The sequence below is a fragment of the Sphingomonas sp. Leaf242 genome (assembly GCF_001422045.1).
Lineage (GTDB): Bacteria > Pseudomonadota > Alphaproteobacteria > Sphingomonadales > Sphingomonadaceae > Sphingomonas.
Window position 1 is genome coordinate 283,351 of record NZ_LMLW01000011.1, and the last position, 57,671, is coordinate 341,021.

Below are 57,671 nucleotides of genomic sequence, written 5' to 3' on the forward strand. Positions count from 1 at the left end.
TCGCCGAGCTGGGAGATCCGGCAATCGCCGCGCTCGCGCCACCTGCTGCGGCCGGGCTGTACGGGTTGGAGTTGCTCGCGACCGACATCGCCGACGCGGACCACAACACGACTCGGTTCGTGGTGCTTGCGCGCGGCAGCAAGCCGCCCGCGGCGCAAGAGCCGGCCGGTGGCGAATGGATGACGACGCTGATCTTCGAGGTGCGGAACGTCCCTGCCGCGCTCTACAAGGCGGTCGGCGGGTTCGCGACCAACGGCGTGAACATCACCAAGCTGGAGAGCTATCAGCGCAACGGCAGTTTCTCCGCGACGGAGTTCTATGCGGACGTAGTGGGCAAGCCGGGCGACGCGAACCTCGACCACGCGCTGGAGGAACTGGGGTTCCATTCGAAATGGCTGCGGGTGCTGGGGACGTATCGGCAGGCGCGGTCGCGGGGGTAGCCACCATCACCGTCGCCGTCGCCGTCGCCGTCGCCGTCATCCTGACGAAAGTCAGGATCCAGAGCCATAGAGCGCCGCCTTTGTTACCCTGGATCCTGACTTTCGTCAGGATGACGGACGGTTAGCGTCGGTTTTAGTACCACTTAGTTCGCCGCGGGTAGTCTCAACCGCACTAGCAAGCCACCAAGGTCCTCGCTCTCCTCAAGCGCAACCGTCCCCTCGTAGATCTCCGCCACGTCCCGCACGATCGCCAACCCAAGCCCCGTCCCCGGCTTCCCCGTATCCAGCCGCACGCCGCGATCGAAGATTCGCACCCGCTCCTCCTCAGGAATACCGACGCCGTCGTCCTCGACCAGGAACTCGACGAATCCCGCCTGCGCGCCAACCGTCACGAACACGCTGCCGCCGCCGTACTTCGCGGCGTTCTCGATCAGGTTGCCGAGCATCTCGTCGAGATCCTGCCGCTCGACATGCACCTGCAACCCGCGCGGTCCGGTCACGTCGATCCGCACATGGCGGTACAGCCGCCCGACCGCACGCTCGACCGACTCCAGGCTCGGCCATACCTCGGCACGGCTGTGCGCGGACCCGCGACGCCCGACAGCCCGCGCCCGCGCGAGGTGATGGTCGACCTGCCGCCGCATCGTCCGAGCCTCGCGGATGACCGTGTCGGCCAGGTCGTCCGACTGCGCCGTCGCCGCGTTCATGATCACCGTCAGCGGCGTCTTGAGCGCGTGCGCCAAGTTGCCGGCATGCCGCCGCGCCTCCTCCGCCTGGCGTTCGTTATGCTCGATCAGCGCGTTCAGTTCCTCGACCATCGGCGCGACCTCGACCGGCATCGCCCTCGACACGCGGTTCGCTTGCCCCGCACGCATCCGCGCGATCTCCTCGCGCACCCGCCGCAATGGCCAGAGACCGTAGAACGTCTGCAGCGCCGCCAGTACGATCAACCCGAGCCCGAGCAAGGCGAAGCTGCGGACGAGCGTGCGCCGCAAGGTGGTGATCTGCGCATTGAGCCCGTCGCGGCTCTGCGCGACCTGGAACCGCCAATGCACCTTCGAACCCGGGATGACCGCGTCGCGCTCGACGATCCGCAGCTGCTCGTCGGGGAATTGCGAGCTGTCGTAGAAATGCGCGTTGCGGTCGTCATGCGTCCCGCCGAACGCCAGATGCCGGTCCCAGAGCGACCGCGACGGAAAATCTTCGTGTCCCTTGCCCGACACCTGCCAGTACAGACCCGAATAGGGTTCGACGAAACGCTGATCGGCGGCGGCGTCGCGGGTGAAGATCACCTCGCCGTCGGGCCCGATCTCGGACGAGTTCAGCAGCGAGCGCAGGACATATTCGAGCTGGTCGTCGAAGTTGCGCGTCACCGCCGCCGACAGCACCCTATCAAGCGCGAACCCGCCGCCGCTGAGCAGCACGCCGATCCATACCGCCGCAATCAGGATCATGCGCCGCGACAGCGACCCCTTCACCGCCGCCGGCACGCGGATCGGCGTGTCGGTCTTGAGTGGGTCTGTCGGCGGCGCGGTATCCATCGTCAGCCGATCAGGCGGCCGGATCTTCGAGGCTGTAGCCGAGGCCGCGGATCGTCGTGATCACGTCCTGGCCGAGCTTCTTGCGGATGCGCGTCACGAACACCTCGATCGTGTTCGAATCGCGATCGAAATCCTGGTCGTAGATGTGCTCGATCAGCTCGGTCCGGCTGACGACCTTGCCCTTGTGATGGAGCAGGTAGCTGAGCAGCTTGTATTCCTGCGCGGTTAGCTTCACCGGCTCGCCGGCGCGCGTGACCTTGCCGCTGCGCGTGTCGAGGCGGATGTCGCCCGCGGTCAGCTCGGACGACGCATTGCCCGACGCACGGCGGATCAGCGCCCGCAGACGCGCGATCAGCTCTTCGCTCTGGAACGGTTTCGCCACATAGTCGTCGGCGCCCGCATCGAGCCCAGCGACCTTGTCGGACCAGCTGTCGCGCGCGGTCAGCACCAGCACGGGCATCGTCTTGCCTTCCTTGCGCCAGCGATCGAGCACCGTCAGCCCGTCGATCTCCGGCAGGCCGAGATCGAGCACGACTGCGTCGTAATTCTCGGTCGAGCCGAGGAAATGCCCTTCTTCGCCATCGACTGCTAAGTCGATCGCATAGCCGGCTCCTTCCAGGGTGTTCTTCAGTTGCTGGCCGAGATTCGGCTCGTCCTCGACGATCAGAACGCGCATGATAGTCCTCTCGATTAAGGGGTCAGCGACCGGTGCGGCCGACGATCTGGCCACTCCGGCCATCGACGTCGACCCAGATGACGGTTCCATCGCGCAGGAATTTCAGCGTGTAAATGGCGCTGCCCGAATCATAGTCGGAACCGAGATACTGCGCGCCCTTCATCGTCGGGATCACGCGTCCCTCGATTTCCCGCAGCGACAGCCCGCCGGTCTTGCGCGCCTGGAACGCGGACATCTGGTCGCTACGGCGCTGGTCCGCGCCCGCCATCATCGGCGCGGCAGCCATCAGTAACGGCGCCGAGGCCAGGGTCGCAAGGAGGAGCAACATCTTCATGGCCGTGGCATAGCGGCCCGGCATTGAACAGCCAGTGAATGGCCCCGCGCAAGGTACTGACGCAGGTTAGCATGACGGTGTAACTTGCCTGCATCACCCGTCGCCCCTACGTGGCGCGAACATGGCAGCACCAATCTTAGCATTCGAAGGCCTCGGGCTCGTCCAGGGCTCGGGATGGCTCTTTCGCAATCTCGACATCCATATCGGACCGCGCGACCGGCTCGCGCTGATCGGCCGCAACGGCGCCGGCAAGACGACCTTGCTCAAACTGCTGGGCGGCAGCGTCCAGGCGGACGAGGGACGCAGGACGATCGTCCCCGGCACCCGCGTCGTGATCCTCGAGCAGGAGCCCGACCTGCGCGGCTTCGCGACTTTGCGCGATTACGTGATGGCAGGCGACGATGCGCCGGTGAACTACGAGGCAGATTCGATCGCGGATCAGCTCGGCATCGACCTGTCGCGCGAGGCGGCTTCGGCGTCGGGCGGCGAGCGGCGTCGCGCGGCGATCGTCCGCGCGCTGTCGCAGGACCCCGACGTGCTGCTGCTCGACGAGCCGACCAACCATCTCGACATCGGCGCGATCGAATGGATCGAGGATTGGCTCAAGCGTTTCCGCGGCGCGTTCGTCGTGATCAGCCATGACCGTACCTTCCTGACGCGACTGACCAAGCAGACGCTGTGGCTCGATCGCGGCGCGATCCGGCGTGCCGAGATCGGTTTCGGCGGATTCGAGGCCTGGACCGAGCAGGTCTATGCCGAGGAACAGCGCCAGGCCGAGAAGCTCGATGCGCGGCTCAAGCTGGAGGAGCATTGGCTGCTCCGCGGCGTCACCGGGCGTAGGAAGCGCAACCAGGGGCGTCTCACCAAGCTGCACGAGATGCGCGCCGAACGCGCCTCGATGATCGGGCCGCAGGGCTCGGCCAACCTGACGACCGCGAGCGACGACACCAAGTCGAAGGTCGTGATCGACGCGAAGAACGTCACCAAGGTCTACGGCGACCGCACGATCATCGGCGACTTGACGTTGAGGGTGACTCGCGGCGACCGCATCGGCATCGTCGGCCGCAACGGCGCGGGAAAGTCGACGCTGCTGAAGCTGCTGACCGGCGAGATCCAGCCCGATAGCGGTACGATCAAGCTGGCACAGACGCTCGATGCGGTCGTGATCGACCAGCAGCGCAGCCTGATGGCACCCGAGAAGACGGTCCGCGAAGTCGTCGTCGACGGCGGCGAGTGGATCGACGTGCTCGGCGTTCGGAAGCACATCCACGGCTATCTGAAGGACTTCCTGTTCGACCCGAACATGGTCGACGCGAAGATTGGCTCGCTGTCGGGTGGCGAACGGTCACGGCTGCTGCTGGCGCGCGAGTTCGCCAAGCCGTCGAACCTGCTCGTGCTCGACGAGCCGACCAACGATCTCGATCTCGAGACGCTCGATTTGTTGCAGGAGGTGATCGGCGATTACGACGGCACCGTGCTGATCGTCAGCCATGACCGCGACTTCCTCGACCGGACCGTGACGATCACGCTTGGGCTTGATGGCTCGGGCACCGTGGATGTCGTTGCAGGCGGCTACGAGGATTGGGAAAAGCGCCGCGTCTCGACGACCACCGGCAAGCGTGCGTCGAAGAAGGTCGCGGCGACCGCTCCGGCGGTGGCCGCCCCCCGCGCGAAACTGACGTACAAGGATCAGCGCGATTACGAGTTGTTGCCGAAGCGGATCGAGGAACTCGACAAGCAAATGGCGGCCGATGCGGTCAAGCTGGCCAAGCCTGATTTGTATATGCGCGACCATGCGACGTTCGCGAAGCTGACCAAGGCGATCGAAGTGGCGCGCGCCGAGAAGGAGGCCGCCGAACTGCGCTGGCTCGAATTGGCGGAACAGGTCGAGGGCGGCAGCTAGGTCAAAGGCTGCGGCCGGCCTGGCCCGCCAGGTCGACGACGAACTGCCACGCGACGCGGCCGGATCGACTGCCGCGGCGCGTGGCCCATCCGATCGCATCCGCGGGCTCGAACGCGAGATCGTGCGCCGCCGCATAGCCGGCCACGATCGCCAGATACCCGTCCTGATCGAGCGCGTGGAAGCCGAGGCTCAGCCCGAAGCGATCCGACAACGCCAGATGATCGTCCGCCGAATCGCGCGGGTTGATCGCGCTTTCCTGTTCGGCAATGTCGCGAGGGGCGAGATGCCGGCGGTTCGCCGTCACCAACAGGCGGACGTTGTGCGGCCGCGGCTCGCTGCCCCCTTCGAGCATCGAACGCAGCGCGCGCGCCTCGGCCGGCACGTCGAAGCCGAGATCGTCAACGAACACCGCGAACGCGCGTTGCACCCCGGCAAGCGTGGCGAACAGCATCGGCAGGCCAGTCAGGTCGGAGACTTCGACAAGCGCGAGATCGCCCGACCCAGCCTGGCCCGCCTCAGCCTGAATCGCGGCGACCGCGCTCTTGACCAGCGCCGACTTGCCGGTGCCGCGCGCGCCCCACAGCAGGACGTCCTGCGCAGCATGTCCGCTGGCGAGACGGCGAAGGTTGCCGAGCAAGGCGGCCTTCTGGCGGTCGATCCCGACCAGCCTGTCGAGCGGCAGCGGCGCAAAGCCCCGCACCGGGACCAGGGCGCCGCCCCGCCAGACATAAGCGGGGTGCGCGCGCGGATCGGCGACGGGCGGCGGCGGTGGCGAGAGGCGCTCCAACGCGGCGGCGATACGGTCCAGCGGGTCGATCATGTGCCGCTATTGGCCGCACGAAACGTTGGAGACAAGCCGTCACCCGGGCCGGCGCTCACCCGAGCTGGCGAAGATGTCCGGCAATCGCGGCATCGGCCGGCGCAAGCTGCGTCGCCTTGACCAGCAACTGGCGGGCGCCGACCAGATCGCCGTTCGCGGCGAGTGCTACGCCGTAGGCATCACCGGCCGCCGCACGCATCGGCGACAGCGCATAGGCGGCGCGGCCATAGCGGACCGCGATCGCGCCGTCGTCGCTGCCCGCATAGGCCAGCGCCAGATCGGCGAGGACGCCGCCGTCCTGGTTGCCGACGCGCGCGCGGACGCTTTCGAGCGTCTCGATCGCGCGGTCCCATTCGCCCGACGCCACCTGGCGATGACCGAGCATCCGCGCGCCCACAAGGCTTTGCGGGTTCTGCGACAGGTACAGGACGAGCGCCGTCGCGGAGTCCTGCACGCGGCCAGCACGAGCAAGCGCATCGACCAGACGCAGCATCGTCGGCTCGTCGAACGACAGATCGGCGGCCTGCGCGTAGGCGCGCGCCGCGTCTGCATAACGTCCTGCCGCCGCTAGCGAATCGCCGAGCGCAAGCTGCGTCGCGGGCGCGCCGGGCGTCGCGACAACGCGCGCGACGGGACGACCCGCCAGAGCGATCGGCGGGGACGATACCGGCGCCGCGGCCGCGAGATCGAGAAACACCGCCGCGCCTTTCCGGTCGCCAGCCGCCTCAAGCGCGCGTGCGATCAGGGTGAGCGAATAGCTGTCGGCGTCGGGACGGGCAGCGATCGGTTGCAGGACAGCGATCGCGCCACTGGCATTCCCCGCGCGAAGCAACGCGAGACCCAGCAACTGGCGCGCGACGACGTTGGACGGCTGCATCTGCACGAGTTTGCGCCAATGCCCCGCCGCTTGCGCGAACCGCCCTTGCGCATAGTCCAGATCCCCTCTGAGCAAGAGCGTGCCGGGCACATCGTCGACCGCGCCATCGGTCTTTTCCAGCAGCGCTTGGGCGAGCGGAGTCCGCCCGGCGCGCGCGGCGAGCACCGCCTGGAGATACAATGCGTTCGGGTCACCGGGACGTGCGAGCAGCGCGCGGCGGGTGGCGGCGAGCATGTCGACGTTGCGCCCCGCATCGCCGAGCGTCGCGGCATAGTCGATCAGCGCCGGCGGGTAATAGGCATCGCGCTGCAACGCCGCCTCGAACCAGGGCAGCGCCGCGACGAGGCCGTAGCGACTGCGGACGACCTCGCCCTGGAGCATCAACGCCGCCGGCCTGCGCCGGTCCAGCGATACCGCATTCGTCGCCGCGATCGTCGCACCGCCGACGTCGCCGCCGGACAGGGACAAACGGCCGAGATCGGTCCAGGCCGCCGCATCGGTCGGCGCGCGCGCGAGCAGTGCCCGGAGAACCGCCACCGCGTCACCGGGATGTCCCTGCGCGGCAAGCGCGCGTGCCCGAACGCGCGTGGCGTACCCCGCATAGCGCGGTTGCGCCTTCGCCGCTTCCGCGATCGCGCCGGCGGGATCGCCGCGCAACAGGCGGGCATGCGCCGAAAGCTGGTGCAGGCGATCCGCAGGAAATCCAGCGGCGATCGCCGCGGCAAGTTCGGTTTCCGCCGCGACCCCGTCGTCCAGCTCGAGAAATGCACGTGCCAGGACGGCATGTGCGATCGCAAGATTCGGGTCCGCGGCGATCGCCTTCTGCGCATTGGTCCGCGCCGCGCTGTAATTGCCGGCATCGAGCGTCTTCAGGCTGTCGGCGAGCAACTGACCGGCGGTCGGCGGCGATGGTCGCATCGCCGTCGCAAGGCCGATCAGCACGACCACGCAGCACAGCAAGCCGATCGCCAATACGCGTGCGCGGTTGCCTGCAAACGCCTTGAGCATCCGCAATCGGCGTTTGCGGCGACGCCGACGCAACAGCGGATAGATCGACTCAGCCATGCAGGTCGTAGCTTTTCAGCAGGTCGTACAGCGTCGGCCGACTGATCCCGAGCAACCGCGAGGCGCTCGAGATATTGCCATCGGCGCGGGCGAGCGCCTGGCGGATCGCCTTGCGGTCGGCCTGCTCGCGCGCGCTTCGCAGATTGAGCGCCGCGGCCTCATCGCCTTTGCCGTCGAGATCGAGGTCGGTGGCGGTGACGAGCTTGCCGTCGGCCATGATGACCGCGCGCTTGATCCGGTTCTCGAGTTCGCGAACGTTGCCGGGCCAGCCCCAGGCGTCGATCGCAGCGCGTGCGTCAGGAGCAAGGCCAGTGACGACGGGGTTCATCGCCTTGGCGTAGCGCGTGACGAAATGTCGTGCGAGCAATACCGCGTCGCCGGTCCGTTCGGCGAGAGGCGGTATCCGCACGACGATCTCGGCGAGCCGGTAATACAGGTCCTCGCGAAACCGTCCCGCGGCGACCATCGCGTCGACGTTCTGGTGCGTCGCGCAGACGATCCGGGTGTCCACCGGAATTGCTTTGCGCCCGCCGACGCGCTCGATGACGCGCTCCTGCAGGAACCGCAGCAGCTTCACCTGCAGCGTGAGCGGCACGTCGCCGATCTCGTCGAGGAACAGCGTGCCGCCGGCGGCCTGTTCGATCTTGCCTTCGGTGGTCTTGACGGCGCCGGTGAACGCACCCTTTTCGTGACCGAACAATTCGCTTTCGAGCAGCGTCTCGGGGATCGCCGCGCAGTTGATCGCGACGAAATTGCCGCGCGACCGGGGGGACGCGTCGTGCAGCCCGCGCGCAAGCAGTTCCTTGCCGGTCCCACTCGCCCCGAGCAGCATCACCGACACGTTGGCGGGGGCGACTCGCTCCAGCGTCCGCGTGACCACCGCCATCTCGGGCGACGCGGCGAGCAGGCCGCCAAAACCGCCGGGACCGATCCGCGCGGCCAGCCGACGGTTCTCGGCCTCCAGCGCATGAACATGGAACGCGCGGCTGACGATCAGGCCGAGCGCGTCGATATCGATCGGCTTCGCGTAGAAATCCCACGCGCCGTCGGCAATCGCCTGAAGCGCACTTTCGCGCGCGCCGTGACCCGACGCGACGATGACCTTGGTATCGGGCTTCATCGCGAGGATGTCGCGCAACGTCGCGAAGCCTTCGGTGACTCCATCGGGATCGGGCGGCAGGCCGAGGTCGAGCGTCACCACCGCGGGCTCATGCGCGCGGATCGCGTCGAGCGCCTGCGCCCGGTCGCTGGCGACGACGATCTCATACCCCTCATACGCCCAGCGTAGCTGACGTTGCAGGCCGGCATCGTCCTCGACGATCAGCAGCACGGGCAAGGGCGTAGCGCCGCGCGAAGTCCGGTCGTCGCTCATGCCGCTGCCTCAAGCCTGTCGGCGACGCGAAGCAGGACGCGGAACCGAGTCCCCTCGCCTTTGCGGCTGGTGACCTCGAGCGTGCCGCCCATCGCGTGGACGAGCTGACGGGCCTCGAACGCGCCGATCCCGAACCCGGCCGGCTTGGACGAGACGAACGGACGGAACAGGTGATCGCGAACGAACCCGGGCGTCATGCCGCAACCGCGATCGACGACATCGATCGCGACGTGATCGCCGATGGTTTCGACCGACAGCAGGACGGCGTCCGCCGCGCCACTCGCCTCGATCGCGTTCTGGACGAGGTGACCGAGCACCTGTTCGAGGCGTGCGACATGACCCAGTGCGCACGCAGCGACCGTACGCGCGGCGATCGGGTGTTGCGCGCGGCGACCGGCGACGACCCGATCGACGATCGCGCCGACGTCGATCGGCTGGAGCGGTTCGTTGCGGACCGGGCCATGCTGCGACAGGCGGGCGAGAAGCGCGTTCATACGATCGGACGAATCCTTGAGCGTGGCGACCATGTCGACGCGGAACGCGGGATTGTCGGCATGCCGCTCGGCATTGCGCGCGACCAGCGTCAATTGGCTGACGAGGTTCTTGATGTCGTGGAGAATGAACGCGAAGCGGCGGTTGAACTCGTCGAACCGCGCTGCGTCGGCCAATGCCGCATGCGCGCGGTCCTCCGCGAGATAGCTTGCCGCCTGCCGCCCGGCGACACGCAACAGGTCGAAATCCTCCCAGTCGAGCGCGCGATCGACCGGCGGCCGCGCGAGCACGATCGCGCCGACCAGCGCGCCGCCGTGGACCAATGGCACGATCGCCCACGCTTCCGGACATGCGCGGATCCAGTCGGGAACGCTCGCCGCCTCGTCCGCGGAACAGGTTCCGGCGCGGACGCCGTCCAACTCGACGATCCGTGCGTCCTCCGACAGATAGCGTGCCAGCGACGCGTCGGGCGGGCCGTCGGAACCTGCGGTCCAGTTCCACCCCGTGCCCATGACGAGTGCGGCGTTATCGGGCACCAGCAACAGGCCGCCGGGCGAATCGGTCAGGTCGGCGATCGATTTCACGACCCGGGTCTCGAGCGACTCCGCATCGGCGCCGGGCTTGCCGAGCGTGTCGGTGAATCGTTGCCACTCGGCACGATAATCATAGCGGTGTCGAAAGAGATGCTTGGCGACCTTCACCTTGGTCCAGGCGCGCAGCCACGGCGTCCAGATCAGCGCGAGCAGCGCGGCGGTCGCGCCGAATACGATCGCGGTCTGGACGATCCGCAGCGAGCCACCGGCATAGCTAGCCGCGATACTGGTCGCGAGCGCGGTGGCGCCAGCGTACAGGACGAGCGCGATCGCGGACAAGGCCCGGACGGCGATCGGTCGCGACAGCGCCAGCGTCCAGTCGCCACGCCGGTGGACCGCGATGGCGAGCAGTACCGCGACGCCAGCCATCGCCACGCCGCGGAGGATAATCAGGCCGGTCGACCAGTCTCCCTGAACATAGCGCGCGGCAAACAGCAGGAGGTCGACACCCCACATCGCCGCCACCGCCAGCATCACGAGCCGGACGCCGCCGCGCGATGCCGGGGCCGCCTGATACACATGGTGCACCAGTACCAGCGCGCTGACCGCCGCCATCATCCGGAACACGAGCCGCGCCGACTCCAGCGCGACCATCGCATCGGCGTCGACCGGCGCCAGCTGCACCACCGCGAGCACCGCGCTGCCGCCGGCGATGATCATCACCACGCCGTACACCGCGCCGAGCGAGACGCTGCCGACGCGATCGTGCCGGACCAGCGCCATCATGAACAGCAGCCACGCGATATTGCGGACGCTTTCGGCGATCCGCGTCGCGACGTCGCGCGCATCGATCCCCGCCACCGCCAACGCCCACAGGCTGGTCGCGAACAGCGCGGCGACGAACGCACGATGCGCCCAGCGTCCGAGCCCCCAGTTCGCACCCTGCCCGCCGCGCAATTGCGCAAGGCCCAGCGTACCGAACAGCAACGCGGTCAGCGCGTGCGCCCACAGGATCAGCGCGCCGCTCACGATCTGCTCATCAGGGCACTCATCGCGCGCCGGTCGGCCACAGCACCACGCGCAAGGTCTGCAACAGGATCAGCATGTCGAGGAACGGCGAATAATTCTTCGCGTAATACAGGTCGTATTCGAGCTTGTGCCGGGCATCCTCGATCGACGCACCGTACGGGTAATTGATCTGCGCCCAGCCGGTGATGCCGGGCTTCACCATATGGCGCTCGGCGTAGAACGGCAGCTGCTCCTCGAGCTGTTCGACGAACTGCGGCCGTTCGGGACGCGGGCCGACGAAGCTCATCTCGCCCTTGAGCACGGTCCAGGTCTGCGGCAGTTCGTCGATCCGCACCTTTCGGATGAACCGGCCGATTCGGGTGATCCTTGGATCGTCCTCCGCCGCCCAGACCGCGGTGCCCGCGACCTCGGCATCCTGGCGCATCGACCGCAGCTTCAGGATGTCGAATCCCTCGTTGTACAGCCCGACACGGCGCTGGCGATAGAACGCAGGTCCCTTGGATTCGAGCTTGATCGCGACCGCGGTCAGCAGGATCACGGGCAGTGTCAGCAGCAGCAGCAGCCCGCTCGCGAAAATGTCGAAGGCGCGCTTGAAGACGCTCGACAGCATCCGGCTCGAGGCGAAGCCGTCGGAGAATATCAGCCAGGACGGATTGACGCTCTTGAGGTCGATCCGTCCCGTCTCGCGTTCGAGAAAGGTCGAGATCTCGCTGACCTGGACGCCGGTGGTGCGGACCCGCAGCAAATCCTTCATCGGCAGCGCGTTGCGGCGTTCGTCGAGCGCGAGCACGACCTCGCTCGCGTTGCGATCGACGATATGCGCCGACAGATTGGGAATTTCCGCGCGTGGCCTGGCCTTGCCGATCACCTGATTGGGCTCGCCCATCGCGACGAAATCGGCGACGATAAAGTTGATGCCCGGCTGTTCGGACAGCTGAAGGATCCGCGCGGCGCGGGCACCGGCACCGAGCACGACGATCCGACGCTTGAAGGTATCGCCCCCCAGCGTCTTGCCGAGCAGCGCGCGGACCGTGACGAGCAGCACCGTCGCGATGATCGTCGAATAGAGCAGATTCGACCGCCAGAAGCTCAGCGCGGGCACGAGGAAGAAGATGAACGACAGCGCGATCACGCCGAGCGCCAGCGCCACCGCAAGCCGGGCGGCGGCGAACCGCAGCGACAGGAACGACGCCACCCCGTACGCGCCGACCGCGACCAGCGACACCTGAAGCGCGATCGCGAAGGTCAGCAACTGCGCGATCCGCGTATGGATCGGCGCGACCGCCATGCCGATCTGATGCGCGCGAACGACCCAGCCGATCTCCGCGGAGGCGATCAGCAGGGCAAGATCGACCAGTCCGAGCAGCAGCACGGCATGCGGCACATAGTGTTTGAAGAGCCGTATCATCGCACGCTATCCCGACACATCATCTGTAAATGCTACCGACACCTGGCCAGTGCTACGCGGTCAAATACCAAAAAACCCTGAAGACCGTGCAGCGAATTGACCGATTATACGATTGGCAGGCACGGACTCGTCGTTATAGCTCGGCGCAATCTGGAGGATTCATGACCGTACGTAAGATCGTTCCCGTTATCCTGTCGGGTGGTTCGGGGACCCGCCTCTGGCCGATGTCGCGCCCCGAAATGCCCAAGCAGATGCTGGCGCTGACTGCAGACGAGACGATGCTGCAACTGACCGCCGGGCGCGCGCTGGGCGAGCGCTATGCCGCGCCGATCGTGGTCGCCAATGCGCGGCATGCAGAGCTGGTCGAGCAGCAGCTCGCCGAGGCCGGCGCCGCGCCGCAGGCGCTGATCCTCGAACCCGCGGGCCGCAACACAGCGCCGGCGATCGCGCTGGCCGCACTCGCGGCGAAGGCCGCCTCGGCGGGCGGTGGTGGCGACGCGCTGCTGGTGATGCCGTCCGACCATGTGATCGGCGACGTCGCCGCGTTCCATGCCGCGATCGAGGCGGCAATGCCGCTGGTGGCGCAGGGCTGGCTGGTGACCTTCGGGATCGCACCCGATGCACCCGAGACCGGCTATGGCTGGATCCAGATCGGCGACGAACTCCAGCCCGGCATCAACCGCGTCGCGCGGTTCGTCGAGAAGCCCCCGCTTGACAAGGCGCAGTCGATGCTGGCGAGCGGCGATCACGCCTGGAACGGCGGGATATTCCTGTTTCTCGCCGACGCCTATCTCGAGGCGCTCGCGCAGTTCCATCCCGGCATCCTGGTCGCGACCAGCGAGGCGATGGACAAGGCGCGGATCGAGGGCACGCGGGTCTATCCCGATGCGGCCGCGTTCGCCGCGTCGCCCGACGATTCGATCGATTACGCGGTCATGGAAAAGGCCGACCGCGTCGCGGTGGTGCCGGTCGCGATGGGCTGGAACGACGTCGGCAGCTGGGACGCGCTGCATGCGATCAGCGATCGCGACGCGAGCGGCAACGCGCATCGTAGCGACAAGGACGGGCATGTGCTGGCGATCGACACGCAGCACTGCTTCGTCCGCAGCGACGGCATCCGCGTGTCGCTGGTCGGCGTCAAGGATTTGATCGTGGTCGCGAGCGGCAACGACGTGCTGATCATGCCGCGCGGCCGGAGCCAGGAGGTCAAGAAACTGATCGAAGCGATGAAGGCCAAGGGCTGATCGGAACGAGTGCGGGTGCGGCATACGCCCCGCACCCGCTTTCGTTACAGATCCGTCACGGGCGTTTGCGGCGGCTCGGCACCTTGGACAGCAGGGTCAGCAACGTCGGCAGGTCGTCGGTGATCATCGTATCCGTCGGCGTCTGCCACGAATTGCGCAAGGTTTCGCCAACCGCGTGCAAGCGCCCATCGTTGAACGGCTTGGATGATCTATCTCGCACGGCTGGTCTCGATACGCACACGGGCGACCGACGGGGTCGTTGGGGGTGGATCAACCACGCCGCCGGTCTCCCTGTTTGAACCGCCAGCATCAGATGTGGTTCCCGCGGTCGCGACGAGATTCGATCGACGTGCAACTGGCAAAGCCGTGGCATGTTCGCCTACGATGCGCGCCATATCACCGGAGAGTTCGTCATGGATCGTCGTCAGTTTCTCGCATCGGGCGGTGTCGCAGCATTCGCGACCACATTACTTCCCTCGGCTGCTTTCTCGAAACCCACCGGCGACACCGCGCTGAACGCCGATTTCGAACGGATCTTCCAGCAAAACGTCGCGCGATCGCCCGAGCTCGCGACCTCGCTCGGCCTCGACAAGGGCCCGCTGGCATCGCTGAAGAGCCAGCTCTCGCCGCGGACTCCCGAGAAGCGCGCGAGCGATATCGCCGAGACCAAGGCGGCGATCGCGAGCCTCGCGCGCTATGACGGCGCGGGGCTCTCGCCAGCCGCCAAGCTGAACCTCGAGGTCGTCCGCTATTCGCTCGAAACGCAGATCGCCGCGCCCGAAAAATTCGGCATGGACAGCCCGATCCGCCCCTACCGGATCTTCCAGCAGGGCGGCGCCTATTTCCAGGTCCCCGACTTCCTCAACACCGCGCACACCATCGCGGCGACACCCGACGCCGAGGCGTATCTGGCGCGGCTCGACCAGTTCGGCACCGTGCTCGATCAGGAAAGCGCGATGCAGCAGGCCGAGGCGGCACGTGGCCTGCTCGCACCCGGCTGGTCGCTCGACCTGACGCTCGGCCAGATGCGGAAACTGCGGAGCCAGCCGGCGGCGACGTCGAGCATCGTCCAATCGCTCGTCAAGCGCGCCGCGGCGAAGGGCCTCACCGGCGACTGGCAGGCGCGTGCCGCCAAGATCGTCGACGACAAGGTCTATCCCGCACTCGACCGTCAGATCGCGCTGATCGAGCGACTGAAGCCGATCACCAAGCCCGGCGACGGGATCTGGCGCGTGCCGAACGGCGACGCGATCTATGCGATGGCGCTGAACCAAGCGACCACCACGACGATGAGCCCCGACGAGGTCCACCGCATCGGCCTGACGCAGGTCGCGGAGATTACCGCGCAGCTCGACACGATCCTCAAGTCGCAGGGCTATGCCACCGGCACGGTCGGAGAGCGGCTCGCCAAGCTGAACGTCATGCCCGATCAGCTTTATGCCAACACGGCCGAGGGGCGCACCGAGCTGATCGCCGGGCTGAACGAGGGCATCAAGGCGATGTACACCAAGCTGCCCAAGGCGTTCTCGCGGGTGCCGACGCAGCCATTGGAAATCCGTGCGGTCCCGGTCGAGATCCAGGACGGCGCGGCGAACGGCTATTACAACCGCGCCTCGCTCGATGGCAACCGCCCGGCGATCTACTTCGTCAACCTGAAGGACGTCGGCGACTGGCCGAAATACACGCTGCCGTCGCTCACCTATCACGAGGGCGTGCCGGGGCATCACCTCCAGATCAGCCTCGCGCAGGAATCGAAGGACATTCCGACGCTGCGCAAGATCGGCTTCTTCTCGGCCTATTCCGAAGGCTGGGCGTTGTATGCCGAGCAGCTGGCGGACGAACTCGGCGCCTATGCGACGCCGCTGGAGCGGGCCGGTTATCTCCAGTCGTTCCTGTTCCGCGCGACGCGACTGGTGGTCGATACCGGCATCCACGCGAAGCAGTGGAGCCGCGAGAAGGCGACCGATTACATGGTGGCGACGACCGGCTTCGCGCGACCGCGGACGCTGCGCGAGGTCGAGCGCTATTGCACGCAGGCGGGTCAGGCATGCAGCTACAAGGTCGGCCACATGGCCTGGACGCGCGCACGGATGAAGGCGAAGGCTGCGCTCGGCAGCCGGTTCGACCTGAAGCAGTTCCACGACATCCTGCTCGAAGGCGCGATGCCGCTGACGATCCTCGAACGGCGCGTCGACGAGCGGATCGCCGCGATCCGCGGGCGGGCGTAAGTCCCCGTGAAGGCGGCGATCATCGGGCTGTCAGCGCTGCTGTCGGGGGCTGGCACTCCCGACACTGCCGCACGATCAGCCGCATCGGATCCGATCCTCAAGGCCGAACTGATCGATGCGCACGCCCCCTACCCGCAGGCGCACGCGTCGACGATCGTGCAACTCGCCGACGGCAGCCTGATGGCGTCCTGGTTCGCCGGATCGGGTGAAGGCAATGCCGATGTCCGCATCTGGACGTCGCGCAACGGCGGCGGCGTGGGCGATGGTTGGACTGCGCCCGAGCCGGTGGCGAACGGGATCGGTGCCGATGGTCGCCGCTTTCCCACCTGGAACCCGGTCTTGTTCCAGCCCGCCCCCGGTGACCTCCGCCTGTTCTACAAGGTCGGGCCGAACCCGCGTGACTGGTGGGGCATGATGCTCCGTTCGACCGACAATGGCCGCAGCTGGAGCAAGCCGGAGCGCCTGCCCGATGGGGTACTCGGTCCGATCAAGAACAAGCCCGTCGTGCTCCGCGACGGCAGCTGGCTTGCACCATCGAGCCGCGAGGAGGGGACCGCGGAGGCCAATCGCTGGTCGCTCCGCATGGAACGCAGCACCGATCGCGGCGCGCATTGGACGGTCGAGCCGCCAATCCCCTCACCGATGCATATCGAGGCGATCCAGCCCAGCGTGCTGTCCTACCCCGACGGGCGGCTCGAACTCGTCGCCCGCACGCGCCAGGGTGCGTTGGCGATGAGCTGGTCGAAGGATATCGGCCGGACCTGGTCGCCGCTCGCCGCGATCGACCTTCCCAACCCGAACGCGGGCACCGATGCGGTGACGCTGCGCGATGGGCGACAGCTGATCGTGTACAATCATAGCGGTCATTGGCCCGACCGTCCGGGCGACGGACCGCGCTGGCCGCTCAATGTCGCGCTGTCGGACGATGGCGTGCGCTGGCATCCGGTGCTGACGCTCGAAAGCAAGCCGCTTCCCGACGGCTATGCCTATCCCGCGGTGATCCAGACGCGCGATGGGCTGGTCCGGATCACCTACACCTATGATCGCAAGCACATCAAATACGTCGTGGTCAACCCGCGCCGGCTGCGCTGATCCGGACTAGAGCGATGCCCACGCCGTTTCGGGGTTCAGCTTTGGGCGCGTGTTACAATACAGGCTCCGTCACCCCGGACTGGTTCCGGGGTCCACCGTTCCGCGAACCAAAATGTCTCGATCGTGCGGGACCGTGGATGCCGGAACAAGCCCGGCATGACGGAGGAGAAGAGATGGTCTGGCGCCCTACCCCTAACTCGAACAGGATAACCGCCGAGCCCGCTCAACGTCCCCGGGCGTCGAGCGTCTGCGCGGCCACGCGGACTGTCGCCGTCTGGACGATATCAGCAGCCGACGTCGCCAACATCACCTTGTAGTCGCCGCCCGCGATCTTCCAGCCGCCGCTGGCGACGTCGAACGTCGCGAGCAGGCGCGGGTCGATCGTCACCGACACCGTCTGGCTCTTACCAGGGGCGAGATCGAGCTTGCGGAACGCGCCGAGCCGCTTGGGTGCTTCCCAGCCGGCGCCCGACACATAGACCTGCGCGACCGCCTTGCCCTGTACCGCGCCGGTGTTCTGGACGGTGAAGTCCGCCTTGATGCCCTTGCCGGCAGGCGCCGCGGTCAGGCCGGTCATCGCGAAGTTCGTGTAGGACAGGCCATAGCCGAACGGGAACAGCGGCTTGGCGCCGGTCTTGTCGAACCACTTATAACCGACCGCAGCGCCCTCGATGTCGTAATTGCCCATCGGATGCGAATCGCGGTCGAGCTTCGGGTCACCCTCGAGCTTCGGCCGCGGCAGCTGCGCGAGCGACGCGGGGAAGGTCGCGGGCAGACGCCCCGACGGGTTGATCTCGCCGGTCAGCACGCGCGCAATCGCTTCGCCGCCCGCCGTGCCGGGATACCACGCCTCCAGCACCGCGCCGACCTTGCCAAGCCACGGCATCACCACCGGACCGCCGGTCTCCAGCACCACCACCGTCTTCTTGTTGGCTAGCGCCACCGCATCGATCAGCGCGTTCTGGCCAGCCGGCAGGTTCAGGTCGGGGACGTCGAACGACTCGCCCGTCCACTGCTCGCCAAATACGATGACGACATCCGCTTTCCGCGCCGCCGCGGCAGCCGCCTTGACGTCCTTGCCGTCGAGATAGGTCACGGTGGCGCCGGTCCGCGTCTGCAACGCCTTCATCGGTGACGACGCGTGATAGGTCTTGGGACCGGGGAAGCCGCTCGGGAACTCGTCGGGTACGATCAGGCCGTTGGTCGGCGCATTGTGCGAATACACCTGCGACGATCCACCGCCCGACAGCACGCCGACATCGGCATGCGCGCCGATCAGCAGGATCGACTTGGCCGACTTGGCGATCGGCAGCAGACCCGCGGTGTTCTTGAGGAGAACGATGCCCTCTTCCGCGTCCGCGCGCGTCACTGCGGCATGCGCGGCGTAATCGATCTTGGTCGCCTGGTCGCCGTTCACCACCGTGTCGAACGCCCCGACGGAGACCATTCCCCACAGCACGCGCCGCGCCATGTCGGTCGCGCGCGCCTCAGTCACATGACCGTTGTTGACCGCTTCGCGCAGCGCGTCCGCGAAGTACGCCGAGCGATCGAACGCCCAGCCAGATTGCTGGTCGAGTCCGGCATTGGCCGCCTCGCTGGTCGAATGCGTCGCGCCCCAGTCGGACATGACATAGCCCTTGAAGCCCCAGTCGCGCTTCAGGACCTTGTTCAAGAGCCAGTCGTTCTCGCACGCGTAATGGCCGTTCACGCGGTTGTACGAGCACATCACCGAGCCGGGCTGGCCGACCTCGTTGGCGATCTCGAACGCGAGCAGATCGGACTGGCGTGCTGCCTGTTCGCCGATCTTGTGATCGATGTTGTTGCGGTTCGTCTCCTGGCCGTTGAACGCGTAATGCTTCATCGTCGAGACGACGTGCTGCGACTGGATGCCCTTGATCTCGTGCCCGGTGATGACGCCGGCCAGCAGCGGATCCTCGCCGCCATATTCGAAGTTGCGCCCGTTCCGCGGTTCACGCGTGAGGTTCATGCCGCCCGCGAGCTGCACGTTGAAGCCCGACAGGAACGCCTCTCGGCCGATCATCGCGCCGCCGGCCTGGGCGAGTTCGGGGTTCCAGGTCGCCGCGGTCGCGATCCCCGACGGCAGCGAGGTGCGCAAGCGCGGCGTCGGTCCGCGCTGGCTGGCGACGCCGACGCCGGCATCGGTCTCCCACTGGTTGGGGATGCCGAGCCGCGGGATACCGGGGACGATACCGGCGGACGCGGGCAGACCGTCCTTCGGATAGACCCAGTTCTTGACCGGCGTCTTCAGCCAGTCGGCGTTGGTCGCGAAATAGCCGAAGGTGAGTTGCAGCTTCTCGTCGAGCGTCATCTCCTTGAGGAGCAGGTCGACGCGTGCGTCTGCACTGAGCTTGGTGTTCATCCACGGCCGCGCCTTGGGGGCCGCGGTCTTCGCCGCCGCGGCGCCAGGCGCGTTGTTGGTCGTCTGCGCGGCAACCGGCGCCGCAATCGCGAGCACCGATCCCGCAAGCAATCGGACGAACAGGGCGCGGGAACGGAATGCGGTCATGGGCTCTCTTTCACGTGATCTTGTGCGGACCGTGTGTGACGCGTCCGTCCCGTTGCCGCAACCGGTCGTCGTATCGGGCAGCGGATCAAATGGGTCCGAAACCACCGCCACCGGGTGTTTCGATCGCGAACACGTCGCCCGGCCGCATGTCGACCTTGGCGGTGGAGCCGAGCTGCTCGATGCCGCCATCCGCGCGCTCGATGGTCGCCGAGCCCAGTCCGCCGGCCTCACCGCCCGCCATCCCGAACGGCGCCACGCGGCGGCGGTTGGCGAGGATGCAGGCGGTCATGTCCTCGAGGAAGCGCACGCGCCGCGTCGCCCCGTCGCCGCCACGATGTGCGCCTGCCCCACCCGAGCCGCGGCGGATCGAGAACTTTTCCAGCAGCACCGGGAAGCGCGTTTCGAAGATTTCCGGGTCGGTGAGACGGCTGTTGGTCATGTGCGTCTGGATCACCGACGCGCCATCGAAGCCGGGGCCTGCGCCCGCGCCGCCGGCGATCGTCTCGTAATATTGGTGCGTGTCGTTGCCGAAGGTGAAGTTGTTCATCGTCCCCTGGCTGGCGGCCATCGCGCCGAGCGCGCCGAACAGCGCGTCGGTGACCACCTGGCTGGTCTCGACGTTGCCCGCGACGACCGCGGCCGGGTAACGCGGGTTGAGCATCGAGCCTTCGGGCACGCGGATCGTCACGCCCCGCAGGCAGCCATCGTTGAGCGGGACCGCCTCGTCGATCAGCGCGCGGACGACGTAGAGCACGGCCGCGCGGACGATCGAGACGGGAGCGTTGAAGTTGGTCGGCCGCTGCCCGCTGGTGCCGGCGAAGTCGACCTCCATCGTCGCGGCCTCGCGATCCACCCGAACCGCCACGCGGATCACGGCGCCGTCGTCCATCTCGTAGGCGAACGCGCCGTCGTCGAGCGTCGCAATCAGGCGGCGGACGGCGGCGTCCGCATTGGCCTGGACGTGCCCCATGTAGGCCGCGACGACGTCCGTGCCGTACTCGTCGGCCAATCGCGCAAGCCCTGCCGCCCCGCGCGTGCAGGCTGCCAACTGTGCAGCGAGATCGGCAATGTTCTGATCGATGTTGCGTGCGGGATAGGGGCCGCTCGCGAACACCGCGCGCAGTTCGGCTTCGAGGAAGCGACCTTCATCGACAACCAGCACGTCGTCGAGCAACACGCCTTCTTCCTCGACCGAGCGGCTTTCGGGGGGCATCGATCCTGGGGTGATGCCGCCGACGTCCGCGTGATGGCCGCGGGCAGCGACGAAGAATGCGGGCGCATCGTCGTCACCTGCGAAGACCGGCATGATGACGGTGATGTCGGGTAGGTGCGTACCGCCGCGGTAGGGGGCGTTGAGCGCATAGGCGTCGCCTCGGCGGATACCGCGGCCGTCTGCGCCGCCGCCTCGTGCGTCGATGATCGTGCGGATGCTCTCGCCCATCGAGCCGAGGTGGACCGGGATGTGCGGGGCGTTGGCGACGAGGTTGCCGTGCGCGTCGAACAGCGCGCAACTGAAGTCGAGCCGTTCGCGGATGTTGACCGACGCGGCGGAACGCTGGAGCGCGGCGCCCATCTCCTCGGCGATGCTCATGAACAGGCCGGCAAAGATTGCGAGGCGCACCGGGTCTGACTCGGTACCGATGCTTGCGCCGACACGCGGCGCGATCCGGTCGAGGATCAGGTTGCCGATCGGATCGACGCGCGCGCGCCAGCCGGGCTCGACGATGGTGGTCGAGACGCTGTCGAGGATCAGTGCGGGGCCATCGATTGCGTGTCCGGCGGGGAGGCCTTCGCGCGCCAGGACGGGCGTGTCGTGCCATGCGCCGGCCATGTAGACCGGGGCGACGGACAGCGGCGCGGCTGGCTCTTCGGGGAAGGCGACCAGCGCGGCATCGAGCGGCGGACTCTCGGCGATCGCCTCGGCGACGATCCGGTCGGCGATCAGCGGTGCCTCGCTGGCGAAACCGAACTGCGCGATGTGCGCGGCATCGAACGCGGCGATCATCGCGGCCGGGTCGTCGAGATCGAGCTCGATCGTGTGGTCGGTCTGGCCTCGGCGCAGATGCACGCGGCGTTCGGTCCGCACGTCGTCCGCCGTGACGCCCTGCGCCACCAGGGCGTCGCGCGCTGCTTCCGCGAGACCGTCCACTGCCTGCGTGATCTCGACATACTCAGCGAACGCCGCACCCGACGTCGCCTCTCGGAGAACCCGGCGATCGGCGAGCCCCATGCCGTACGCCGACAGCACGCCGGCCAGCGGGTGGATCATCACCCGGTCCATCGCCAGCGCGTCCGCGACGAGGCACGCATGCTGCCCCCCGGCCCCACCGAAGCACGCCAGCGTGTAGCGCGTCACGTCATGCCCGCGCGCGACCGAGATCGTCCGGATCGCATTCGCCATGTCGGCCACCGCAACCGCGACGAACCCTTCGGCGGCGACCTGCGGATCGAGCGGCAATTCCGCGAACCGGGCGGTCACCGCCTCGGCATCGAGCGGTTGGTTGCCGGTCGGTCCGAACAGCGTCGGGAAGAATTCGGGCCGAACCTTGCCGAGCATCACATTGCAGTCGGTCACGGTCAGCGGCCCGCCGCGGCGGTAGCACGCAGGCCCCGGCACCGCGCCCGCGCTCTCGGGGCCGACGATCAACCGCTCGCCGTCGAACCGGCAGATCGAGCCCCCACCCGCCGCCACCGTGTGGATTCGCAGCATCGGCGCGCGGATGCGGGCACCGGCGATCAGCGTCTCGGTGTCGCGCTCGTAGGTGCCGGCGTAGTGCGACACGTCGGTCGAGGTGCCGCCCATGTCGAAGCCGATGATGTGCTCGAAGCCGGCCTCGCGCGCGGATGCGGCCATGCCGACGATGCCCCCCGCGGGGCCTGATAGGATCGCATCCTTGCCACGAAAGCCTGCGCCGTCGACCAGTCCGCCCGACGACTGCATAAACAATGCACCCTGCCCCAGCGCGTCGCTCAGGCCCGCGACATAGCGATCGACGACCGGCGACAGATACGCATCGACGACGGTCGTATCGCCACGCCCGATCAGCTTGATCAACGGCGCGACGCGGTGGCTGACCGAAATCTGCGTGAAGCCGATCTCGGCCGCGATTGCCGCCAGCACCTCCTCGTGCGCAGTGAAGCGATAGCCGTGCATGAGGACGATCGCGACCGCGCGTAGCCCGCTGTCGAATGCCGCCTGCAATCCTGCGCGGGCTGCATCGACGTCGAGCGGACGGAGCACATCGCCCTCCGCGCCGACACGTTCGTCGATCTCCACGACATGCGCGAACAGCGGCGGCGGACGGTTCACGTCGCGCGCAAAAATATCGGACCGCTCCTGGTGACCGATCAGCAACGCGTCGCCGAACCCGCGGGTGATCGCGAGGCAGGTCGGCTCGCCCTTGCGCTCGAGCAGCGCGTTGGTCGCGACCGTCGTCCCGATGCGCAGTTCGAGCGGAACATCCGCGCCATCCGTCAGCCGCCGGATCGCCTCGACCGCGGCGTCATCATAGCGCTCGGGATCTTCCGACAGCAGCTTGGCGGTGACGATCCGTCCGTCCGGTTGCCGCGCGACGACATCGGTGAACGTGCCGCCGCGATCGATCCAGAACTGCCATGGGGTCATCGGTTACTCAGCCCAGAAAAGCGGTCATCCGTGCGGCGGCATCGGTCCACGCGACCGAACGATCGTCGAGCCATGCGTCGTCGTAATAGGTGCAGCCATAGCGGTCGCCTCCATCGCACAACAGCGTGACGATGCTGCCCGTCTCGCCCGCCGCCGCCATCTCCTCGACGATCTGCGCGCACGCCCAGAGGTTGGTCCCGGTCGAGCCGCCGACGCGCCGGCCGAGCCGGTCGGACAGCGCGCGCATCGCGCCGATGCTGTCGGCATCCTCGACCGCGATCATCCGGTCGATGACGCTCGGCACGAAGCTCGGCTCGACGCGCGGCCGCCCGATCCCCTCGATCTTCGACGCGCACCCTTCGGGTAACGCGACCACCGAGCGATCCTCGAAATGGCGATGGAACACCGAGTGCACCGGATCCGCGACGCACAATTTGGTGTCGTGGCGGCAGTACCGGATGAACCGCCCGATCGTCGCCGACGTGCCCCCCGTCCCCGCGCCGCAGACGATCCAGGACGGGCACGGATGCTCCTCCTCGGCCATCTGCGCGAAGATGCTCTCGGCGATGTTGTTGTTGCCGCGCCAGTCGGTCGCGCGCTCGGCGTAGGTGAACTGGTCGAGATAATGCCCGCCGGTTTCGGCCGCGAGCCGGTGCGACACCGCGTAGACGGTGCGCGGATCGTCGACCATGTGGATCTCGCCGCCGTGAAAGCGGATCGCGTCGAGCTTGGGCTTGGCGGTCGTCGAGGGGACCACCGCAATGAAGCGCAGCCCGAGCATTTTCGCGAAATACGCCTCCGACACCGCGGTTGATCCCGACGAGGATTCGATCACCGTCGTCTCGGGCCCGATCCATTCGTTGCACAGCGCGTACAGGAACAGCGAGCGCGCAAGCCGGTGCTTCAGGCTGCCCGTCGGGTGCGAACTCTCGTCCTTCAGGTACAGCACGATGCCGGGGTACCGCGGCAAATCCACCCGGATCAGGTGCGTGTCGGCGGACCGGTTATAGTCCGCCTCGATCTTCCGCACCGCCTCCGACAACCAGCGCCGGTCGTCGCGCTTCGTCACCCTTGCAGCCCGTGACGGACTAGCATCGCGGTCGGCTCGGGATCACGCCCGCGGAACGCGCGGAAGCTGTCCGCCGCCGGCCGCGTCGCACCGCGCGCGAGAACTTCCTCGCGGAACCGATCGCCGGTCTTGCGATCGACTAGTCCCGCTTCCGCAAACGCCTCGAAGCCATCGGCCGCCAGCAACTCGGCATAGAGATAGCTGTAATAGCCCGACGCGTAGCCGCCTGCGAAAATATGGCTGAACGCGTGCGGGAAGCGGTGCCATGCGGGCGGGCGGATCACCGCCACCTCGTCGCGGACCGCCTCGATCACCTCGATCGGATCGCTGCCCATCGTGCCGAGATGGAGCAACAGGTCGAACAGCGCGAACTCGACCTGGCGCAGGATGAACATCCCCGCCTGGAAATGCCGCGCCTTCACCATCCGCTCGAACAGGTCGGCGGGGAGCTGCTCGCCGGTCTTGTAGTGGCCGGACATGCCGGTCAGCACGTCCTTGTCCCAGGCGAAATCCTCCATCAGCTGGCTCGGCAGCTCGATCGCGTCCCATTCGAAACCGTTGGTGCCGGCGATGCTCGGCCGGTTCACCTTGGTGAAGAGCAGGTGGATGCAATGCCCGGTCTCGTGCAGCAGCGTCGTGACGTCGTTGTGGCTCAGCAAAGACGGCGTTTCACCACCATCGGGCGCGAAATTGCAGACGAGATACGCGACCGGCACCGTGACGGTGTTGCCGTCGTGCAGCCGTGGCCGCGCCTGCGCCATCCAGGCGCCGCCACGCTTCCCGGTGCGCGCGTGGAGGTCGAGATACAGCCCGGCGAACACCGTCCCGCTCTCATCCACCACGTCGAAGAACCGCGCGTCCTCGTGATAGAGCGAAACGTCGTCGCGCTCGACCAGCGTGATCCCGAACAGCCGCTGCATCAGCGTCTGCCAACCCTCCATCACCCGCTCGACCGGGAAATACGCCTTCACCACCTGCGCATCCACCGCATAGCGATCCTGCCGCAGCCGGTTCGACACGAAGCCCGCATCCCAGGGCTCGAAATCGGCGATCCCGAGCTGCTCGGCGGCAAACGTCTTCAGCTCGGCGAGGTCACGCTCCGCCGCCGGCTTCGCCCGCCGCGCCAGATCGCGCAGGAACGCGATCACCTCGGCTCCATTGGGGGCCATCTTGGTCTCCAGCGACCACGCGACCGGATCGGTGAAGCCGAGCAGCTTGGCGCCCTCATGCCGTAGTTCGAGAATACGCGCGATCCGCGCACTGTTGTCGAACTCGCCGGCATTCGGTCCCTGGTCCGACGCGCGCGTCGCGAACGCGCGGTACATGCGCGCGCGCAGCTCGCGGTTCTCGGCGAAGGTCAGCACCGCGTTGACGCTCGGCTGTTGCAGCGTGACCAGCCAGCCCGCCTGCCCCTTCGCCTTGGCGGCATCCGCGAACATCGCCTTGTCCGCATCCGAGATCCCGGCGAGATCCGCCTCGTCCGTCACCAGTTCCGACCACGCGTCGGTCGCATCCAGCACCGCGCTGCCGAACTCGTTCGACAACCCGGAAAGCTCGACCGAAATCTCACTGAACCGGTCCCGCGCCTCGGGCTCCAGCGCCACACCCGACAGCGTGAAGTCGCGGATCGCCTGCTCGACCGCGACGCGGTCCTCGACGGGCAGGTCGGCAAACTCGGGCGACACGCTCAGCGCCACGAACACCTCGTACAGGTCGCGGTTCTGCCCGACCTTCATGTCGTTCTCGACGAGCCGCTTCTGCCCATCGGAATACGCCGCGCGCAGCTCGGGCGTGTCCGCCACGCCGTGCAGGTGCGAAACCGCCGACCAGATCGCGCCGATCTCGGTATTCGCACGCTCGTACGGCAGCCACGCGCCCGCGAAATCGGCTGGTCGCGCGGTCGTCAGCGCCTCGACCATCGCCTCGTGCCGCGCGATCGCCTCGTCGAGCGCAGGCGCGATCTGGTCGGGCGAGAGTTCCGCGAAACGGGGCAGCGACAGCGTATCGAGAAGCGGGTTCGTCGGGGCAGTCATGGAAAATCCTTCAGCATTCGACGACGTTGACGGCCAGGCCACCAAGCGACGTCTCCTTATATTGCGAGCGCATGTCCTCACCGGTCTGGCGCATCGTCTCGATCACCGCATCGAGGCTGACGATATGGCGACCGTCGCCGCGAAGTGCCAGATACGCGGCGTTGATCGCCTTGATCGCACCCATCGTGTTGCGCTCGATGCACGGGATCTGGACCAGCCCGCCGATCGGATCGCAGGTGAGCCCGAGATTATGCTCCATGCCGATCTCGGCCGCATTCTCGATCTGTTCGTTGGTCCCACCGAGCGCCGCGACCAGCGCCCCCGCCGCCATCGAGCACGCAACGCCGACCTCGCCCTGGCACCCCATCTCCGCCGCCGAAATGGAGGCGCGCTTCTTGTAGAGGAAGCCGATCGCCGCCGCGGTCAGCAGGAAATCATGCGCACCCTTCGCCGTCGGGTCCTTGGTGAAGGTCTCGTAGAAGCGCAGCACCGCCGGCAGCACGCCCGCCGCGCCGTTGGTCGGCGCGGTAACGACGCGGCCACCCGCGGCATTCTCCTCGTTCACCGCGAGCGCATACAGGCTCACCCACTCGAACACCGCGGAGGGATCGGCCGCGGTATCGCGTGCCTGCAAGCCCTCGAACAACGCCTTCGCGCGCCGCGGCACCTTCAGCCCGCCGGGCAGGATACCGCCCTGCCGACACCCGCGATCGATCGACGCGAACATGGCGCCCCGCACCGCATCAAGGAAAGCGTCGGTCTCGCTTTCCGGCCGCCAGGCGATCTCGTTCTCGCGGACGATGTCGGCGATCGTCATCCCCGTCGCATCGCCGGTCGCGAGCAGTTCCGCCCCCGACGAGAACGGCCGCGGCAACAGGATGTTCGCCTTGACCGGCCCCGAGCCAGCCTCGACGATCGCACCGCCACCGATCGAGAAATAGGTGCGTTCCACGCTCCGCCCATCGCCGAACGACGCGGTAAAGGTCACCGCATTGGGATGCCCCGGCAGGAAGGTCTGTGCATGGAACAGCAGGTGCTGGCTCTCTTCGAACCCGATCTCGACCCGCTCCGCCAGCATCAGTCGCCCGCTCGACCGGATCGCCGCGAGCCGCACCGGGATCAGGTCCGGATCGATCGTCTCAGGCTGCGCACCGCTCAGGCCAAGCATCACCGCACTGTCGGTCGCATGCCCCCGCCCGGTCAGCGCGAGCGAACCAAACAGGTCTACGCGCACCGCCACCGGCGTCTCGTCCGCCACCAGATCCGCGAACAACCACGCCGCACGCATTGGCCCGACGGTATGCGAACTCGACGGCCCGATCCCGATCGTGAACAGGTCGAGAATGCTGATCGCCTGATGGCAATCGGGGCGCGCTCGCGTGCGCTCGTCGGGGCGATCGAAGGTCAGCGGATCCATGCCCTGCGCCATGCACCGCCAACGCGGCGATGTCAGCCGGATTTCAACCACTGGCGGAGCACCGCGGTGACCTCGCCGGGACGTTCGAGCGGGGACAGATGGCCGCAGCCCCGCAGCAGGTGGAAGTGCGCACCCGGAATCCGCAGGCTCAGCGACAGCGCGTCGTCGGGGGTGCAGATCCGGTCGCGATCGCCGACCGCTACCAGGGTGGGCACGTGAATCGCGGCGATCGCCTCGCTGATGTCTGGTCGGGCGAGCAGCGCGCGTTGCTGGCGTTCGAACACGACCGGGCCCACACGATCGGCCATCGCCTGGGCCGGGCCGCTGACGATCGCGGACAGGCGCGGGTCGGCGTGCGGCGCGGTGGCGAGCATCCCCTGCCCCGCGACGGTACGCGGACGGACGTCCATCGACCCGCGCGTGCCGAACAGCGCGATCCGCGTGATCCGCTCGGGCGCCTGGCGGACCATCTCCATCGCGACGTAGCCGCCGAGGCTGACGCCGGCGACCGCAAAGCGCGCCGGTGCGGCGGCGAGCACCCGTGCGGCCATCGCCGACAGCGTATCGTCCTGCGACAGGTCGCCGAACTCGACCTGCGCGACGGCGGCAAGGTCGACGATCTGGCGGGCCCAGAGCTGGCCGTCGCAACCCATCGCGGGGAGCAGCATCAACGGTGTACGCGGTCGGATCATGCGGAAGCTCCGGTAGCGGCGGGTTGCGGGGATGCTCACCTCAGGCCACGAACGGGAAGGCGAGCGCGATCATGCCGACGATCGTCATCACGACGCAGACCGCGATCGCGGGCACGAGCGTGAAGCGCTGGTGATCGGCGAGGTCGATCCCGACCAGGCTGACCAGCAGATAGGTCGACGGGACCAGCGGGCTGAGCAGGTGGACCGGCTGGCCCATCAGCGACGCGCGGGCGATCGCCTCGGGCGCGACGCCGTAATGCGCGCCGGCCTCGGCGAGGATCGGCAGCATCCCGAAATAGAACGCGTCGTTCGAGATGAAGAAGGTGAACGGCATGCTCAGCACCGCGGTGATCGGCGCCATGTACGGCCCGAGCGCGGGCGGGATCACGCCGACCACCGCCTTGCTCATCGCCTCGACCATGCCGGTGCCACCGAGGATCCCGGTGAAGATGCCCGCCGCGAAGATCAGCGAAACGACCGCCAGCACGTTGCCGGCATGCGCGGAAATCCGCTCCTTCTGGTCGGCGACGCCGGGATAGTTGACGATCATCGCGATCGCGAACGCCAGCATCATCAGCACCGACAACGGGAGGATGCCCCATACCAGCAACGTCAGCAGCGTGATGACGAGCGCGGCGTTGAACCAGATCAGCTTCGGGCGACGTGCCTCGGGATATTGCGAGACGGCCATGCCGGTGAACTCGGTATCGGCGGTGATGCCGGCTTCACCCATCCGCACGCGCTCCTTGCGCCCGAAATACACGGCGAGACCGATCAGGAAGGCGAGGCCGGCGATCATGCCGGGGATCAGCGGCAGGAACAGCGTCGCCGGATCGAGCTTTAGCGCACTTGCGGCACGCGCGGTCGGCCCGCCCCACGGCGTCAGGTTCATGATCCCGCTCGTCGTCATCAGCAGGCAGACGAGGTACAAGCGGTTCATGTTGAAGCGCTTGTAGAGCGGCAGCAGCGCGGCGATCGTGATGATGTAGGTGGTCGAGCCGTCGCCATCGAGGCTGACGAGCGCGCATAGCACGACCGTCCCGATCAGGATCCGCATCGGATCGCCGTGGACCATGCGGATCAGACGCCCGACCAGCGGATCGAACAGGCCTGTGTCGGTCATCGTCGAGAAGAACAGGATCGCGAACAGCAGCATGACGCCGGTCGGCGCGAGGTTCTTGATGCCGTCGATCATCATCGGGCCAAGACCCGCGGCCTCGCCCGCAAACACGCCGAAGATCGACGGGATCACGATGAGCGCGACCAGCGGCGTCATCTTCTTGGTCATGATCAACGTCATGAACGTGGCGACCATCAGGAAGCCGAGCAGGGCAAGGTTCATCGCATCGTCCTAGGAAAGGGCGTGAAAAAGGGGGTGGTGGCAGGACGCATCGCAGTTACCGTCGCAGGCGGCACCAGCACTTCGTCATCCTGACGAAAGTCAGGACCCAGGGTTACAGGGCGCAGTGCTGCGTGGCTCTGGGTCCTGACTTTCGTCAGGATGACGGCGCGCGCGGGGCTGCTCGGAGCGCCAAATACAGGACCGCCGGCCAGCATCAGAACGTAACTCCAACGCGGGCACTCAGCGTCTGCCCGCTGTCGTTGCCGACATAGTCGCCGGCGCGGTTGTCGGTGTTCCACTGGATCGCGTTCACCTGGAAGCGGGTGAAGCTGTTCAGGTACCAGTTGACCCCGACGGTCGCCGCCCAGCCGTCACCACCGGTCAGCAGATTGTCGAAATCGAGGCTTTCGTAGCGCGCGGTCAGCTCGATCGCGCCGACCCCGCCGTCGAAGGTCGGCTTCAACACCTTGGGCTGGCCGAAACTGCCGAGCCGCGGGTTGTACGGCGGCAGGTCGCCGGTCAGGAACAGACCGCCCGAGACGCTCCACGCCTTGCTGACGAAATCGGGACGCCCGCCGTCGAGCCGCGCGTTGCGGCGGCCCGCTTCGCCCATCACCCACAACGGCCCGCGATAGCCGCCAAGCTCGACGCCGTAGCCGGTCGTGCCGGTGCCGCCGATCAGCGGCCCGGTCGACACGCGCAGCGCCCCGTTGAAGCGCCCGCCGATCACCGTGTTGCGCGTCAGCGTGCCGGCGACCGAGGAGAGTGATTCGTCGAAGCCCCAGACACCGAGATGGAGCACACCGGTATCCGACTTGATCGGGTTCCAGTGCGCGCGCCCGAGCACCGTGCGGCTGTCACCAACTGCCTGCGTGCCATCGATCCGGTCGCCGGTGACCGTCAGCGAGGCGTGGCCGGTCTTCCAGAACACGCGCGGCATCACGCCGATACCGTAGAAACCACGCTGCGGTATGATCGCGGTCGCGACCGTGGTGCGCTCCAGGAACGGGGTCGAATCCGAGCCGGTCGAGCCTTCGAAGCCGCGATCGTTGAACAGGTGACCGGCGCGGACGTCGTAGTCGAGGCCCGGCTTGATCTTGTTGCGCCAGCCGACGAACGCGGTGACGACGTCGACCTCGTTCTCCGAAAAGTCGCTCTCGAACTGGTAGAAGAAGTGCGTGCCGACGCCGCCTTCGAGACCGAGGCGCAGCGCGCGCATACCCGTCGTGGTGATGTTGCGGCCGTCGTATTTCGAGCCGAAGCTCGAGCTGACGTCGGTCAGGATGCGACCGCGCGGCTTGAACGTGTAGACGCCGTCCGCGGAGTGGAAGACGGGCAGGCCCGCACCCCATTCGGTGGTCACGCCCGACGGATTGTCGCGTGCGGCGACCGCCTGCGCGACGCTGCGGTCGGCGGGGCCGGGAGGGGCGAGCTGCGGCGCGAACGGCAGCGTGCGGCGCGGCTCGTTGTTCTGCGCGACTGCTTGCGGTGCCGGCTGCAACGGCGCTGCGGGCACCGGCGCGGACGCCTGCGCGACGGCCGCGTTGTTCTCCAGCCGGTCGAGCCGCGACTTCAGTGCGGCGATCTCGGTAGCCTGCGCACGCACGAGCGCGGCAAGGTCGGCATCGCTCGGAGTCTGGGCCAGCGCGGGCGTCGCGGCGATCAGCGCGAGTGCGGCGCACCCGGTACGGAAGAGAGTCATTGTTGGGCTCCGGTGGCGAGAATCGCGGTCCAGTCGCGCAGGAAACGCTGGCGCTTGACGCGGTCGAGGTTGACGAGAAGTTGTGGCCCCACGCGGATCGGTCGCGCCTGGCTCGAGGGAAGACGGCGCGCGGCAACGTCGGTGCGGACCGGCCACAGGCTGCGCCTGGCGAGCAGCGACTGGCCCTCGCGCGACAGCAGAAAATCGAGGAACAGCTTCGCCGCCGCCGGGTGTGCGGCCTCGCGCGCGATGAACGCGATCCGCGAGGTGACGATCGTATAGTCCTGAAGGAACGCGACGCCGATGCGGGGATCGGTCCGCGCCCGTTCCACCGCGTAAGAGCCGATCACGTTGTACGCCATCGCCTGCCGCCCCTCGGCGACGCCGCGCAGCATCGGCTCGCTGGTGCGCGACAGCACGGGCTTTGTCGCGGCGATCGCCTCGAGCAACGACCGCGTGTCGCGCGTGATCGCGAGATCCTCCGAGAGATACAGATAGCCGACATTCGAGCGCGCCGGATCGAACGTGGTCACCCGGCCTGTCAGGGCGCGCGCATTCTTCCGCAGCCAAGTCTCCAGCGCGGCGTGCGTGCGCGGCACCTGTCCGGCGGGCACGAGGCGCTTGTTGTAGACGATCCCGATCGGCTCCGCGGTGACGCCGAAGCCCATGTTCTTCCACACCGACACAGGCGGCAGCGCGGGCTTTTCGGGGCTCGCATAGCCTTGCGCGAAGCCGTCGTTGATCAGCTTCACCTGGAGATCCATCGCCGACGACCAGACGAGATCGGCTGACATCTTTTTCGCGCGCGTCTCGGTGACGAAGCGGCGGTACATTTCGGTCGAGCCGATGTCCGCGTACAGCACGGTGATGCCCGGATACCGCTTCCGGAACGCGGCGACGACGGGCAGCAGTTCGGCGCGATCGGCATTGCCATAGATCCGCACCTGCCGCTCGGCACGCGCGTCGGAAATCAGCTGGTCGTAGGAGCGCGGATAATTGGCAGGGCGCTGCGCCACGGCCGTCGCGGCAAGCGCCGACAGCCCGGTCAGTATCGCGATCTTCACTAAAATGCGTGCCATCATCACTCTCCTCGCCTTCCGTCTCTGTGTTCGGATAGACTGCAACGGTGGAGTACGAAGCGAACCTGTCACCAACCTTTCACGCCGATCGGGCGCAGGACGAGCCGTTGTGCGCATCCTGCTGATCGAAGACGACGCGGCCCTCGCGCGCAGTATCGCGGCGTTGTTGCGCGCCGGCGGCAACGCGGTCGACCACGTCGCGACCGGGGAGGAGGCGTTGTCAGTGGTCGCCGGCGAACCCTATGCGCTGGTGATCCTCGATGTCGGACTGCCCGGGATCGACGGCTTCTCGGTGCTCGAAACGCTGCGCCGTCGCGGCGAGCGGGTGCCGGTGCTGATGCTGACCGCACGCGATGCGCTCGACGACCGTGTACGCGGGCTCGACCTCGGCGCCGACGATTACCTGCGCAAACCGTTCGAACCCGAAGAACTGGAGGCGCGCGTCCGGGCGCTCGGCCGGCGGCGTGGCGGCGATCCGCTACCTGTGCTCAGCGTCGGTACGTTAACGATCAATCGCTCGACCGGCGACGCGGACATAGCCGGCCGTGCGCTCGACCTGCGCAGGCGTGAGCGCGCGGTGCTCGAGGCACTGGCGACTCGTGCAGGCCGGGTCGTCCCCCGCGCGTTGCTGATCGGCGAGGTGTTCGGGTTCGACGAGCCGGTCGGCGACAACGCCATCGAGGTCCACGTCACGCGGCTGAGGACCAAGCTCGCGCCCGACGGCCCCGGTATCCGCACCGTCCGCGGGGTCGGCTACATGCTCGATGCCGGCTGAGACGCGGACTCCCGCGCTACGCACCCGCCTGCTGGTCGCGGTGCTCGGACCGTTGCTGGCGGCGGCGATCCTGATCGGCGTGGTCGGCGCGACGCTGATCGCCGACGTCGTCCGCCGCACCAACGACCGCGTGCTCGGCGGCGCACTCGGCGCGATCGCCGAGACGGTGCAGGTCGAACGTGGCGAGGTGACGCTCGACCTGCCGTCCGCCGCGTTCGGGATGCTGGAGAATACCGAACGCGACAACGTCTATTACCGCGTCGCTGTCGGCCCGGACCTGCTGACCGGTTATGCCGACCTGCCCGCGCCTGATCCCGCGACGCTCGACATCGACGTCCCGCGCTACCGCTTCGCGCGCTACCGCGGCCAACAGATCCGCATAGCCGAGGTCCGCCGCTCGCTCCCCCGGATCGACAAGCCCGTCATCGTCCAGATCGCCGAGACGCTCGACAACCGCGGCGCGCTCACCCGGCGGCTGATGCTCGCGCTGCTGATCGGCGAATGCGTCCTCGTCGGCGCCGCCGCCTTATTGCTGCGACCCGCGCTAGGCTGGAGTCTGCGCCCGCTCGCCCGCCTCCGCGGCGCGATCGAGGCGCGCGACGAACGGGCGCGCCCCGATTTCTCCCCGCTCGACACGGGTCCCCTGCCGCGCGAACTCCGCCCGCTCGCCGGCGCGTTCGACCGCCTGCTGGCACAGCTCGACACCGCGACCGTCGGCGTCCGCCGGTTCACCGCCGACGCCTCTCACCAGATGCGCACGCCGCTGTCGGTGCTGAAGGTGCAGGTCGCACTCGCACGGCGAGGCTCCGATGCCGAACGCCGCGAGGCGCTCGACGAGATCGCCGATGCGGTCACCCGGCTCGAACGACTGGTCACGCAGCTTCTCGCGCTTGCCCGCGCCGAGGAAGCCGGGGTCTCCGCGCCACTCGAGGCGGTCGACCTGCACGAGGTCGCCGCCGCGGTCATTACCCGCCGGATCAACCAGGCGATCGAGGCCGGCGTCGACCTGACGCTCGATAGCGAAGACGACGCGCATCACATTGTGTCGGGCCACCGCACGCTGATCTTCGAGATCCTGTCGAACCTGATCGACAACGGAATCCGCTACAACGCGGTCGGCGGCACGGTCTCGGTCAAGCTGGTAACGTCGGCATCGGACACTGCGGTCGTCGTCGCGGATGACGGCCCCGGTATCCCGCCCGCTTGCCGCGACACGGTGTTCGACCGGTTCGTCCGCCTCGGCGGCGTCGCGAGCCCGGAAGGAAGCGGGCTCGGCCTCGCCATCGTCCGCTCGGCTGCAGCCCGGTTGAACGCGACGATCGGCTTCGGCGACGCCGCGCGCGGCACCACGCTCATCCTGCGCTTCCCGCGCGTGGCGTCAGAGTGAGACGCCGTACAGCGCGTGGTGCGCGAGGATGAAGAGCGTGCGGCCGTCAGCGCCGCCGATCACGAGCTGGAGCGGCCGTTCGGGGACATCGATCCGCCGCAGCAGCGTACCGGCCGGATCGTAGACGAACACCTGCCCGTTCGCGACGTAGAGATTGCCGGCGGCATCGTGCGCGACGCTCTCGCCGCCACGATCCGCGACAATCGTGAGATCGGTGACGCGACCCTGGTCGCCGACTAGGCCCGAATAGGTGCGCCCTTCGGAGGCGTTGGTGAGCACGACGCGCTCGCCGGGCTTGGCGGCAACGAAGCCGTTCGCGTCGAGCGTGTCCGACCAGCGCCAACCCTGATGATCGTCCGGCCCCTGGTTCCACACGCGGAACGCGGGCAATGCCAGCGAGCCGTCGGGCGAGACATATTCCTGCGGCTTGGCCTCGCCCATCTTCGTCGTGAAGAAGTCGGTCATCGTCGGGAACTGGTACGTCGTCGGATCGATCCGGTCGGCAAACTCGCCATTCGCCCACACGTTGACGGGCAGCACCGTTGCGGCATCGCGGCGCGCGCGGACCGGGGTGGGCGGGATCACCGTCACCGCAGCCGGCTTGGCCGGATCGATGCTGTAGACGGTGCCGTCGCGGCCCGCCGAGGACAGCACGAGCAGGTCGCCCGAGCGATCGACCGCAAGGTTTACCGCATCGAGCGGTGCCTCCGCGACGATCGACAGCCCCTCGGTCTTCGACCAGCCGTGGATCCGCTGGAACTGGCGATCGATGAAGTACAATTTGCCCTTCGCATCGACCGCACCGCCGGCGATCGAATAGAAACCGTCGGCAAGCTTTTCGACGCCCGGCGATACCGGCACCGCCGATGCCGTCGCGGCGGCCGCGGGTGCCGCCGGAACGTCGAGCTTGGCGAATTCGAGTTCACGGACCTCCTGCTGGCGGGTCATGTCCTTGATGGCGTTCTCGAACGGGAATTTGCTCGCGCGCAGATACGTGCCGCAGCCCTTCGTGTCGCAACTCGCGAACCCGCTCTCGGCGTTCACATGGACGTTGCGAAAGCGGATATCGCCCGAATTGTAGAGCTTCACCGCGGCGTCCATCGGCTTGATCGAGCGCGTGACGCGGTAGCCGTGATAATTGGCGAACAGGATGTTGCGCGAATTGCGGATCTCGGTCGAGATGGCGTTGACGCCGTCGCGCACCTCCTGCTCGGTCTGCGGCGCGAGGAACTCCCAGTTCTCGACATGATCGAGGACGATTTCCGCGCGATAGTGATGCTCGGCCGACAGCTCGTAGACATGGCCCGGCGTCTTGGTGTTCGAGACGTGGAACCCGGCCGAAGCGAGCGTGTTCGGCGACCACAGGGCAGCGAAAGTGCCGCCGCCGCCATCCGTGACCCAGATGCTCGGATACTGGCCGTCGAAGCGGGCGCGCGGATCGCCGAAGCCGATCGGGCTGCCCTTGGTCAGCACGGTCCCGCCGCCGCCCTGAATCTTGACGTCGTTGACCATCGACGCCTCACCCGCCTTCCACAGCAGCGCGGTCGCGCGCGGGTTCACGCCGCCGGTCCAAAGGCCGAGGCCGGAGACGATCGCGTTGCCGCCCTTCGCGCTCTGCAGCAGCGCCTTCGGCCCGCCGACGCCCATATAGGCAGGCGTCTCATCGGGCAGGTATAGATGCGTCAGGCTCGGGTGAAGCGCGATCAGCACGCTGTCGGGCCGCAGCCTGATCGTATCGGTGACGCGGTAGCGACCGACCGGGAGATACACCACACGGTGCGTATCGATCGCGCGCTGCAACGCCGCGGTGTCGTCGGTCGTGTCGTCGCCCTTCACGCCCAGATCGTGCGCGTTCGCCCAGTCGCGCACCGGCGGCAGCGCGGCAATCGCGGGCTTGCGTCGCTCGGGCAGGCGCGCGAGCGGCGCCATGGCGATATCCGTCGCATAGGCACCGATCTGGCCGAGCCCGGCGAGCTTCAGGCCGTAGGAGAAATCGCCGACCCGGTAGCGTGCCCCTGCCCCGGCGACGGTCTTGCCGCTGTCGCGAAACCGCACGAAAGTCGGCGTGTTCACCGCGACCGCATTGTCGAACCCGATCTGCGTGAAGACGCTGCTTTCGTTCGACACGACGACGCCGGCCTTCGCGACGTTCTCGAAGCGGACGTCCTTGCCGTACAGTGAATCCGAATAGCCGCGATCGATCTCGATTCCGACCGGCGTATCGCGGATCGCAACGTTGACCAGAGTCAGGTCGACCTCGTGTTCACGGATCGCCGCGTCGCGCTGGCCCTGGAAGTCGGAGTCGATCAGCGTGAACTGCCAGGCGGGCGACGTCTTCTCCGACATGATGCCGTAGCGGCCACCGAAGAACTTCAGATCCTCGAACTCGTTGCCCGCCTGATAGACGCCGGCGAGGCCAGAGCCGATATGGAAGTCGACATGCCGCAGATAGCCGTGCTGCGCGACGCGGAACCGCACCGCGACCGCGCCGGCATTGCCCGCGCCGATCCGGAAATCGACGTTCGACAGTGCGGAATAGAAGGTGCTCGACGTCGCGTCGAAGATCGCCGGGTCGAACGGCACGCTGGTGGGCGGCGGGACCGGCGCCTTGCCGACGCGGTACTGGTCCTCGCCGGTGAACGCGACCATCGCCGCGACGCCCGACGCATAGCCCGCGCTGTTGTCGCCCAGCACGATTTCCGGACGGGTCGGACCGACACCGAAGATCCGGACGGCGGAGCGGACGAAGATGGTGCGGCTGATCCGGTAGCGCCCGGACGGCAGGAACACGACACCGCCATGCCCCCCCGCTGCGGCGGCATCGATCGCCTGCTGGAGCGCGACGCTGTCGTCGGCGCGGCCGTCGCCGACACCCTTGACGGTGATCGCGCGCGGATCGGCGGGGGCGGTCAGGTAGACCGAGGTCGTTTTCGCCGAGGCCGGCGTCGAAAGCAGCAGCACCGCGGCGCCAAGCAGCCATCTCGCGTCCATCGTCCGTCTCCCCGTAAAAGCAGTGTGCCCGTCGATCGCTCGCGAGCCGAACGTTCAGGCGGCGTGCAACACCAGGCCGTGCGCGACGATCGCGACCTGGGTTCGGTTGCGGACGTTCAGCTTGCGCATCAGCGCGGTCATGTGCGCCTTCACGGTCGCCTCGGCGATACCGAGGTCGTACGCGATCTGTTTGTTGAGCAGTCCGGAATGGACGCCGTGCAGCACCTTGATCTGGGTCGGCGTGAGCTGCGGCGATACCGGGATGGCTGGCAGCTGCCGGTGCTGCGAGACGGTCTGGGTGGTCCCTTGCATGGTCATCCTCCTCCTGTTTCGGCCCGTGGGTGCGATCCATTTGAATGGATTCGGTTGGACAGGTTTTCCGTATGCGCCCCGGATTTATCGGCAATCAAGCCTTTTCTGTTGGCGGCAGGCAAAAACCTGTCCTACAGCTAGAGCCATATCGGCAGGCGAGAAACGCCGCCGGATCGAGCGGGGAGCGATGATGAAGGCGCAAGCACCGGACCGTCAGCCAGCACGTCGCGACGCCCCTGCGATCGGCGCAGCGCAATGATCGGCGGCGACCTGCGGCTGGTGATCGCCGCGCTCTCCGGCATCCTGCTCGCCGTGCTGATGATCGTCAAAGGCCGCCTGCACCCCTTCATCGGCCTGCTGTGCGGCGCGTTCACCGTCGGCCTGCTCGCCGGCCTGCCGCTCCCCGATGTGGCGAAAGCCGTGCAGAAGGGCGTCGGCGATATCATCGGCGGTACCGGGCTGGTCGTCGCGCTCGGCTTGTCGCTTGGCGCGATGCTGCATCTATCGGGCGCCGCGGCCTCGTTGGCGAAGGGCGCGCTGCGCCTGACCGGCGTGCGCGCCGCGCCGTGGGCGACGCTGGGGATCGCGATCGTCGTCGGCCTGCCGTTGTTCTTCGAAACCGGGCTCGTGCTGCTGCTGCCGATCGTCGTCGCCGCAGCGGAGGAAATGACCGGCCAGGACGGCGCGGCGCGCGATGCCGCCAAGCTGCGGCTGATCATGCCCGCGCTCGCGGGGCTCGGCGTGGTCCATGCGCTGGTGCCGCCGCATCCGGGGCCGCTGCTCGCGGTCGAGGCGCTCGGTGCCAATCTCGGCCGGACGATGCTGTACGGCATCCTGATCGCGATCCCGACCGCGGTCATCGCGGGACCACTGCTGGCGAAGTTCACCACGCGGGGCGTGCGGCTGGTATCGCCCGTACTCCGCGAGACCGGGCTCGCGATCGCGCCGCCCCCTCGCGCGCTGTCGCTGCTGATCGTGCTGCTGCCGGTGCTGATGATCGCGACCGGCGAGCTTGGCCAGATGGCGCCGTCGCTGAAGGGCGCGGCCTGGCTGGTCGCCGCGAGCAACCCGGTGGTCGCGCTGCTGCTGACCAACCTGATCGCGCTGCCGCTGCTGTTCGGCCGGCGGCTGCGCGAGGTCGCGATCCAGGATGCAGTGTGGCACGAGACGATGGGCGCGGCCGGCGCAATCCTGCTCGCGATCGGTGCGGGGGGGGCGTTGAAGCAGGTGCTGGTGACAGCGGGGCTTTCGGACCTGCTCGCGCGGACCGTGCTGATGTATTCGATCTCGCCGCTGCTGCTCGGCTGGCTGGTCGCGGTGGCGATCCGACTCGCGGCAGGCTCGGCGACCGTCGCGACGATCACCGCGGTCGGGATCATGCCCGGCGTGGTCGCGAGTTCGGGCGTGTCGCCGGAACTGGTCGTGCTGGCGATCGGCGCGGGCTCGGTGTTCTTCAGCCACGTCAACGATCCGGGGTTCTGGCTGGTGAAAAGCTATGTCGGCACGAGTACCGCCGACACGTTCCGGACCTGGTCGCTGCTCGAAACCGCGATCTCGGTGGTCGGCCTCGTCCTCGTGATGGCGCTCAGCTATGTCGTCTGACCCCAAGCCCCCCTTACCCTCGACCGAAGGCCGGCTGGCGGACCGCGCCTATACCGGCATCGTCCGGATCATCACCGAAGACGATCTGGCGATCGGCGACCGCCTGCCGTCGGAGGCCAAGCTCGCGGCGACGTTCGGGATGTCGCGCACCATCGTCCGCGAGGCGCTGGCACGGCTCGCTTCGGACGGCATCACGCAGGCGCGGCTCGGTGCGGGCTCGTTCGTCAAGCGCCGGCCGTCCGCTCGGCTCGGCACGCACATGCCCATGGATGCGCTCGCGACGACGCTCGGCACCTATGAAGTCCGCTTCGTGCTGGAGGCGGAGGCGGCGCGCCTCGCGGCGCAGCGCCGCTCCGATCGCCAGCTCGACGCGATCGAGCGCGCGCTAGAGGCGCTGCGGAGCGCGTTGCTGTCCAACGCATCGGCGCATGACGAGGACTGGCAGCTTCACCGCGCGATCGCCGAGGCGACCGGCAATGCGGCGTTCCTGCCGGTGTTCGATCACCTCCAGGACGAGGTGATGCGAATCCTGCGCGCGGGCGTGGATATCTCGCGGTCGCGGCCGCCCGAGGTGATCGGTGCGATGATGGAGGAGCATGATGCGATCGTCGAGGCGATCCGCGCGCAGGACGCGGACGGCGCAGCGCTGGCGATGCGCTGGCACCTGTCGCAGGGTCGCAAGCGGCTGATGCCATGACCGCGCGGTGTCGCCGGGGCTTAGCCTCGCGGAAATTGCGCGCTCAGCCAAGCAAGCGCGTCCTCGCTCAACCGCTCGGGCGTCAGCGCGGCATCGAGCGTGATCGCGCACTCGCCGGGCGATGGCCGTTCGAGTGTCGCAAGCTGGCTGTCGAGCAGACTGGGCGGCATGTAATGACCGGTGCGGCCTGCGAGACGCCGGGCGATTTCGTCGGGCGCGGTGTCGAGCAGCACGAAGGCGAGCGGCACTGTGGAGGCTTGCGAGAGTCGCTCCCGGTAGCTGCGTTTCAGCGCGGAGCAGGCGGCCACCGCAATTCCGGTCTGATTGGCCCGATCCTCCGCCGCCACGCCAATCGCGGCGCCGAGCCGGTCGAGCCACGGCCAGCGATCGGCATCGTCGAGCGGATGCCCCGATTCCATCTTGGCGACGTTCGCCGCGGAATGGAAATCGTCGCCTTCGAGCAGCGGGCTGTGCAGGTGCCGAGCGAGCAGCGCGGCCAGCGTCGACTTGCCGCTGCCGCTCACGCCCATGACGACGATCCCGTATGGGCTTTCAGAGTTCACACGATCTGGCACCGGCCGTCGATATCCTTCGCAACGACCGAGTGGCCGGGTGTCGATACGCCGCTATCGATCAGATGTTCCGGATTGGCCATTACGACCTTTGTCGCAATCGTCGCGCGCGCCGCGGCAGCCTATCGCTTTCCGTACAGCGGGAAACGGCCCTCATCGAAGGACGCACAGTCATGACGGCCAGATTTACCGCCGGTTTCGCAGCCCCTCTCCTGGTGGGGCTGCTGGTCGGAGTGTCCGCCCCCGCTCTTGCCTCGACCTCGGTGTTCGCCACCGCGCCCGTCGATCCGCGCGCGATCACCGTCGCGGCGCGCGGCGACGGCGTCACCGACGACAGCGTGGCGATCCAGCGCGCGATCGATGCGGCCGCCGCCGCGTCGAAGAACACCGGCGCGGGCGGGATCGTCTTCCTGCCCGCTGGCCGCTACCGGATCACGCGCACGCTCTACATGCGGCCGGGCGTCCGCCTGTTCGGGGTCGGCAAGGCCCGCCCGGTGCTCCTGCTCGCGCCGTCGACCCCAGGGTTCCAGCGCGGCGTCGGCAGCATGGTCTTCTTCACCGGCACCCCGGCTGCAACTCCGGGATCACCGCCGGCACCGCCCGTTCCGGTCCCGCCGCCGACCAGCGTACCGTTCGACCCGGCGATCGCGGATGCCAATTCGGGCACCTTCTACACCGCGCTGTCGAACGTCGATTTCGAGATCGGCGAGGGCAATCCGGCCGCGACCGCGGTCCGCTTCCACGCGGCGCAGCACGCCTATCTCAGCCATATCGACTTCCACCTGGGTTCGGCGCTGGCAGGCGTCTACCAGGTCGGCAATCTGGCTCAGGACCTGAAGTTCTTCGGGGGCCGCTACGGCATCCTGACCGAGAAGACCTCGCCGGCGTGGCAGTTCACGTTGCTCGATTCGGTCTTCGAGGGTCAGCGCGACGCGGCGATCCGCGAGCACGAGGCCGGGCTGACGCTGGTCAACACCGTGATCCGCAACGTCCCCGTCGGGATCGAGATCGATCGCGGCTATGGCGACTGGCTGTGGGGCAAGGACGTCCGGTTCGAGAACGTCGCCAAGGCCGGCATCGTCATCAGCAACGAGGGCAATGCCTATACGCAGATCGGCTTCGACAACGCGGTCGGTCAGAATACGCCGACGTTCGCGCGCTTTCGCGACAGCGGCCGCACGGTCGCCGGCCCCGCCGCACGTTACCGCGTCCGCGCGTTCACGTACGGCCTGACTCTCCCCGCGCTCGGCACCACGGGCAGCTTCGCGACACGAATGGACGCGACGCCGCTGCCCAAAGTCGACCGCCCGCGCGACGCCGCGATCCGTGCGCTGCCGCCTGTATCGGCCTGGACCAACGTCCGCGATCTCGGCGTGCGCGGCGACGATGTGACCGACGACACCGCCGCGCTCCAGCGGGCGATCGACGGCCACCGAGTGCTGTATTTTCCCGCCGGGTTCTACCGCGTCTCCGACACGCTGAAACTGCGCGCGGACAGCGTATTAATCGGCCTCCACCCCAGCCTGACGCAGATCGTCCTCGCCGAGAACAGCCCGGCGTATCGCGGCGTCGGCAGCCCCCGCGCGCTGATCGAAAGCGCGAAGGGCGGCGGCGCGATCGTCTCGGGGCTCGGCCTGTTCACCGGCGGCAGCAATCCGCGCGCGACCGCGCTGCTATGGCGCGCGGGCGAGCATTCGCTGGTCGACGACGTGAAGTTCCAGGGCGGTCACGGTACCTTTGCCGCCGATGGCAGCCGCTTCGATCCCTACAACGCGACGCACACCGCCGACATCGACCCGGCCAAGCGCTGGGACGGGCAATATGCGAGCCTATGGGTCACCGACGGCGGCGGCGGCACGTTCAACGGCGTGTGGACGCCCGATACCTACGCCGCTGCCGGGCTGCACGTGTCGAACACCAGCACGCCGGGCTATGTCTACCAGATGTCGGCAGAGCATCACCGACGTGCCGAGATCGTCCTCGACGGGGTGCGCAACTGGCAGTTCCTCGCGCCGCAGACCGAAGAGGAAGCCGGCGAAAGCCGGGCGACCGTTGCGCTCGAGGTGCGCAATTCGCGCGACATCCTGTTCGCCAATCTCCACGCCTACCGCGTCACGCGGTCGCTCGAACCGGCGAAGGCAGCGGTGACGCTGTACGGCTCGACCAACATCCGGTTCCGCAACGTCCACGTCAACGCCGAGAGCGGCTTTTCGACCTGCGACGCGAACGGCTGCGGCACGTATCTGCGCGCGAGCAAATATCCGTACGAAAACGCGATCGTCGATGTCACGCGCGGCACCGAGATGCGCGAGCGCGAGTTCGCGGTGCTCGACGTGACCGATACGCCGGCGCCCGCCGCCCCTGCCCCGCTCGCTTCCGTCAAGCAGGTCGCCGATGGCTTCTATTCACTCGGCGGCGGCGCGGTGGATGCTGCGGGGAAACTGTATTTCGTCGACCGCCAGTTCCAGCGCATCCATGGCTGGTCGGAGAAGGACGGCCTGTCGATCGTCGCCGATGCGCCGCTCGATCCCGTCAATTTGGCGATCGATCGGTCGGGCACGCTGATGGTGCTCTCGTCCGCAGGACCGACGGGCACGGTCTACGCGATCGACCCGGCGAAACCGCAGGACGTGCGCGTGATCGCGCCGACACCGGTCGCCGCGCGCACCGGCGCCGCGGTCGCACTGCCCGGCAGCGTCTGGAACAACGGCGAATTCCGCGATCAATACGACGCCGAGACCGACCATTTCACGACCTTGGCGGAGATGTTCGCGCGCGATGCCGCGGTGCCGAAGCCGCTGGAATATGTCTCGCCCGACAATAGCCTCGTGCTGCCCGCCTACCGCGTCTGGCAGCAGGGGCCGGCGAACCATATCGGCTGGCGGTTCTCCGATACGCTCGACACCTACGGCTTCGTCACCGGCCGGGTCGGCGCGCGCGTGCACATCGTCAACGGATCCGAGGACACGACCTACACCGGACTGCTCGGCCGCGGCGGCGCGATCACCGATCTCAAGCGCTTCGCGACCCGCGGCGGGGAGAGCGTGGCGACCGGCCCCGACGGACGCGTCTACGTCGCCAACGGACAGGTGTTCGTCTACGCGGCGGACGGTCGCGAACAGGGCCGTATCGACATCCCCGAACGGCCGCTGCAACTGCTGTTCGGCGGTGCCGACGGACGGACGCTCTACATCCTGACGCACCACGCGCTCTACACCACCCGCCCCTGATCGCCGCTGCCAGCCAAGCTCCTCGACCCAGGCGAAATGCGACGATGGTCGTAGATGTCCGGCTGCACCGCATGCGGTAGAACGCCGCGACAATCGAGCTTTGGCCGAGCCGAACACGGCCGATGCGAAGTGCAAAAAGGGGACGGATGATGGAATTGGTCACGCACGACCGGCGCTTGAGCAGAAGCCTGTTTGGTAGCGCTACTAGCATGGCGGTACTCGCGACGGCGCTGCTGTGTGCGCCGGCGATCGCGCAGACCGTCCCGCCCGCCACGACTGCGACCCCGGCCCCGGCCCCGGCTACCACTGCGGCCCCGGCCCCGGCTACCACTGCGGCCCCGGCCCCGACCGAGGCACCCGCCGCCACGCCGCAGTCGCTACCCGCCGATGCTGCCGACGCCGAGCGGTCGCCCGCGTCGGCCAGCGACATCGTCGTGACCGGCACGCGCATCACCTCGAGCGGGTTCAACGCCCCCACCCCGACGACGGTGATCGGCGAGGAGCAGATCCTCAAGAACGCCCAGCCGAACATCTTCACCACCGTGGCGCAGCTGCCGTCGCTGCAGGGCTCGACCGGCGCCAGCACCGGTACCTTCAGCACGTCGAGCGGATCGCAGGGCCTGAGTTCGTTCTCGCTTCGCGGGCTCGGCACGATTCGCACGCTGACGCTGCTCGACGGCCAGCGGGTGGTCGGTGCTAACGTGACGGGCGTGCCCGACATCAGCCAGTTTCCGCAGTTGCTGATCAAGCGCGTCGACATCGTCACCGGCGGCGCATCGGCGTCCTACGGCTCGGACGCGGTCGGCGGCGTGATCAACTTCATCACCGATACGCGCTTCACCGGGTTCAAGGGCAATATCCAGACCGGCGTCACCACCTATGGCGACGACGGCCAGGTGCTGGTCCAGGCCGCGGTCGGCAAGAGCTTTGCAGGCGACAAGCTCCACGTCATCGTCAGCGGCGAATATTCGCATGAAGAGGGCGTCGGCCCCGGCAATTTCGGCGAAGACCTCGCCGGCAGCCGCGACTGGTACCGCGCCACCACGCTGGTCGACACCGGCATCCGCAACAACGGCTCGCCACAGTTCCTCTACCGTGATCACGGCCAGGCCTATCAATACACCAAATACGGCCTGATCAGCGCCGGCCCGCTCCAAGGCACCGCGTTCGACGCCAATGGCCAGCCCTTCCAGTTCCAGTACGGCTCGAACGGCGTCCCCGCCAAGAACGCGGCGGGCACCGTCAACGGCTGTTATGTCGGGTTCTGCGTCGGCGGCGACCAGTCCGGGCATGTCGGATCGGGCACCTCGCTGCAATCGGGGCTGCAACGCCTCAACGGCTATACGCGGATCGGCTACGACTTCGCACCCGACAACGAGGTGTATTTCACCGCCAACATCGCGCAGGTGAAGTCCGACAACCAGCCCAACCCCGGCGCATCGAAGACCGGGCTGACGATCCAGTGCGCCAACCCGTATCTGCCCGCCTCGATCTCGGCCGCGTGCGCCGCCAACGGCATTACCAATTTCCAATACGGCCTGAGCAACGCGATCCTGCCCAACATCCATGTCAACACCGATCGGCGGCAATACCGCTTCGTCGGCGGGGTGAAGGGCAAGGCGAGCATCTTCGGGACCAGCTGGACCTATGACGCGTCGTACGAGCACGGCATCAACACCACCGACATCCGCGTCGACAACATCAGCCTGACCGGACGCTACAACCAGGCGATCAACGCGGTCCGGCTGAACGGCGAGATCGTCTGCGCCAATGCCGCCGCACGCGCCGGCGGATGCCAGCCGATCAACATCTTCGGCGGCACCACGCCGTCGGCCGCGGCGCTTGCCTATATCGTTCCCGCGAACGGGCCGTTCCAGCACACCAAGCAGACGCAGGACGCCGCCGCCGTCAGCATCTCGGGCGAACCGCTGACCTTGTGGGCGGGGCCGCTCGCGGTCGCTGCCGGCGCTGAATACCGCCGCGAATTCTACCGCGTGAACGCCGATCCCTACGGCGCGGGCGTATCCGACCTCAGCCCGAACTCGACGCTGTATCCGTCCGATCCGTCGCTGCTGCCCGCCGGCAACAACTGGTATGCGGGCAATTACAAGAACGGCACCGGCAAGTACGACGTGGTCGAGAGCTTCCTCGAGCTGAACCTGCCGGTCCTCAATTCCGACACGCTGGGCCGCGCGAACGTCAACGCCGCGGGCCGCGCGACGCATTATTCGACGTCAGGCAACGTGTACGCGTGGAAGGTCGGCGGCACCTGGGAGACCCCGTTCGACGGCTTCCGCCTGCGCGCCGTCACCTCGCGCGACGTCCGCGCGCCGAACCTGTCCGAACTGTTCGCCGCGCCGACCACGACGACCGTGCCGAACTTCACCGACCCGTTCCGCAACACGCAGGTGCTGATCATCCAGAACACGATCGGCAATTCGGCGCTGCGCCCCGAAATCGCGCGCAGCACCGAGGCCGGCATCGTGCTGGCCAAGCCGAAATGGGCACCGGGGCTCAGCCTGTCGTTCGACTATTATACGATCAAGCTGAACGACGTCGTCTCCAGCCTGACCGCGGCGCAGATCGTCAACCTGTGTTTCCAGGGCAATACGGAAACCTGCGACAGCTTCAATCTGCAGAACACGGCGGGCCCGAATTTCGTCAACGTCCAGTCGTTCAACCTCGCCTCGATCAAGACCAACGGGTTCGATATCGAGGGCAGCTATCAGTGGCGCCGACCGCTCGGCATCGCCGGCAACCTGACCGTGCGCGCGCTCGCTACGCACGTCATCAAGTTCGTCACCGATCCCGGCCTGCCCGGCACGATCCCGGTCGACAGTGCGGGCGCGAACTCGGGCGCGACCCCCAGCTGGAAATGGCTCGCGACGCAGAGCTACGACACCGATCAGTTCAGCCTCACGCTGCAGCAACGCTGGTTCAGCGACGGCGTGTTCGGCAACCAGTACGTCGTCTGCTCGGCGGGGAACTGCCCGGTATCGACGGGCAACAACCCGACCATCGACTACAACAAGATGAAGGGCGCGTTCTACTTCGACATCGGCGGCGCGGTGAACGTCACCAAGCAGGTCAGCATGTTCTTCAAGGTGGACAATCTGTTCGACCATGATCCCGAACCCTCGCCGCAGACCAACACCGGGCTCGACGTGAACCCGGCACTCTACGACACGCTCGGCCGCTTCTACCGCATCGGCGTCCGCGCACGCTTCTGAGGGCTGGGTCCGCAGTCGGCACGTTAAGCGCCGACTGCGGCCCCTTTTTAAGGCGAGGAAATACCCAGGAATACCTCCTGCGGCGCGGCAAGGTTGGTCGCCTGCCGGCCGATCCCAAGACGACATGGTCGCGACAGTCCGGGGATTGCGAGGGTAAGACCGTGATGCTGATCGCGGGCTATGGCGTACCGTCCCGGCGGACGCACCGACGCGAAACCTGTGTCTGAGCTGGTGCTGGTTGGTCAGGCGTCCAGTCGCGAGGACTACTACGCGATCGGCGTCATCCCATTCGCATGGACGATATTTCCGTTCGATACCATACAGGTACGACGAATCGCGAGAGAATCGCCATGATGCGTTAACCATCGCCGGGTAGGGCCGCAGTCGGACTTTAAGAAAGTATACGATGCCCCGACGCATACGTGCCCTGCTGACCGCGCTGAGCGACAAGGTTACCGCGCATGCCGATCAGGCGGAGGCGATCGCCGGGCGGACCAACCTGCTGGCGCTGAACGCGACGATCGAGGCCGCGCGTGCGGGCGAGGCGGGACGCGGGTTCACGGTCGTCGCGCAGGAAGTGAAGCATCTGGCGGCAAGCGCGCGGAGTTCGGCCCGCGCGTTTCGCGACGAAGTCCTGCATTACCTGCAACATGGCGCGGTGATCGCGAGCGAACTGGCCAAGGACATGGAATGCGGGCGGCTCGCCGACCTTGCCCAGTCGATCGCGGATACGCTGGCGCGCACGCTGTACGACCGCTCGATCGACGTGCGGATGCTGGCCACCGACCATTCGATCAGCGAAGCGCTGCTGCTCGGCCGGTCTTCACCGCAGATCGAGGCGCGCGCGTTGAAGCGATTGCAGTCGCTGCTGAACTGCTCGCCCTATTTCCTGAACGCGTTCGTCGTCGACGCGGAGGGGCATGTCGCGGTCTGCGCGCACGCCAACGCTGCGGTCCGCACGGTGAATTTCAAGAATTACGACCAGTTTCGCAGCGCCATGTCCGCGCCGCTCACCACCGAATGGATGACCGACGCGGTGTGGAGGAACCCGTGGTCGAGCGACCGCAACGTGCTGATCTACGTCGCGCCGATCCGGATCGAAGAGGTGACGATCGGCGCCTGCTATCTCGAATTTGATTTCGAGGGTCAGGCGGCGGCGGTGATGAATGTCATCAATCGCACCGCTGCCAACGCCGTCGCCACCATCATAGACCGCGCCGACCGCGTCGTCGCCACGACCGGACGCTACGCCTACCACAGCACCTATCCGCATCCGATCGCCGCCGGCGGGACAATGGTCCAGTCGTCCGACGGTCTCAACATCGCCCAGGCAGCCGTCGTATCCAGCTACGGTATCAGCGGGATCGATCTGAGATGCGTCATCGAGGAACATGTCGCGACGGATGACGAAATCAGCCGGGCATTGATGGGATAAACCGCATGCGACGCCAAACCGTATTGCAGCGTCTCCCTATCGAAATCTTCGTTCGACCTTGGCCTCGGATCACCAATGAAAGCGCGATCGGGGGCATTTCGAGCGAAACCGGCGCCTAATGGATTTTGCGTAGGCGCTGGACGCCCAGCACGACGCCGGTGAGACTGAACAGGAAGCCGAGCATCAACGGGATCAGCACGACGATCTGACGCAGCAACGGGCGCGTGGCGAGGCCGGGCACGTTGAAAGTGTGGAGTGCGTAATAGATCCAGGCGTAGCGGGCGCGGCTGTCGTCCATCACCGTCAGCAATCGACCGTCGACGCCGTCCGCATAGACATCGGGAAGCGCATTGCCCCTTAGCGTCACGCGCACGGCGGTCGCGGGCCAGCCTTCCGCCAAGGCATAGGTCGCAGTTGGATCGATCGGGGCGACGCTGAAACCCGACGCGTCGGGAAATGCTGTCAGCACCGCCTTGCCGATCCTGTCTTGAAGCATCGCGAGCGCTATCCGCGTATAGTCGCCATCATAGGTCACTGCCGTTCCGTCGGGTTGCCACGCGACCGAGAGGCTCCGGCCGCCGACGACCGTGAAGTCGAGTTGCCTGGTGTCCGCCGGAATGGCCATCGGCAGGTCGTTCGGCAGCGCAGTCGTTAACGGGGCTCCAGCATAGCGCGCTGCCTGCTCGCCCGTGGGCTGGCCGCGCGAGAACAGGCGGCCGTGGTCCATCGACAGCCAGCCGCTCAGCGTCCAGCTCAGCACGAAAACGCTCGCGAACAGGCCGAGCAGATGGTGCCACCGCATCCAGCGCTGGCGGTACGGGGTCAGCGACGGCGTGCGCAGACGGCGCGCCGCGAGCATGCGGATGATGCCGAGGATCGTGCCGGCGATCGCCACCAGCAGCGCGACGAACGACAGGATCCACACCGTCCGGTCCCACGCGGTGAAGCTCGACCGCAGCGGCGTGAAATACGCCCAGTGCAGCACCGCACCGACCCAGTTCCAGCCGCGATCCGCGGCAGTGGTGCGCTGGACCAGTTCGCCGGTCTTCGCCGAGCGATAAAGGCTCGTCCCGCGTCCGTCGGCGAGGTCGGTCCGGTAAAACGGGCGGAGCGGATCGAAGTGGTTGTGGACGACCCACTGGTCGTAGGTGATCGCGACCGGGGTCGTCGGGCCGGGCGATGAACGTCGGTCCGCAGCCATGTCGTGGGCGGTGAGATCGCCCAGCCTCTCCCCCGATCGCGCATCGATCGCGATCGTCCCGTCCGGCGTGGTGGCGATATACGCGGGCGCCCCGCCCCGCTGGACGAGGCGCAACGCGGTCGGCTGGCCTGCGGCGATCGCTGCACCACGCGGCGAGATCGCCACCGCGCCCAAGTCGATCGGCGCCTCCAGTCGCACCTGGTCGGCGTGCGACAGCGACGGGAACGGCTTGAACAGCAACACCGCCCCGCTCGCGAACCAGAGCGCGAAGATCAGGCAGGTCGCGACGCCGAGCCAGCGGTGGAACCAGACGAGCGTCTTGATCCCCTGACGCCGCCACGCGTTCGCCCTAGAAGCGGGCAAGGACGCTGACCTCGAACCGGCGCGGTTCGCCCAGCATGACCTGCGCGGGGTAATAAATGTCTGCCCACTGCACGAAGGTCTTGTTCCAGACATTGTTGATCCGCCCGGTCAGCGACCAGCGCGGCGTCAGCGCATAGGTCGCGTAGACGATCCCCATCGCATAGGGTTTGAGCACGAGGTCGTTGGCGGTATTGCCGTAGCGCTTGCCGATATATTTGACGCCGCCGCCCGCTTCCAGCGGCAGTGCGCCGATATGCTGCACGGTCGTCCAGATATTGCCGACCCAGGCCGGGACGTTGGGCGGCGTGTTGCCCGACGCGGCGATCCCGTAGTTCGGATCGACGAAATTGGCGTATTTCGCGTCGACATAGGTCCCGCTGGCGATCACCGCCCACGCTGGAGTCACGCGCAGTTCGCCCGACGCTTCGATCCCGCGCGACCGCTGGCTGCCGATATTGCTGACGGTATCGACCGCGACCTGCGTCAGGATGTTGTCGCGCTTGATGTCGTAGGCCGCGAGCGTCAGCGTTCCGCGGCCGTGCAGCAGATCGGCTTTCAGCCCGCCCTCGACCTGACGGGAACTGCTCAGGCCGAAATTCTGGTTGGCGTTGACGAGGAAGATGTTCGCGCCGACCGGGTCCTTGCCGGTGCTGTACGACGCGTAGGCGGTGACGCTCGGCGAGACGTCGTACACCAGCCCTGCGCGCCAGTTGAACAGCCGGTAGGTGCGGTCGAAACTCGACCCGGCGTTGAAGCTGCCGTCGACGTTGAAATTCTCGCGCGTCAGATACAGCCGTTCGGCGCGCAGGCCGGTGACCAGCTTGAGCGAGGGCGTGAGCGCGAGCGCATCCTCGCCGAACAGCGCGATCTGGTCCCAGCGGGTCGGCGACACGCGTTTGTCGATCGCGCCGAACAGACCCGGGCTCGGGTGCAGCGGATCGACGCTGTCGCCATCGGGAAAACCACGGCTGCGGATGAAGTCGAGATGGCTGTAGTCGATGCCGGCGACCAGCGTGTTGTCGAGGCCGAACAGTTTGTCCTTGTGCGTCAGGCTGAACTGATCGCCGAACAGATCCTGGTTGTGGAACACGAAGAAGCGATCGCGGTCGATCAACTTGGTGGCCGCGTTGAACACATAGTTCTCGGCGTTGATCCATTGCCGCTCGGCATGAAAATAATAGGCGGTGTTCGACAGCGTGAGGCGCTCGGAGGGTGACCAGTTGACGACGAGCCGCGGCCAGACCTGCCAGCTCTTGGCGCGGTTGTCCGCCACGTTGTAATTGGTGAAGCGCGTCCGACGATCGATGACATAGCCGTTGCCGGTCGACAGGATCCCGCCAATCGGATCGGCGGCGAACGAGGCCGGAACCAGCGGCGTGCCGAAATAGGTGGACAGAGTGTCCTTGAGATAATCGACGCTGAACGCGATCGACAGCGTGTCGCGCGGCTTGAACAGCACCGCGCCGGTGGCGTTGAACGAGGTGGAACCGGCGCGATCGACGAAGCCGTCGGTACGATGATAACTCACGTCGGCGCGGGCGGCGAGCGTGTCGCCGAGGCGGTGGTTGCCGCCCAGCCCGATGCTGGCCGTGTCGAACGACGCATAGGAGGCAAGCGCCTGGAGGCTGTCGGCGGTGAAGTCCGGGCTCTTGTTGACGATGTTGACGGCGCCGCCGATCGCGCCTTGCCCGTAGAGCACCGACGCCGGCCCCTTGAGCACGTCGATGCTGGCGATGTTGAAAGTGTTGCCGGGGCGATTGATCATGTTCGCCGGCCCGAGATACAGCCCGTTGTGCAGCACCGTGATCTGCTCGCCGGTGAAGCCGCGCATCGAGAACAGCGAGGGATCGCCCGGCGAGCCGCCCGAGGTGACGCCCGGCAGGCTGACCGTCGCCTCCTCGACGGTGCGGAACCCCCGCGTCAGGATCTCGTCGGCACCGATCTGGTCGATCGTGGCTGGCGTCTCGCGGATCGCCAGGCCGAGACGGCTCGCGGTCGGCGTCGCGACGTCGAGCTGGCGCAGCCGCCAGCCGGTCACGGTAATCTCCTCGCCGGCCGCCGGTACGGACAGCGACGCGGTCGGCGTATTGTCCTCGGCAATCGCCGCCGTCGAGGCGCCGCACAAGGCGGTCGCCGCGGCGGCACCGCGTACCCATGACTCTATGATCGTCGTGCGCACCGATATCCCCCGTTTTTAATAGTATCGCCCCGCCCCTGCGGTCGTCGTGGTCGTCAGCCTCTGTCCGGGATCAGTCCACCCCCTGCCCCTAGGGTCATCGCGTCCTCTCCGACCAGACCGAAATGCTCGAGCCCCAGCGTCATGAGCGTCAGCGTGCCGCGCAGATCGGCTTCGTCGAGGTCGCGGGTTATGAACACGATCCGGCTGCGACGATCCTCGCTCGGCCACGCGTCGAGCCTGACCGGCGGGTGGAAGATGTGCTGGACGCCGTGGATGACCATCGGCCGATCGACGCCCTCGACGTTGACGATGCCCTTCACACGCAGGATGTCGGCGCCCTTGAACATCGTCAGGATGCCCAGCCAGCGCTCGAACGCCAAGGCTGGAATGGGGTCGTCGAAGGTCAGGCAGACCGAGTGGATCCGGTCGCCGTGGCGATCGACGTCGTGATGATGGTGCCCGTGATGATGATGCCCCTGATGGTGGTCGTGATGGTCGTGGACCGGGCTCGTATAGGCTTCGGCGTTCAGCCAGCGGCGGACGTCGTGGCTCTTGGTCGTCGGATCGTAGAGCCCGGCCTCGAACAGCAGGTCGGGATCGACCGCGCCATCGATCGCCACCGTGATCGGCGCGGCGGGGTTGAGCGCGTGCAGCCGCGCTTCCAGCGCAGCACGCGCGTCCGCACCGACCAGATCGGTCTTGGTCAGCAGCAGCCGGTCGGCGACCGCCGCCTGTTTGACCGATTCCTCCTGCGCATCGAGTGTCGCCATCCCGGTCGCGGCGTCGACGGTGGTGATGACCCCGTCCAGCCGGTACAGCGTTTGCAGGCGCTCGTCGGTCATCAGCGTGTGCAGAATCGGCGCTGGGTCGGCGAGACCGGTCGTCTCGATCACCACCCGGTCGAACCAGCACTTGCCGTCGCGCGCGAACCGCCACGGCGCCTCGCGCAGCGTCCGCAACAGGTCGCCGCGGATGGTGCAGCACAGGCAGCCGCCCATCATCTCGACGACCATGTCGTCCTGGCTGCGGACGATCAGGTCATGGTCGAGCCCGATCGAGCCGAATTCGTTGATGATGACGAGCGCGCGCGCCATCCGCGGATCGCGCACCAGCCGATTGAGCACGGTCGTCTTGCCGCTGCCGAGAAAGCCGGTGAGGACGGAGACCGGGATCAGCGCACCGGGTCCGGTGACCAGGCCGGTCATGCCGCGCCTTCCAGAGCGGGACGACTGGCCTTGCGGGCGATCCAGGCACCGCGGGCGAGCAGCACCGCGACGATGGTGGCCGCGCCGACGCCGATCGCGGTGAAGGTCTGATCGTCGAGGTCGAGCGCGAAGCCTGCGGCCTCCGACGCCGCGAACAGGGCCATGCCGTAGGACAGGCCGACGATCAGCCAGCCGACCGCGCGCCGATACCGGATGACCGATCCGCCTGCACCGCGCCCCGCCCGCCGGCTCGATCGCAGCAACCGGCTGACGATCTGGCTGTCCAGCGTATCGGCGAGCACCATGCCGATCGTGAAGGCCAGCGCGATACCGGCGGCGGCGGCGGGCCCGCCCCGCGTCGTTGCTGCCGCGCCCCAGGCGGCCGCCTGGGTCGCGGTGTCGAACACCAGCCCGAACACGACGCCGATCGCGACGACCGCCGCCGGGTGCGTGCTCGACCGCAGCGACCGCGGCACCAGCCCCGCGCGCCACCCGACCGGCGCGTACGCGCGGTGTCGCAGCAGCGCGACGAGATTGAGCGTGCCGACGAGGATCAGCAACGCGATCACCATCGTATCGACCAGCGTCGCGGTCCAGCGCGGCACGACGATCCAGTGCGCGAACAGCGACACCCCGATCGCCACGACCGCCACCGCGAGACTGTGGCCCAGCGCGAACAGCGTACCGGTCCAGGGCGACAATCGAGGCCGCTCCTCGACCATGCGGAAGACGATATTGTCGATCACCGCGACGTGATCGGGATCAAGCCCGTGGCGCAGGCCGAGCACGAACATCAGGCCCAGCGTGGGCAGTGCGAACGAGGGATCTGTCATGCGATATCTTCCGAATTAGGGTCGGGCGCCAGTTCCGAGGCGACGATGCCGCGCGCGGCCAGCTTGGCGAGGCGGCGGGGCAGCTCGGCCTGGATCCCCAGCAGGGCCGGTCGCGCCGCCTTGCGCCAGCCGCGGCATTCGACCTGCGTGCGCCCGCAGGCGACGCACCAGCCGGTCCGCCCATCGAAGCGGCAGATATCGACGCACGGGCTCTTCATGCGCGCGCGGCCATGTCGAGGATGCCGATCCGGCCGTCCTCGTCGCCCCAGCCGAGCCGGGTGCCAGCGTCGTTCCAGCTCAGCGCGGTAATGGCGGCGCCTTCTTCATCGACCAGCAGCGGACGATCGTCGCCGGTCTGCGTGAGGACGACGACGCCATCGTCATATCCGACCGCAAGCAGGTCGCTACGGGGATGGAAGGCGACGCGCGTGACGATCGCGCCCCGCCGCTCGGCCAGCAGCAACGGCGGCTTGTCCATCGGGCCGCTCTTGCCATCGAACGACCATAGGACGGCGCACGCATCGCCGCTGGTCGCCAGCCATTTGCCGCGGCGATCCCACGAGAAGCTGCGCGTCTTGGCGACGTAGCCCGACATCCGCATGTCGCGCAGATCGGGAAGCCGCCAACCGTGCAGTCCGGTCTCCTGCAACGCGGTGACGACATAGCGGCCGTCCGCGCTCATCGTGCAGGCGAGGTGCGAGCCGATCCAATCGAGCGCGACGCGGCCGCTGCTGGCATTCGCGGCATAGAACAGGCTGACGCCGCCATAATGCGCGACGGCGAGCCGCTTGCCTTTACCTTCGAGTGCGAGGCCGCCGATCGTCGAACCGATAGCGTAGCGGTGCGAGGGTTCGGTGGCGCCGGGCGTCCAGACGACCGCTTCGCGACCGACGCCGGCGACGATCAGGCCCGACGCGGGACTCGCCACCAGATGCTCGACCCAGCGTCGGTCGAAGCAACCCAACTCCAGAAAATCGCCATCCCCCGTCACGCGGCATACCCGGCCATCGTCGCCGCCGGTGACGATCGAGCGGCCATCGGGATGACGGCACGCCGCCAGGATCGCGCCGCCGTGCACCGGATGCGCGGCGACCTCGCCCGCGTCGGTCATGTGCCGCACGCTGCCGTCGCCGAGCGTCAGCAACGCGTCGTCCCCGAGCCACAGGATCGCGGTCGGCTCCGCGCCAACCTCGACACGGCGGCCATGGCTTTGCACCAGCGTTTCACGCATCGCGTCGATCATCGGTTGGCAGGAACCGCGGAGGCCTCGAACCCGGCGCGCAAGGCGACCGGATCGAGATTGCGGCCGATGAACACCATCCGGCTGGTGCGGACCTCGTCCGGCTTCCAGTCGCGCTGATGATTGCCGTCGAGCAGCATGTGGACGCCCTGCACGACATAGCGCTGGTCCTCGTCGGGGAACGACAGCACGCCCTTCAGCCGCAGGATGTCCTGCCCCTGGACCGCGGTCAGGTTGCGCAACCACGGCATGAACAGCTCGGGCCGGATCGCCGTCGCCGAACTCAGCGATACCGAGGTGATCGAATCGTCATGCTCGTGATCGTCCTCGGACAGGAAATCGGGTTCGATCTCGAGGATGCGGTCGAGGTCGAAGGCGCCGCGCTCCAGCACCTCCTCGAGCGGTACGACGCAGTTCTGGGTCTCGTGCAACCGCGCCTGGCCGTTGATCGTGCGGACGCGCTGGCGCACCACCTCCAGCTCCTGCGCGGTCACCAGATCGGTCTTGTTGAGCAGGATCACGTCGGCAAACGCGATCTGCTCCTCGGCCTCATGGCTGTCCTCCAGCCGGGCGAGGACATGGCGCGCATCGACCACGGTCACGATCGCATCGAGGCTCGCCCGGGCGCGCACGTCGTCGTCCATGAAGAAGGTCTGCGCGACGGGCGCGGGATCGGCGAGGCCGGTGGTCTCGATGATGATCGCGTCGAAGCCGTCCTTGCGCTTCATCAGCCCCTCGATGATGCGGATCAGGTCGCCGCGAACGGTGCAGCAGATGCACCCGTTGTTCATCTCGAACACCTCTTCGTCGGCATCGACGATCAGGTCGTTGTCGATGCCGATCTCGCCGAATTCGTTGACGATGACCGCATATTTGCGGCCATGATTCTCGCTGAGGATGCGGTTCAGGAGCGTCGTCTTGCCCGCCCCCAGATAGCCGGTGAGAACGGTAACGGGGATGGTCTGTGATGACACTGAGAGAGTCCTATGCGATGATATAGCATCTCCTATATGGCCTATTTTCGAACGCGGCAACGGTGGTGAAGGTGTTCCCCCTGCGGTAGCGCAACAACTGGAGCAGCCCGGTTCACCGTAATGCGATGAATTTTCGCGGTCACGATATGAGCGGGTGCAGGATGAGTGGCCTCATAAAGCAGCGACGAGCTGTCTCACCGCGGACGACCAAGTCAGACTATCGCGAGTTCCTTGGTGACCGAAAGGCCGAAGCTGCCGGAGCCCCCGGTGAGCCGGCAGGCGATGGCAAGGACCAAGCCGCACAATGACATCCGCTGTCCTCGACGCATAGGCGGTTATGGCTCAGTTCGGGATGAACCTAGTGCAGACAACCGCGGCTCGCACAGATCGAATGCGATTGCCGGCTGACGACAGGGGTCGAAGTGGCCAGTCTGAGCGGCCGAGCCATACGCCTATGCATTATCTGTTCATGCAGGCTTCGGACGTCATTATCAGGTTTCCGGTTTCTATATTACCGGCTCTTTTGACCGGGTTTTAGTGTACCAATTGAAATGCCGTTTCGGAATATACCCGACGAGGCGCGGCAGTGCCGCCTCCCGTGTCACCATCAGTGCGTGGCGAATTGTCCAGAGGCATATTGAGTTCCAGTAACGCATAGAGCTCCAACAGGTATCGGTCGATAGTATCAGCGACCGACAGGAACCTCACCATCATCGCTGATACCGCATCAACGTGTCGGCAAAAGCACGCTCCAAATATCTCGCCAGCGTGCAGCGCCGCGCGTGATCTCGACTTTGTATCGGAGGCTACAATCCCTGGTTCCCTTCGTGCTGGTTTCAACGCGAATGACGCCAAATTATGGTTTGCAGTCCAATGCGCGCGTAATCGCTGCCGCAGGTTCCGTG

40 protein-coding genes (1 of these 40 running past the window's edge) are annotated in these 57,671 nt (G+C 67.3%); 12 read left to right on the forward strand and 28 right to left on the reverse strand.

What is annotated here, in order from left to right:
- On the forward strand, positions 1 to 440 hold the final stretch of the coding sequence (locus ASF09_RS17180; RefSeq protein ID WP_060527300.1) for a prephenate dehydratase. The gene continues 463 nt to the left of window position 1, outside the view; 440 of the gene's 903 nt are visible here — the last part of the coding sequence; the start codon falls outside the window, past its left edge; it ends in the stop codon at positions 438 to 440.
- A gap of 143 nt (positions 441 to 583) precedes the next feature.
- Here ASF09_RS17180 and ASF09_RS17185 read toward each other — a convergent pair whose 3' ends face one another.
- From ASF09_RS17185 to ASF09_RS17195, 3 genes are all read right to left on the reverse strand, one after another.
- Entirely contained in the window at positions 584 to 1,894 is a 1,311-nt protein-coding gene (locus ASF09_RS17185) for a sensor histidine kinase (protein WP_056055981.1), read from the reverse strand.
- A gap of 97 nt (positions 1,895 to 1,991) precedes the next feature.
- Positions 1,992 to 2,657: a response regulator transcription factor gene (locus ASF09_RS17190; RefSeq protein ID WP_056054968.1), complete on the reverse strand. Its 666-nt coding sequence runs from the start codon at positions 2,655 to 2,657 to the stop codon at positions 1,992 to 1,994.
- A 22-nt stretch (positions 2,658 to 2,679) separates the two neighbouring features.
- Positions 2,680 to 2,991, reverse strand: a complete 312-nt coding sequence (locus ASF09_RS17195; RefSeq protein WP_060527357.1) for a hypothetical protein — start codon at positions 2,989 to 2,991, stop codon at positions 2,680 to 2,682.
- Between the two features lie 121 nt (positions 2,992 to 3,112).
- Between ASF09_RS17195 and ASF09_RS17200 the strand changes: the two genes are divergently transcribed.
- Entirely contained in the window at positions 3,113 to 4,894 is a 1,782-nt protein-coding gene (locus ASF09_RS17200; protein WP_060527301.1) for an ABC-F family ATP-binding cassette domain-containing protein, read from the forward strand.
- Between the two features lies 1 nt (position 4,895).
- Here ASF09_RS17200 and ASF09_RS17205 read toward each other — a convergent pair whose 3' ends face one another.
- Genes ASF09_RS17205 through ASF09_RS17225 form a run of 5 tightly spaced genes read right to left on the reverse strand, consistent with a single transcriptional unit; the run spans position 4,896 to position 12,490 of the window.
- Positions 4,896 to 5,714, reverse strand: coding sequence for an ATP-binding protein (locus ASF09_RS17205; RefSeq protein WP_060527302.1), 819 nt, complete (start codon positions 5,712 to 5,714; stop codon positions 4,896 to 4,898).
- A gap of 55 nt (positions 5,715 to 5,769) precedes the next feature.
- A complete protein-coding gene (locus ASF09_RS17210; RefSeq protein WP_060527303.1) occupies positions 5,770 to 7,656 on the reverse strand; it encodes a tetratricopeptide repeat protein in 1,887 nt (628 codons plus the stop codon).
- On the reverse strand, positions 7,649 to 9,028 hold the full coding sequence (gene prsR, locus ASF09_RS17215) for a PEP-CTERM-box response regulator transcription factor (RefSeq protein WP_060527304.1): 1,380 nt from the start codon (positions 9,026 to 9,028) through the stop codon (positions 7,649 to 7,651). The genes ASF09_RS17210 and prsR overlap by 8 nt, the downstream gene beginning before the upstream one ends.
- Entirely contained in the window at positions 9,025 to 11,082 is a 2,058-nt protein-coding gene (prsK, locus tag ASF09_RS17220) for an XrtA/PEP-CTERM system histidine kinase PrsK (RefSeq protein ID WP_082444376.1), read from the reverse strand. Before prsK ends, prsR begins: the two co-directional genes overlap by 4 nt.
- Positions 11,083 to 11,101: 19 nt before the next feature.
- Positions 11,102 to 12,490 (reverse strand): TIGR03013 family XrtA/PEP-CTERM system glycosyltransferase, encoded by a 1,389-nt coding sequence (locus tag ASF09_RS17225; protein WP_060527306.1) that lies wholly within the window; start codon positions 12,488 to 12,490, stop codon positions 11,102 to 11,104.
- Between the two features lie 161 nt (positions 12,491 to 12,651).
- Between ASF09_RS17225 and ASF09_RS17230 the strand changes: the two genes are divergently transcribed.
- The gene (locus ASF09_RS17230) at positions 12,652 to 13,734 is read left to right on the forward strand and encodes a mannose-1-phosphate guanylyltransferase/mannose-6-phosphate isomerase (protein ID WP_082444379.1); all 1,083 of its coding nucleotides are present in this window, start codon (positions 12,652 to 12,654) and stop codon (positions 13,732 to 13,734) included.
- Between the two features lie 55 nt (positions 13,735 to 13,789).
- Here ASF09_RS17230 and ASF09_RS21095 read toward each other — a convergent pair whose 3' ends face one another.
- On the reverse strand, positions 13,790 to 13,915 hold the full coding sequence (locus ASF09_RS21095) for a hypothetical protein (RefSeq protein ID WP_268795643.1): 126 nt from the start codon (positions 13,913 to 13,915) through the stop codon (positions 13,790 to 13,792).
- Positions 13,916 to 14,147: 232 nt separating this feature from the next.
- Here ASF09_RS21095 and ASF09_RS17235 point away from each other — a divergent pair, with 232 nt between their 5' ends.
- Both ASF09_RS17235 and ASF09_RS17240 read left to right on the forward strand, forming a co-directional pair.
- Positions 14,148 to 15,962: a DUF885 domain-containing protein gene (locus ASF09_RS17235; protein WP_060527359.1), complete on the forward strand. Its 1,815-nt coding sequence runs from the start codon at positions 14,148 to 14,150 to the stop codon at positions 15,960 to 15,962.
- 6 nt (positions 15,963 to 15,968) lie between these two features.
- Positions 15,969 to 17,054 carry a sialidase family protein gene (locus ASF09_RS17240; protein ID WP_235529872.1) on the forward strand — a complete coding sequence of 362 codons (1,086 nt, stop codon included), beginning with the start codon at positions 15,969 to 15,971 and terminating at the stop codon, positions 17,052 to 17,054.
- Positions 17,055 to 17,277: 223 nt separating this feature from the next.
- Here the strand turns inward: ASF09_RS17240 and ASF09_RS17245 are convergent, their stop codons facing one another.
- From ASF09_RS17245 to ASF09_RS17285, 9 genes are all read right to left on the reverse strand, one after another.
- Positions 17,278 to 19,581, reverse strand: coding sequence for a glycoside hydrolase family 3 C-terminal domain-containing protein (locus tag ASF09_RS17245; RefSeq protein WP_060527307.1), 2,304 nt, complete (start codon positions 19,579 to 19,581; stop codon positions 17,278 to 17,280).
- Between the two features lie 85 nt (positions 19,582 to 19,666).
- The gene (locus ASF09_RS17250) at positions 19,667 to 23,206 is read right to left on the reverse strand and encodes a hydantoinase B/oxoprolinase family protein (RefSeq protein ID WP_060527308.1); all 3,540 of its coding nucleotides are present in this window, start codon (positions 23,204 to 23,206) and stop codon (positions 19,667 to 19,669) included.
- A 7-nt stretch (positions 23,207 to 23,213) separates the two neighbouring features.
- Entirely contained in the window at positions 23,214 to 24,275 is a 1,062-nt protein-coding gene (locus ASF09_RS17255) for a PLP-dependent cysteine synthase family protein (RefSeq protein WP_060527309.1), read from the reverse strand.
- Positions 24,272 to 26,308, reverse strand: a complete 2,037-nt coding sequence (locus ASF09_RS17260; protein ID WP_060527310.1) for a M3 family metallopeptidase — start codon at positions 26,306 to 26,308, stop codon at positions 24,272 to 24,274. The genes ASF09_RS17255 and ASF09_RS17260 overlap by 4 nt, the downstream gene beginning before the upstream one ends.
- A gap of 10 nt (positions 26,309 to 26,318) precedes the next feature.
- A complete protein-coding gene (locus tag ASF09_RS17265; RefSeq protein WP_060527361.1) occupies positions 26,319 to 27,725 on the reverse strand; it encodes an L-serine ammonia-lyase in 1,407 nt (468 codons plus the stop codon).
- A gap of 32 nt (positions 27,726 to 27,757) precedes the next feature.
- Complete coding sequence (locus ASF09_RS17270) at positions 27,758 to 28,417, reverse strand: alpha/beta fold hydrolase (RefSeq protein WP_235529873.1); 660 nt, start codon at positions 28,415 to 28,417, stop codon at positions 27,758 to 27,760.
- A 40-nt stretch (positions 28,418 to 28,457) separates the two neighbouring features.
- Positions 28,458 to 29,759 (reverse strand): CitMHS family transporter, encoded by a 1,302-nt coding sequence (locus tag ASF09_RS17275; protein ID WP_056064457.1) that lies wholly within the window; start codon positions 29,757 to 29,759, stop codon positions 28,458 to 28,460.
- A gap of 214 nt (positions 29,760 to 29,973) precedes the next feature.
- Positions 29,974 to 31,461, reverse strand: a complete 1,488-nt coding sequence (locus tag ASF09_RS17280; protein ID WP_060527312.1) for an OprO/OprP family phosphate-selective porin — start codon at positions 31,459 to 31,461, stop codon at positions 29,974 to 29,976.
- Entirely contained in the window at positions 31,458 to 32,540 is a 1,083-nt protein-coding gene (locus ASF09_RS17285; RefSeq protein ID WP_060527362.1) for an ABC transporter substrate-binding protein, read from the reverse strand. Before ASF09_RS17285 ends, ASF09_RS17280 begins: the two co-directional genes overlap by 4 nt.
- A gap of 109 nt (positions 32,541 to 32,649) precedes the next feature.
- On the opposite strand from ASF09_RS17285, the gene ASF09_RS17290 reads away from it, so the two are divergent.
- Together ASF09_RS17290 and ASF09_RS17295 are read left to right on the forward strand one after the other, a co-directional pair.
- Positions 32,650 to 33,315 (forward strand): response regulator transcription factor, encoded by a 666-nt coding sequence (locus ASF09_RS17290; protein WP_200912584.1) that lies wholly within the window; start codon positions 32,650 to 32,652, stop codon positions 33,313 to 33,315.
- Positions 33,305 to 34,702 (forward strand): sensor histidine kinase, encoded by a 1,398-nt coding sequence (locus ASF09_RS17295; RefSeq protein WP_060527313.1) that lies wholly within the window; start codon positions 33,305 to 33,307, stop codon positions 34,700 to 34,702. Before ASF09_RS17290 ends, ASF09_RS17295 begins: the two co-directional genes overlap by 11 nt.
- On the opposite strand, the gene ASF09_RS17300 is transcribed toward ASF09_RS17295, so the two are convergent.
- Both ASF09_RS17300 and ASF09_RS17305 read right to left on the reverse strand, forming a co-directional pair.
- On the reverse strand, positions 34,694 to 37,693 hold the full coding sequence (locus tag ASF09_RS17300; RefSeq protein WP_060527314.1) for a glycosyl hydrolase family 28-related protein: 3,000 nt from the start codon (positions 37,691 to 37,693) through the stop codon (positions 34,694 to 34,696). The two genes, ASF09_RS17295 and ASF09_RS17300, sit on opposite strands and share 9 nt — an antisense overlap.
- Positions 37,694 to 37,747: 54 nt before the next feature.
- Complete coding sequence (locus ASF09_RS17305; RefSeq protein WP_056055970.1) at positions 37,748 to 38,005, reverse strand: helix-turn-helix domain-containing protein; 258 nt, start codon at positions 38,003 to 38,005, stop codon at positions 37,748 to 37,750.
- A gap of 255 nt (positions 38,006 to 38,260) precedes the next feature.
- On the opposite strand from ASF09_RS17305, the gene ASF09_RS17310 reads away from it, so the two are divergent.
- Entirely contained in the window at positions 38,261 to 39,607 is a 1,347-nt protein-coding gene (locus ASF09_RS17310; protein ID WP_060527315.1) for a GntP family permease, read from the forward strand.
- Entirely contained in the window at positions 39,597 to 40,304 is a 708-nt protein-coding gene (locus ASF09_RS17315) for a FadR/GntR family transcriptional regulator (RefSeq protein WP_060527316.1), read from the forward strand. The genes ASF09_RS17310 and ASF09_RS17315 overlap by 11 nt, the downstream gene beginning before the upstream one ends.
- Positions 40,305 to 40,324: 20 nt before the next feature.
- On the opposite strand, the gene ASF09_RS17320 is transcribed toward ASF09_RS17315, so the two are convergent.
- Entirely contained in the window at positions 40,325 to 40,834 is a 510-nt protein-coding gene (locus tag ASF09_RS17320; RefSeq protein ID WP_060527317.1) for a gluconokinase, read from the reverse strand.
- Positions 40,835 to 41,049: 215 nt separating this feature from the next.
- Here ASF09_RS17320 and ASF09_RS17325 point away from each other — a divergent pair, with 215 nt between their 5' ends.
- The 3 genes from ASF09_RS17325 (at position 41,050) to ASF09_RS21100 (ending at position 48,771) form a co-directional block, all read left to right on the forward strand.
- On the forward strand, positions 41,050 to 44,106 hold the full coding sequence (locus ASF09_RS17325; RefSeq protein ID WP_060527318.1) for a glycosyl hydrolase family 28-related protein: 3,057 nt from the start codon (positions 41,050 to 41,052) through the stop codon (positions 44,104 to 44,106).
- A gap of 209 nt (positions 44,107 to 44,315) precedes the next feature.
- On the forward strand, positions 44,316 to 47,336 hold the full coding sequence (locus tag ASF09_RS17330; protein ID WP_060527319.1) for a TonB-dependent receptor plug domain-containing protein: 3,021 nt from the start codon (positions 44,316 to 44,318) through the stop codon (positions 47,334 to 47,336).
- Between the two features lie 406 nt (positions 47,337 to 47,742).
- On the forward strand, positions 47,743 to 48,771 hold the full coding sequence (locus tag ASF09_RS21100; protein WP_060527320.1) for a cache domain-containing protein: 1,029 nt from the start codon (positions 47,743 to 47,745) through the stop codon (positions 48,769 to 48,771).
- Between the two features lie 115 nt (positions 48,772 to 48,886).
- On the opposite strand, the gene ASF09_RS17340 is transcribed toward ASF09_RS21100, so the two are convergent.
- From ASF09_RS17340 to ASF09_RS17370, 7 genes are read right to left on the reverse strand one after another with little or no spacing between them, the layout of a single operon-like run.
- Positions 48,887 to 50,335: a PepSY domain-containing protein gene (locus ASF09_RS17340; RefSeq protein ID WP_235529874.1), complete on the reverse strand. Its 1,449-nt coding sequence runs from the start codon at positions 50,333 to 50,335 to the stop codon at positions 48,887 to 48,889.
- Positions 50,322 to 52,514, reverse strand: a complete 2,193-nt coding sequence (locus ASF09_RS17345) for a TonB-dependent receptor (protein ID WP_235529875.1) — start codon at positions 52,512 to 52,514, stop codon at positions 50,322 to 50,324. The genes ASF09_RS17340 and ASF09_RS17345 overlap by 14 nt, the downstream gene beginning before the upstream one ends.
- Before the next feature lie 53 nt (positions 52,515 to 52,567).
- Complete coding sequence (locus ASF09_RS17350; protein WP_060527321.1) at positions 52,568 to 53,719, reverse strand: CobW family GTP-binding protein; 1,152 nt, start codon at positions 53,717 to 53,719, stop codon at positions 52,568 to 52,570.
- Positions 53,716 to 54,552: a HoxN/HupN/NixA family nickel/cobalt transporter gene (locus ASF09_RS17355; RefSeq protein ID WP_060527322.1), complete on the reverse strand. Its 837-nt coding sequence runs from the start codon at positions 54,550 to 54,552 to the stop codon at positions 53,716 to 53,718. The genes ASF09_RS17350 and ASF09_RS17355 overlap by 4 nt, the downstream gene beginning before the upstream one ends.
- On the reverse strand, positions 54,549 to 54,770 hold the full coding sequence (locus ASF09_RS17360; RefSeq protein ID WP_060527323.1) for a DUF1289 domain-containing protein: 222 nt from the start codon (positions 54,768 to 54,770) through the stop codon (positions 54,549 to 54,551). The genes ASF09_RS17355 and ASF09_RS17360 overlap by 4 nt, the downstream gene beginning before the upstream one ends.
- Positions 54,767 to 55,783, reverse strand: a complete 1,017-nt coding sequence (locus tag ASF09_RS17365; protein WP_235529876.1) for a WD40 repeat domain-containing protein — start codon at positions 55,781 to 55,783, stop codon at positions 54,767 to 54,769. Before ASF09_RS17365 ends, ASF09_RS17360 begins: the two co-directional genes overlap by 4 nt.
- Positions 55,784 to 55,791: 8 nt before the next feature.
- On the reverse strand, positions 55,792 to 56,766 hold the full coding sequence (locus ASF09_RS17370) for a CobW family GTP-binding protein (protein ID WP_200912585.1): 975 nt from the start codon (positions 56,764 to 56,766) through the stop codon (positions 55,792 to 55,794).
- Positions 56,767 to 57,671 lie beyond the last annotated feature (905 nt).

What these genes read in the sequence shown, in the direction of transcription:
- ASF09_RS17365 (WP_235529876.1), bottom strand. Translation starts at nt 55,783, where the DNA reads ATGCGTGAAACGCTGGTGCAAAGCCATGGCCGCCGTGTCGAGGTTGGC.
- ASF09_RS17225 (WP_060527306.1), bottom strand. Translation starts at nt 12,490, where the DNA reads ATGATACGGCTCTTCAAACACTATGTGCCGCATGCCGTGCTGCTGCTC.
- ASF09_RS17315 (WP_060527316.1), top strand. Translation starts at nt 39,597, where the DNA reads ATGTCGTCTGACCCCAAGCCCCCCTTACCCTCGACCGAAGGCCGGCTG.
- ASF09_RS17325 (WP_060527318.1), top strand. Translation starts at nt 41,050, where the DNA reads ATGACGGCCAGATTTACCGCCGGTTTCGCAGCCCCTCTCCTGGTGGGG.
- ASF09_RS17295 (WP_060527313.1), top strand. Translation starts at nt 33,305, where the DNA reads ATGCCGGCTGAGACGCGGACTCCCGCGCTACGCACCCGCCTGCTGGTC.
- ASF09_RS17210 (WP_060527303.1), bottom strand. Translation starts at nt 7,656, where the DNA reads ATGGCTGAGTCGATCTATCCGCTGTTGCGTCGGCGTCGCCGCAAACGC.
- ASF09_RS17280 (WP_060527312.1), bottom strand. Translation starts at nt 31,461, where the DNA reads ATGACTCTCTTCCGTACCGGGTGCGCCGCACTCGCGCTGATCGCCGCG.
- ASF09_RS17260 (WP_060527310.1), bottom strand. Translation starts at nt 26,308, where the DNA reads ATGACTGCCCCGACGAACCCGCTTCTCGATACGCTGTCGCTGCCCCGT.
- ASF09_RS17310 (WP_060527315.1), top strand. Translation starts at nt 38,261, where the DNA reads ATGATCGGCGGCGACCTGCGGCTGGTGATCGCCGCGCTCTCCGGCATC.
- ASF09_RS17320 (WP_060527317.1), bottom strand. Translation starts at nt 40,834, where the DNA reads ATGGGCGTGAGCGGCAGCGGCAAGTCGACGCTGGCCGCGCTGCTCGCT.
- ASF09_RS17300 (WP_060527314.1), bottom strand. Translation starts at nt 37,693, where the DNA reads ATGGACGCGAGATGGCTGCTTGGCGCCGCGGTGCTGCTGCTTTCGACG.
- ASF09_RS17230 (WP_082444379.1), top strand. Translation starts at nt 12,652, where the DNA reads ATGACCGTACGTAAGATCGTTCCCGTTATCCTGTCGGGTGGTTCGGGG.
- ASF09_RS17275 (WP_056064457.1), bottom strand. Translation starts at nt 29,759, where the DNA reads ATGAACCTTGCCCTGCTCGGCTTCCTGATGGTCGCCACGTTCATGACG.
- ASF09_RS17270 (WP_235529873.1), bottom strand. Translation starts at nt 28,417, where the DNA reads ATGATCCGACCGCGTACACCGTTGATGCTGCTCCCCGCGATGGGTTGC.
- ASF09_RS17195 (WP_060527357.1), bottom strand. Translation starts at nt 2,991, where the DNA reads ATGAAGATGTTGCTCCTCCTTGCGACCCTGGCCTCGGCGCCGTTACTG.
- ASF09_RS17200 (WP_060527301.1), top strand. Translation starts at nt 3,113, where the DNA reads ATGGCAGCACCAATCTTAGCATTCGAAGGCCTCGGGCTCGTCCAGGGC.
- ASF09_RS17285 (WP_060527362.1), bottom strand. Translation starts at nt 32,540, where the DNA reads ATGGCACGCATTTTAGTGAAGATCGCGATACTGACCGGGCTGTCGGCG.
- ASF09_RS17330 (WP_060527319.1), top strand. Translation starts at nt 44,316, where the DNA reads ATGGCGGTACTCGCGACGGCGCTGCTGTGTGCGCCGGCGATCGCGCAG.
- ASF09_RS17305 (WP_056055970.1), bottom strand. Translation starts at nt 38,005, where the DNA reads ATGCAAGGGACCACCCAGACCGTCTCGCAGCACCGGCAGCTGCCAGCC.
- ASF09_RS17235 (WP_060527359.1), top strand. Translation starts at nt 14,148, where the DNA reads ATGGATCGTCGTCAGTTTCTCGCATCGGGCGGTGTCGCAGCATTCGCG.
- ASF09_RS17265 (WP_060527361.1), bottom strand. Translation starts at nt 27,725, where the DNA reads ATGGATCCGCTGACCTTCGATCGCCCCGACGAGCGCACGCGAGCGCGC.
- ASF09_RS17350 (WP_060527321.1), bottom strand. Translation starts at nt 53,719, where the DNA reads ATGACCGGCCTGGTCACCGGACCCGGTGCGCTGATCCCGGTCTCCGTC.
- ASF09_RS17355 (WP_060527322.1), bottom strand. Translation starts at nt 54,552, where the DNA reads ATGACAGATCCCTCGTTCGCACTGCCCACGCTGGGCCTGATGTTCGTG.
- ASF09_RS17250 (WP_060527308.1), bottom strand. Translation starts at nt 23,206, where the DNA reads ATGACCCCATGGCAGTTCTGGATCGATCGCGGCGGCACGTTCACCGAT.
- prsR (WP_060527304.1), bottom strand. Translation starts at nt 9,028, where the DNA reads ATGAGCGACGACCGGACTTCGCGCGGCGCTACGCCCTTGCCCGTGCTG.
- ASF09_RS21100 (WP_060527320.1), top strand. Translation starts at nt 47,743, where the DNA reads ATGCCCCGACGCATACGTGCCCTGCTGACCGCGCTGAGCGACAAGGTT.
- ASF09_RS17245 (WP_060527307.1), bottom strand. Translation starts at nt 19,581, where the DNA reads ATGACCGCATTCCGTTCCCGCGCCCTGTTCGTCCGATTGCTTGCGGGA.
- ASF09_RS17205 (WP_060527302.1), bottom strand. Translation starts at nt 5,714, where the DNA reads ATGATCGACCCGCTGGACCGTATCGCCGCCGCGTTGGAGCGCCTCTCG.
- ASF09_RS17190 (WP_056054968.1), bottom strand. Translation starts at nt 2,657, where the DNA reads ATGCGCGTTCTGATCGTCGAGGACGAGCCGAATCTCGGCCAGCAACTG.
- ASF09_RS17360 (WP_060527323.1), bottom strand. Translation starts at nt 54,770, where the DNA reads ATGAAGAGCCCGTGCGTCGATATCTGCCGCTTCGATGGGCGGACCGGC.
- ASF09_RS17185 (WP_056055981.1), bottom strand. Translation starts at nt 1,894, where the DNA reads ATGATCCTGATTGCGGCGGTATGGATCGGCGTGCTGCTCAGCGGCGGC.